Source organism: Cupriavidus sp. PET2-C1 (assembly GCF_054515855.1).
This window is the reverse complement of record NZ_CM137260.1, coordinates 2,044,665-2,100,360: the sequence shown is the minus strand read 5'-3', so window position 1 is coordinate 2,100,360 and position 55,696 is coordinate 2,044,665. Positions and strand designations below refer to the sequence as shown.

Below are 55,696 nucleotides of genomic sequence, written 5' to 3'. Positions count from 1 at the left end.
TTGCCCTTGAAGGGCCGGGATCTGAAACGAGAGGGCGAGGCGTTTCGCTTTGCCGGCAATACCTTTCGCGTGTTCAACAGCCGCCTGTTGCCCGAAGGCAAGATCAAGGACGGCACAAACTTTGCGCAGGATTCGCGCGGGAACTGGTTTCTCAACATCGTGATAGAGGTTGCTGATGTGCCGGCACGCCCGATTCAAGCTGGCGTCGGCATCGACCTTGGTTTGAAGGACTTCGCCACGCTCTCGACCGGCGAGAAGCTCTCCAATGACCGGTTTGGCCGGCATGCCGCCGAAAGACTGGCCAAGGCGCAGCGTGCGCGAAAGCACAAGCGGCATATCGCCAAGCTGCATGCCAAGGTGGCGAATGCCCGCGCCGACTTCCAGCACAAGCTCGCGCTCGATCTCGTCCGGCGCTTCGATTACATCGCAGTCGGCAACGTGTCGGCTTCGAAACTCGCCAAAACCAAGATGGCGAAGAGCGTCTACGACGCATCCTGGTCGTCCTTCCGGGACAAGCTCCGCTACAAAGCGATTGCGCACGGGGCCACGTTTGAGGAAGTGAACGAAAGTGGTTCTACCCAGTCCTGTTCGGCGTGCGGTTCGAAAGACAGCACGACGCGGCCGAAAGGTATCGCAGGACTGCGAATAAGAGAGTGGACCTGTAGTCGCTGTGGTGTCGTGCATGACCGTGATACCAATGCTGCGCTGAACATTCTCCGATGCGGACGTGCATCGCCAGGTGTGGGAATCCCCTGCCTCTAGGTAGGGAAGGACGTCAACAAGTCTCCTGCATTGAGGGGCCGCGCCGTCTGGTGGACGGCCGGGCGTCTGTGCATTGTACGGCGCTCGATTGTCCGATGGGCGGACGGCGAAGGCAAGCGCCCGGGCGGCGACAATGTGCGCCCGTGGTTGCTATGATCGGGCTGTTCGCGGGCCCGCCAGCTGACCGAGACAGATCCCATGACCTTTGCCCACACCGTAGCCTCGCGGCGGCATCTCTTCGCCGATCTCAAGACCCTGCTGGCCAAGGCCAGCCCGGCGCGCTCGGGCGACTACCTGGCCGGGCTGGCGGCTGCCAGCGAGGAGGAGCGCATGGCCGCGCGCATGGCGCTGGCCGAGGTGCCGCTGGCGCACTTCCTGGCCGAGGCGCTGGTGCCCTACGAGGACGACGAAGTCACGCGCCTGATCATCGACCACCATGACAGCCACGCCTTTCGCGAAATCGCGTCCTTCACCGTGGGCGACTTGCGCAACTGGCTGCTGCTGCACGAGACCGATTCCGCGGCGCTGGCGCGCGTGGCGCCGGGCATCACGCCGGAGATGGCGGCGGCGGTGAGCAAGCTGATGCGCAACCAGGACCTGATCGCGGTGGCGCGCAAGTGCCGCGTCGTCACGCGCTTTCGCAACACCATTGGCTTGCCCGGGCGGCTCTCCGTGCGGCTGCAGCCCAACCATCCCACCGACGATGCCCGCGGCATTGCCGCCTCGATGATCGATGGCCTGCTCTACGGCTGCGGCGATGCCACCATCGGCATCAACCCCGCCACCGACAACCTCGGCGCCATCGTCACGCTGCTGCGGCTGGTCGACGACCTGCGCTGCCGCTTCGATGTGCCCACCCAGTCCTGCGTGCTGACCCACGTCACCAACACGCTGCGCGCCATCGAGCAGGGCGCGCCGGTGGACCTGGTGTTCCAGTCGGTGGCCGGCAGCGAGCGCGCCAACGCCGGCTTTGGCATCAGCCTGGCGCTGCTGCGCGAGGCGCAAGACGCCGCGCAGGGCCTGGCGCGCGGCACGGTGGGCAACAACGTGATGTATTTCGAGACCGGGCAGGGCAGCGCGCTGTCGGCCAACGCGCACCACGGCGTGGACCAGCAGACCATGGAGGCACGCGCCTATGCGGTGGCGCGCGCGTTCTCGCCGCTGCTGGTCAATACGGTGGTGGGCTTTATCGGCCCCGAGTACCTGTACGATGGCAAGCAGATCATCCGCGCCGGGCTGGAGGACCATTTCTGCGGCAAGCTGCTCGGCGTGCCGATGGGCTGCGATGTCTGCTACACCAACCACGCCGAGGCCGACCAGGACGACATGGACACGCTGCTGACGCTGTTCGGCGTGGCCGGCATCAACTTCATCATGGGCGTGCCTGGTGCCGACGACATCATGCTGAACTACCAGAGCACCTCGTTCCACGACGCGCTCTACCTGCGCGACACGCTGGGCCTGCGCCCCGCGCCCGAGTTCGAGGACTGGCTGCAGCGCATGGGCATCCTCGGCGCGGATGGCCGCCTGCTGGAGCTGGCCGAGCGCCAGCCGCTGCTGCAACTCGCGCACGGCCTGTAACGCATCATGGCCAACCAGCATATTCCTGCACGCACGAGGCCCGCGTCATGAGCCAGAAGCTAATCCACGACAACCCCTGGCAGCGCCTGCGGCAGTTCACCGTGGCACGGATTGCACTGGGCCGCTGCGGCAACAGCCAGACGACGCAAACCGTGCTCGCGTTCGGCCTGGCGCATGCGCAGGCGCGCGACGCCGTGCATGCGCCGCTGGCGCGCGAGGCCATTGAACAGGCATTGCGCAATGCCGGCTTCGACACCGTGGCCGTGCACAGCGCCGCACCGGATCGTCAGCACTACCTGCGCCGCCCGGACCTTGGCCGCCAGCTCGACGACGCCAGCCGCGCGCTGCTGGCGCAGGCGCGCCCTGCCGAGCCGCCCGACGTCGTCTTCGTGATGGCCGACGGCCTGTCCGCGCTGGCGGCGCAGCGCCACGGCGTGCCATTGCTGCTGGCCGTGCGCGAGCACCTGCCGGGCTGGCGCATCGGCCCCGTGGTCGTGGCCGAGCAAGCCCGCGTGGCACTGGGCGACGAAGCCGCGCTGCTTCTCGGCGCGCGCCAGGTGGTGATGCTGATCGGCGAGCGCCCCGGGCTGAGCTCGCCCGACAGCCTCGGCATCTACCTGACGCACGACCCGCGCCCGGGCCGCACCGACGCCGAGCGCAACTGCATCTCCAACGTGCGTCCCGAAGGGCTGTCCTATGCGCAGGCCGCGGCCAAGCTGGCCTTCCTGCTGCGCGGGGCGCTGGCGCTCGGGCACAGTGGCGTGGATTTAAAGGACGATAGCGAGCATGGGGTGTTGCCGGAGCCATCGGCGCAGCAAGGACAGTTGGGGAACTGACTGGTCATCGCGGATGTCTTACTCGTTTATCGGTAAACGATATATAATTCCGCCATGATCCAGTCGTTCAAATGCGAAGACACTGCAGCGTTGTTCTCAGGCCGGCGCGTTCCGCGATTCGCCAACATCAGGGCAGCGGCAGAACGCAAGCTGGAGATGCTTGCCGCTGCCGCCTCGCTCGACTTCCTGCGATCTCCACCTGGCAACCGGCTTGAAGTGCTGGGCGGCGACCGCAAAGGGCAGCACAGCATCCGCATCAACGATCGGTGGCGAGTGTGTTTCGTTTGGACGGCCGACGGCCCGGAGGCCGTCGAGATCGTGGACTATCACTGAAAGGAGATCACCATGGCCCGCTTCCAGAATGGTATGCGACCGGTCCATCCCGGCGAAATCCTCCGCGAGGAGTTTCTCGCCCCGCTTGGCATGAGCGCCAACGCGCTAGCCGTGGCGCTGCATGTCACCGCGGCCCGCATCAACGACATCGTGCGCGAGCGCCGGGGCATTACACCGGACACCGCCATGCGGCTGGCTCGCTACTTTGGCGGCGACGCCGAGTCCTGGCTCAACCTGCAGCAGTCTTATGACCTGAAAGTGGCGCAGCGCGAACACGGCAAGGAGATTGCTGCCCAGATCGCGCCACGCGACCTGGAAGCGGCTTGACGACATCCGGCCGCCTTTCAGGCGCCTTTTTTGCCGCGCTCACGCAAGATCAAACACCCGCCCCGGGCTCAGGATGTTGTGTGGATCCAGCGCGCGCTTGAGCAGCCGCATCAGCGCCAGCTCCTGCGGCGTGCGGGAGCAGTGCAGGTAGGGCTTCTTGTGAAAGCCGATGCCGTGCTCGGCGGAGACGCTGCCCGCGAACTCCCGCACCACGCCGTACATCACGTCGGAAATCTCATGCTCGGGGAAGTCGTGGTCGGTGGCGCCGGGCAGGTACACGCTGACGTGCAGGTTGCTGTCGCCCACGTGGCCGAAGTTGACCGGCTCGGCATGCGGCCACACCGCCAGCAAGCGGGCGCGCAGCGTCTCGGCGAACTCGCCGATGCGGCCGATCGGCAGGCTGACGTCATAGGCCGCATTGGGTGACCACATCACCGGGAATTCGGCCACCGCATCGCGCAGTTGCCAGAAGCTCTGCGCTTCCTTGTGGCTGGATGCGATCGCCGCATCCTGGATCAGGCCGGCTTCCATCGCGGATTCCAGCATGCCCTCGAAGACCGGCGCGTCCTGCGCGCCGTCGTTGCCCTGCAGGTCAAGCAGCACGTAGAAAGGATGGCCGGCAGGCAGCGGCGCGCGCACGCCCGGCACGCGCGTGGTCACCAGCCCGTAGAAATCCGCCCACATGACTTCAAACGCCGACAGCCGCCCCGAGAGCTTGCGCTGCGCATGGCGCAGCAGGCGCACCACGTCATCGTAGGTTTCGAGCGCGCACAGCGCCGTCTGCGTGGCGCAGGGCAGCGGCGCCAGCCGCAGCACGGCGCGGGTGATCACGCCCAGCGTGCCTTCGCTGCCGATAAAGAGCTGGCGCACGTCGTAGCCGGCATTGTTCTTCTGCATCTTGTTGAGCGACGACACCACCGTGCCATCGGCCAGCACCGCTTCCAGGCCCAGCACCTGGTCGCGCATCATGCCGTAGCGGATCACGCGGTTGCCGCCCGCGTTGGTGGCGATATTGCCGCCGATCTGGCAGCTGCCGCGCGCGCCCAGGTCCACCGCCAGCAGCCAGCCGGCCGCACGCGCGGCTTCCTGCGCCGCCTGCAGCGTGGTGCCGGCCATCACGGTCATGGTGCCGGCCTGCGCATCGATCTCTTCCACGCCGCGCATGCGCTCCAGCGAAAGCACCAGTTCGCCGCCTTCGGGCGTGGCGGCGCCGGCCAGGCCGGTCAGCCCGCCCTGGGGCACCACGGGCTGGCGCAGCCGGTGGCACAGCGCTAGCACGGCGGCCACTTCTGCCGTATTGCGCGGACGCACCACCGCCAGCGGCGGCACCGCGCCGAGCGGCGCATACCAGTCCTTGCGAAAGCGCGTTTCGATGGCGTCGCCGGTTTGCAGCCCGGGCGCGTCCAGCAGCGCGGCGAGTTCCCTGAGCAGGGCGGAGGACGAGGCGGGTTGGGGAGCGGGGCTTGCCATGTGCGGTGTGTGTGAAGGGGAAGGGAGCTAATGCTATGGGAGGATGGGCACAGCGTTAAGGGCCAATCGGGCCGGCGACGATGGCACCATCACCGCAATGGGGCTCAGCCCGCCAGGAACGCCGAGATCGCCTGGGTCAGGAAGGCGCGATCGGCCGGGATGTTGTGCGGGTTCCCGGCCCGGTGCCCGTAGTCCGAGGGAATCGGCTGCAGCGTGGCAGTGCGGGCTCCGGTGAGCTTGCCGATTTCCGCCGCGTTGTCCTGGGCCTGGAAGTAAGCATCGGTCTGGCCGGGCATCAGCAGCACGTGCGCCCTGATCGCCGCCAGCGCGCGGTCCAGGTCCCCGCCGAAAGCGTCGCAGCGGCTGATATCGCCGTGCTGCCACGTCCACAGTTGCGCCAGCAGGTCGTTGGCGTCGCGGCGCGAGAAATTGACGTCCCAGGTCTTCGCCAGGAAATCCTCCAGCGAGGCAAAGCCCGATTGCCGCCACAGCTCGTCGCGGTAGAACGCATGCGACAGCGCCCAGCCGGCGTACACGCGGCCCATGGCGCGGTACCCCGCGCGCGGCGGCTCGGTGAAGCGGCCGTCCTTGAATGCCGGATCGGCAGTGAGCGCGGCCCTGATGCCTTCGAGGAACACCTGGTTGAACGGGGAGCATCGCGCGCTGCCGCAGACCACGGCGATCCGCTCGACCATGTCCGCATGGCAGGCGCCCCAGTGGTAGGCCTGCATGCCGCCCATCGACCAGCCGTACACCAGGGCGATCTTCTCGATGCCGAACACCTCCTGCAGCAGCCTGCGCTGCACCGCCACGGCGTCGTGGTAGGTAACGCAGGGGTAGGCGCCCGGCGCGAACCGTGCCGCGGCATTCGACGGCGACGCCGACAGGCCGTTGCCAAACAGGTTCGGGATGATGACGAAGTAGCGTTCCGGGTCCAGCACGCCGCCCGGCGCGACCAGCCATTGGGTGTCGTAGTGCTGCGCGCTGAACGAGGTCGGGTAGACAATCACGTTGTCCTTGCGGGCGTTCAGCGTGCCGAAGGTCTTGTAGGCGAGCTGCATGCCGGGGAAGGCCTGGCCGGATTGCAGCGTCACGGTGCCCGCATCGAACAGCGCGTAGTCTTTGTTGACGGTCATGTCAGCAGCTCCAGGTAGGGTTGGCGGCTATTGTGCCCGCACTCGCATCAACACACTCGAGCTCAAGCACCGCTCCAGGCCTCCCGGTTGATCCCCGCCACCGGCGCGCGGCGTGGCGCCTGCGTGCGCGCCAGATGCTCCAGCGCGGGTTCGATCACCTCCGCCAGTTTGTGGAAAGCCGGCGCGATCTCGTCGTCCGGCACGCAGGCATACCCCAGCAGCAAGCCCTGGTTGGTCGCCCGCGCGGGGTCCGCGAAATAGCGCGACAGCGGCCGCGTCGACAAGCCCTGCGTACGCGCCGCCATGCTGATGCCGAGGTCGTCGGCGCCCGGCGGCAGGTGGATCACCATGTGCAGCCCGGCTTCATGCGTGGAGGTGGGCCAGTCCGCGCCCAGGCGCGTGGCGATGGCCTCGCGCAGCAGCCCCTGGCGTTGCGCGTAGCGCTGCCGCATGCGGCGGATATGCGTGGCGTAGTGCCCCTCCTCGATAAAGTCGGCCAGCACCGCCTGCTGCACCAGCTGCCCCTCGCGGAACAGCTCCGACAGCCCTGTTGCGAAATGCGGCGCCAGCGGCTTGGGCAGCACCATGAAGCCCATGCGCAGGCCGGGGAACAGCGTCTTGGAAAACGTGCCCATGTAGATCACGCGGTCGTGCTCATCCAGCCCCTGCAGCGAGGCAAGCGGGCGGCCCTCGAAGCGGAATTCGCTGTCGTAGTCGTCCTCCACGATCCACGCGCCGCGCTGGCGCGCATATTCCAGCAGCATGCGCCGGCGCGACAAGCTCATCACCATGCCCAGCGGATATTGGTGTGACGGCGTGGCAAAGATAAAACGCGGCGGGTTCTGCAGCGTGGCCGCATCCGGGGCAAGGCCTTCGCTATCCACCGGCACGGGGATGGTCTCGATGCCGGCGCTGTTGAGCAGGCTGCGCGTGCCCCAGTAGCCGGGGTCTTCCATCCAGGCCTTGTCGCCGACATCGCCCAGCAGCCGCGCGATGAGGTCGATGGCCTGGTGGATGCCGGTGGTCAGGATGATCTGCTCCGGCTCGCAGCGCACCGAGCGCACCAGCCGCAGGTGCTCGGCCATCACGCGGCGCAGCGGCAGGTAGCCACCGTTGTGCGCATACGTCAGAAGCTCGGGCTTGGGGGCGCGCCAATGCTTGTTCAGCAACCGTGCCCAGACCGCGTGCGGAAACAACGAAACATCGGGTACGCCGGAGACGAACGCACCCCATTGGCGATCCGACGCACCGGAATGCGACACCAGATGCTGCCCGCGCCGCGAAAGCGCGAAGCGGTTCGGATTTTGCTGCGCCGCGAGCACCGGCATGGTGCCACTTTGCGCCCTAGCGTTGTGCAATGCACTATGGTCGGGAAAACTCTGCGACACGAAGGTGCCACTTCCGCTAGCCGCGGTGACATAGCCCTCCGCCAGCAACTGCTCAAATGCATAAAGCACGGTATTGCGGGAAACCCCTATCTCCTTCGCAAGCAGGCGCGACGCAGGCAGCTTGCTACCCGCAACCAAAGAACCAGCAAGGATTTCCTGCCGAATGATCTCGTAGAGCTGGCGGTTCATATGCGCGCCGTTTTTATCCGCCGCACCATCCGCGGGCCGCTCCAGACGCTGCAGCAGCAGCTCCGACAAAATCGTCTCTTTCAAAGTGGCCCCGCGTGAAAAGAAAAATATGGATCTATGTATGGTACCAATGATCGGCTAAGTTTCGACACATCTTGTTTCGATCGTCGTTTTTTTAACGGCGTTTTGCCGATCAGGCCGATTCGACCCCTCAGGGCACGTTCCAACCACGCGCCCCGGACAGCCAGTGGAGCCACTTATGCAACGTCCCACCGCTATGCCCGCTACGCCCGCTACGCCCGCGCTTTCCACCGATGCCATCGCCGCCGCCGTGCGCGCGCTCGAGCCCTACATGGTCCGTACGCTGTCGGAGTTCGTGGCGGCGCCCAGCCCTTCCGGGCAGGAACAGCCGGCCGTGGCGTTCATGGAGGGCGCGCTGCGCGAGCTGGGCCTGGAGCCGGAGCGCATCTACCTGCGCAGCGAGACGTTGAAGGACCTGCCGCTGTTCTCGCCGCCATGCTGTCCGGACGGCGGCCGCTACAACCTGCTGGCCACGCATCGCCCGGCGACGAAGGGCGGCCGCTCCGTGCTGTTCAACGGCCATCTGGACGTGGTGCCCACCGGCCCGGAGTCGATGTGGCGCCAGTCGCCCTATGCGCCGTTTGTCGAGGACGGCTGGCTGTTTGGCCGCGGCGCGGGCGACATGAAGGCCGGCATCATCTGCACGCTTGCCGCCTATAAGGCGCTGAAGGATCTCGGCGTGCAGCCCGCTGGCGCGGTCGGCTTCAACGCCGTGCTCGAAGAGGAGAACACCGGGAACGGCGCGCTGGCTACCGTGGCCGCGCTCGCCAGCGCGGTGGGCGCCGGCAAGCTGGCCTCGTTCGACACCGTTGTCATTCCCGAGCCGCTGGGCGAGAGCCTGATGAGCGCGCAGATGGGCGTGTTCTGGATGTTCGTCGAACTCACCGGCCGCCCGGCGCATGCCGCCTACATGACCACCGGCGTGAACCCGGTGGAGGCCGGCATCGCGGTGATGGCCGACCTGCGCAAGCTCGAGGCCGAGTGGAACCTGCCGCAGAACCGCCCCACCGTCTATCGCGACCACGCGCACCCGATCAACTTCAACCTCGGCCAGATCCAGGGCGGCGAATGGAACTCGTCGGTGCCCTGCACCTGCACGCTCGGCATTCGCATCGGCTTTTACCCGACCATGAGCGTGACCGATGCCAAGGCGCGCGTCGAAGCCTGCGTGCGCGGCACGCTGGAGCGCCTGGCCAGCAACCTCACGCTCCAACTCCGCTACGAAGGCTTCCACGCCCCGGGCTGCGAGTTCGATCTCGATGTGCCCAGCATGCAGGCGCTTGGCGAAGCCCACCGCAAGGTCAATGGCGAAGCGGTGCGGCGCGAAGCCGCCACCGCCACCACCGACGCGCGGCACTTCCGCCTGATGCTGGAAACGCCGGTGACCTGCTACGGCCCGCAGGCCCGCAACATCCATGGCATCGACGAGTCGGTTTCCATCCAGAGCATGGTGCGCGTTGCGACCACGCTCGCGCAGTTCATGCACGACTGGTGCGGCGTAGAGCCGGTCAGCGCTTGAAGTCCACGCAGCAAATCGCCTTCGCGTATCCGCAGATCACGATCACCACCACAGGAAACTGACCGATGAAACACCTCACCCAACACCTGAAAAAGAGCTTTGGCAAAAGCCTGGTGTCGATGGCGCTGGCAACCGCCGGCCTGGCCCTGGCACCGGCACTATTGCCAGCGGGCAGCGCGGTTGCGCAGACCGCTGGCGGTACCTTGTCCGGCATCGTGCAACCCGAGCCGCCGATCCTGATCAGCGCGATGAACTCGCAGGCGCCCACGCAATATGTCGCCGGCAAGATCTACCAGGGCCTGCTGACCTACGGCCCGGACCTGAAGCCGCACCCGGAACTCGCCAAGTCGTGGAAGATCTCGCCCGATGGCCTGACCTACACGTTCGAGCTGCAGAGTGGCGTGAAGTGGCATGACGGCAAGCCCTTCACGTCCGCCGACGTGGTGTTCTCGATCGACAAGATGCTGCGCGAAGTGCATGTGCGTACGCGCGCCGTGCTGAACAAGTACATGGAATCGATCCGCGCCGTGAATGACAGCACGGTCGAGATCAAGCTCAAGGAAGCGTTTCCGCCGTTTATCTCGATGTTCGAGACCGGCACCATGCCGATGATGCCCAAGCACATCTACGACGGCACGGATTACCGCAACAACCCGGCCAACCAGAAGCCTGTCGGCACCGGCCCCTTCATGTTCAAGGAATGGAAGAAGGGCGCCTATATCAAGCTGGCCAAGAACCCCAACTACTGGAAGAAGGGCAAGCCCTACCTGGATGAACTGGTGTTCTACGTGATCCCGGACTCGGCCTCGCGCGCGGTGGCCTTCGAGAAGGGCGACGTGCAGGTGCTGCGCGGCGGCGACGTGGACAACGTGGACGTGAAGCGCCTGCGCGCGTTGCCCAATGTGGAGTACACCACCAAGGGCTGGGAGCTGTTCTCGCCGATGTCGAACCTGTTGATGAACATGCGCAAGCCGCCGTTCAACAACGTCAAGGTACGCGAGGCGGTGATGCACGCGCTCAACCGCAAGATGATCGTGGACAACATTTTCTTCGGCATGGGCAAGCCGGCAGTCAGCCCGTTCGCCTCCGCCACGCTGTTCTTCGACAAGAGCACGCCGGTCTATGACTTCAACCTGAAGAAGGCGCGCGAGCTGATCAAGGAGTCCGGCGTCAACGTGGGCCAGTACCCGGTCAAGATCCTGTCGTCATCCTATGGCGCAAACTGGGACCGGCTTGACGAGTACATGAAGCAGATGCTGGAACAGCTTGGCTTCAAGGTCAGCATCGAGTCCGCCGATGCCGGCACCTGGTCCGCCCGCGTCAGCAACTGGGACTTCGACCTGACTGCCACCTACACCTACCAGTACGGCGATCCGGCGCTGGGCGTGGAACGTCTCTACGTGACCAAGAACATCGTCAAGGGCACGCCGTTCGCCAATGTGCAGGGCTACAGCAATCCGCAGGCCGATGACCTCTGGGCCAAGGCCAGCGTCACCATGGACCCGGCCGAGCGTCAGAAGCTCTATAGCCAGGTGCAGAAGATCCTGATGACGGAAGTGGCCGCGGGCAACCTGTTCGAGCTGGAGTTCCCCACGCTGTACCGCAAGAACGTGAAGAACCTCGTGACCACCGCCATCGGCCTGAACGAGTCGTTCGACAACGTTTCCATCGAGAAGAACTGAGTACGCCGGAGTACGCCGGAGTACGCCGCTACCCAGGTAACAAGTAGCCAGTAGGTTCACGCGCCGGGCCATCCGCCCGGCGCGCGCGTGGAGCATGCCGTGAATTTTCTCTCTTTCCTGCTATCCCGACTGTGGAAGGCCCTCGTGGTCGTCCTCGGCGTGGTCATCATCAATTTCTTCCTGATCCGCATGGCGCCTGGCGACCCCGCCACCGTGCTGGCGGGTGAGGCCGGCGCGGGCGATGCTGCCTTCGTTGGCCAGTTGCGTCAGCAGTTCGGGCTGGACCAGCCGGTGCTCACGCAGCTTGGCATCTACCTCAAGGGCGTGGCCAAGCTCGATCTTGGCTACTCCTATCGCAATCACCTGCCGGTGCTCGACCTGATCCTGGACCGGCTGCCCGCCACCATCGTGCTGATGAGCGGTGCCTTTGTCTTTTCCATCGTGCTTGGCGTGTTCCTCGGCGTGATCTCGGCGCGCACGCGCTATGAGAACAAGCGGCGCTGGATCGACAGCGCGGTGATGTCCGCGGCGCTGCTGTTGTACGCCACGCCGCTGTTCTGGCTTTCGCTGATGGCCATCATCCTGTTCTCGGTGGTGCTGGGCTGGCTGCCGGCGTTTGGCATGGAAACCATTGGCGCGGGCTATACCGGGCTGGCGCGCATCCAGGATGTGGCGCTGCACATGATCCTGCCCACCATCTCGCTCGGCTGCTTCTTCATGGCGGTGTACGTGCGCCTGACCCGCGCCTCGATGCTGGAAGTGATGGGCATGGACTTCGTCAAGACCGCGCGCGCCAAGGGCGTGCCCGCTGGCCGCGTGATCCGCGTGCATGTGCTGCGCAACGCGCTGCTGCCAGTCATTACCTTTGCCGGCATCCAGCTCGGCCAGATGGCCGGCGGCGCGGTGCTGACCGAAACCGTCTTCTCCTGGCCGGGCATTGGCCGGCTGATGTTCGACGCCCTGCTGCAACGCGACTACCAGCTGCTGCTCGGCATCTTCTTTGTCACCTCGGCGCTGGTGGTGTTCTTCAACCTGGTGACCGATATCGTCTACCGCTTCATCGACCCCCGCATCTCGGTGGGCGGCAAGGGAGCCACGGCATGAAAGCCTTCGCACAACGTTATTGCCGCAACTACGGCGCCGTGATCGGCCTGGTCGTGCTGCTGCTGGTGGTCGCCGTGGCGCTGCTGGCGCCGGTGCTGTACGAGGAGTCGCCCTGGCTGATGGTGGGCGATCCGCTGGTGCGTCCGTTTGCCGACGCGGCGTTTCCCTTTGGCACCGACATGCTCGGGCGCGACATCACCGCTGGCATGCTGTACGGCGCGCGCGTCTCGCTGCTGGTGGGCGTGATCTCCACCGGCGTGGCGCTGGTGTTCGGCATCCTGATCGGGTCGGTGGCCGGCTACTGCGGCGGACGCATCGACGACGCGCTGATGCGTTTTACCGAGTTCTTCCAGACCATCCCGCAACTGGCGATGGCGGTGGTGATCGTGGCGATCTTCAATCCCACCATCTACTCCATCGTGGCGGCCATCTCGGTGGTGTCCTGGCCGCCGGTGGCGCGTCTGGTGCGCGGCGAGTTCCTCACGCTCAAGCAGCGCGAGTTCGTGCAGGCTGCGGTGGTGATCGGGCAGAAACCGCTGCGCATCATCCTCACGCAGATCCTGCCCAACGCCATGTCGCCCATCATCGTGTCGGCCTCCTTCATGGTGGCCACGGCAATCCTGACGGAATCCGCGTTGTCCTTCCTGGGCCTGGGCGACCGCAACATGATGAGCTGGGGCTTCATGATCGGCGCGGCCCGCACCATGATCCGCGAAGCCTGGTGGATGAGCGTGTGGCCCGGCGTGGCCATCCTGCTGACGGTGCTGTCCATCAATCTGATCGGCGAAGGCCTGAACGACGCCATGAACCCGCAACTGCGCCGCCGTGGCGAGTAACGACAAGGAAGACGCCACCATGCAAGCACAAGACAAGCTACCGCTGCTATCCGTGCGCGACCTCACCATTGCGCTGCCTGCGGGCGGTGACCGTGCGCACGCGGTGAGGGATGTCAGCTACGACCTGCACGCCGGCGAGATTCTCTGCATCGTCGGAGAATCCGGCTCGGGCAAGTCGATGAGCGCCAACGCCATCATGGGCCTGCTGCCGCCGTACCTGAAGCCGCAGGGTGGCCAGATCCTGTTCCAGGGCAAGGACTTGCTCACGCAGGATGAGCAGACCTTGCTGTCCATGCGCGGCAAGGCCATGGCCATGGTGTTCCAGGAGCCGCTGTCGGCGCTCAACCCCGTGATGACGGTGGGTGACCAGATTGCCGAGGTCATGCGCGTGCACGACGCCTACCCCGGCGAGGCGCGGACCAAGCGCGTGCTGGAACTGCTGGAGTTCGTCGGCCTGCCCGATCCGGCCACGCTGATCCACAGCTATCCGTTCCGCCTGTCCGGCGGGCAGCGCCAGCGCGTGGTGATCGCCATGGCGCTCGCGCTGGAGCCGGCTTTGCTGATCGCCGACGAGCCGACCACTGCCCTGGACGTGACCACGCAGGCCCAGATCCTGGCGTTGATCAAGCGCATCCAGGCGGACAAGGGCATGGGCGTGATGTTCGTCACGCACGATTTCGGCGTGGTGGCGGAAATCGCCGATCGCGTCGCGGTGATGGAGAAGGGCGTGCTGGTGGAGGTGGGCCCGGTGCAGCAGGTGCTCAACCATCCGCAGCATCCCTATACCCGCCGGCTGATCAGCGCCGTGCCGCACGGGCGCGCCAAGGCGCGCGACCAGCAGGCGGCAGAGACCGTGCTGGAAGTGCGCGACCTGCGCAAGACGTATTCCTCCGGCGGCGGCCTGTTCAGCAAGAAGCGCGTGGTCAACGCCGTGGATGGCGTGAGCTTCAGCGTGCGGCGTGGGCAAACGCTCGGCATCGTTGGCGAATCCGGCTCGGGCAAGTCCACCATCGGCAAATGCCTGCTGAAGCTGACCGACATCGACGGCGGCGAGCTGCTGTTCGACGGCCAGGACATCGCCCGGCTGACGGAGCGCCAGTTCCGCCCGCTGCGCAGCGATGTGCAGATGATCTTCCAGGATCCGTTCGCCTCGCTGAACCCGCGCCATACGGTGGGCCGCATCATCACGGATGGCCCCGTGGCCAATGGCGTGCCGCTGGCGCAGGCCCAGGCGCGCGGGCGAGAGCTGCTGCAGCTGGTGGGCCTGGAGCCTTCCGCGTTCGACCGCTATCCCAACCAGTTCTCCGGCGGGCAGCGCCAGCGCATCGGCATTGCGCGCGCGCTGGCGCTGGATCCCAAGTTGCTGGTGGCCGATGAATCCGTCTCCGCGCTGGATGTCTCGGTGCAGGCGCAGGTATTGCAACTGCTGAGCGACCTGCAAAAGCGGCTGAACATCGGCCTGATCTTTATCACCCACGACCTGCGCGTGGCCGCCCAGATCTGCCACCACGTGATCGTGATGCACAAGGGCCGCGTGGTGGAGTCCGGCCCGCCCGACCAGATCTTCGACGCGCCGCAGCATGCCTACACCCAGCGGCTGATCGCCGCGATTCCCGGCAAGGAGTGGGACCCGGCCCTGATCCGCGCCGCCGCCTGAGCCCAACAGCACAACCCCGACAGCACAACCGATATCAACGATGGAGCAACAGATGAAGAACGCCGAACTGGTTCGCCGCAAGGATGCCGCCACGCCCCGTGGCGTTGGCGTGATGTGCAACTTCTACGCCGAGCGCGCCGAGAATTCGGAGATCTGGGATGTGGAAGGCAAGCGCTATATCGATTTCGCCGCCGGTATCGCCGTGCTCAACACCGGCCACCGCCACCCGCGCCTGGTCGAAGCCATACAACGCCAGCTTGAGCGCTTCACGCACACCGCCTACCAGATCGTGCCGTACGCCAGCTATATCGAGCTGGCCGAGCGGATCAACCAGCGCGCGCCGGGCCGCTCGGCCAAGAAGACGGCGTTCTTCACCACCGGCGCCGAGGCTGTGGAGAACGCCATCAAGATCGCCCGCGCCGCGACCGGCCGCCCGGGCGTGATCGCCTTCTCCGGCGGTTTCCACGGCCGCACCATGATGGGCATGGCACTGACCGGCAAGGTGGTGCCGTACAAGGTGGGCTTTGGCCCGTTCCCCGGCGAGGTCTTCCACGCGCCGTACCCGTGCGCGCTGCATGGCGTGTCGGTGGAGGACTCGCTCAAGGCGATGGAGCACCTGTTCAAGGCCGACGTGGATCCCAAGCGCGTGGCCGCCATCATCTTCGAGCCGGTGCAGGGCGAGGGTGGCTTCAACGTGGCGCCGCCGGCCTTCGTCAAGGCGCTGCGCGCGATCTGCGACGAGCACGGCATCCTGCTTGTTGCCGATGAAGTGCAGACCGGCTTCGGCCGTACCGGCAAGCTCTTCGCCATGGAGCACTACGACGTGGCGCCCGACCTCACCACCATGGCCAAGAGCCTGGCCGGCGGCATGCCGCTGTCGGCGGTGTGCGGCCGTGCCGAAGTGATGGATGCTCCCGCGCCCGGTGGCCTGGGCGGTACCTATGCCGGCAATCCGCTGGCCGTGGCGTCCGCCCTGGCGGTGCTGGACGTGCTGGAAGGCGAGCAGTTGATCCCGCGTGGCGCGGCACTCGGCCAGCGCCTGGTCGAGCGGCTGGAGACCCTCAAAGCGCGCGTGCCGCAGATCGCCGAGATCCGCGGCCTGGGCGCGATGGTGGCGGTGGAGTTCCGCCGCGCCGACGGCGCGCCGGACGCGGAGTTCACGCGCGAGGTGCAGAACCGCGCGCTGGAGCAAGGCTTGCTGCTGCTGTCGTGCGGCGTGTACGGCAATGTGATCCGCTTCCTGTTCCCGCTGACGATTTCCGATGCGGTGATGAACGAAGGGCTGGATATCCTGGCCGATGTGCTTACGCGCTGAGCCGCGAATCCATCCGCGAATAAATCCACGAACGGACAGAGAGTCAGAACGATCATGCAACTCAAAGACCCCACCCTGCTACGCTCGCAAGCGCTTATCGGCGGCCAGTGGCAGAACGCCGACAGCGGCGCCACCTTCCCCGTGACCAACCCCGCCGACGGTTCGCTGATCGGCACTGTGCCGCTGATGGGCGCGGCGGAAACCACCCGCGCCATCGAGGCGGCCCGCGTGGCGCAGGCCGCATGGCGCCGCAAGACGGCCCGCGAGCGCGCCCAGGTGCTGCGCGCCTGGTACGACCTGATGCTGGCCAATGCCGACGACCTGGCCGTGCTGATGACCACCGAGCAAGGCAAGCCGCTGGCCGAGGCGCGCGGGGAAGCCGTCTACGCTGCCTCCTTCCTGGAATGGTTCGCCGAGGAAGCCAAGCGCGTCCACGGCGACGTGCTGGCCACGCCCGCGTCCGACAAGCGCCTGCTGGTGGTCAAGGAACCGGTTGGCGTGTGCGCGGCCATCACGCCGTGGAACTTCCCGCTGGCCATGATCACGCGCAAGGCCGGCCCGGCGCTGGCGGCGGGTTGCGCCATGGTGCTCAAGCCGGCTGAAGACACACCGCTGTCGGCGCTCGCGCTGGCGCTGCTGGCCGAGCGCGCTGGCCTGCCCGCCGGCCTGCTGAGCGTGGTCACGGGCGATGCCGCCAGCTCGATCGAGATCGGCGGCGAGCTGACCGGCAGCCCGGTGGTGCGCAAGCTCAGCTTTACCGGCTCCACGGAAGTCGGCCGCATCCTGATGCGCCAGTCGGCGCCCACCATCAAGAAGCTGTCGCTGGAACTCGGCGGCAACGCGCCCTTCATCGTGTTCGACGACGCGGACCTGGACGCCGCCGTAGAAGGGGCCATGGCCTCCAAGTACCGCAACGCCGGCCAGACCTGCGTCTGCGCCAACCGCCTCTACGTGCATGACAAGGTGTACGACGCCTTTGCCGAAAAGCTGGTCGCCGCGGTGAACAAGCTCAAGGTCGGCCACGGCCTGGAACCCGGCGTGCTGCAAGGCCCGCTGATCAATGAAGACGCGGTCGCCAAGGTGGAGCAGCACATTGCCGATGCACTGGGCAAAGGCGCGCGCGTACTCACGGGCGGCAAGCGCCACAGCCTGGGCGGCACGTTCTTCGAGCCCACCGTGCTGGCCGGCGTCACGCCGGACATGGTGGTGGCGAAGCAGGAAACCTTCGGCCCGCTCGCGCCGCTGTTCCGCTTCACCAGCGACGAGGAAGTGGTCAACATGGCCAACGATACCGAGTTCGGCCTGGCCTCGTACTTCTTCAGCCGCGACATCGGCCGCATCTGGCGCGTGGCCGAGGCGCTGGAGTACGGCATGGTGGGCATCAATACCGGCCTGATCTCCAACGAGGTGGCGCCTTTCGGTGGCGTCAAGCAATCCGGCCTGGGCCGCGAAGGTTCCTCGTACGGCATCGAGGAATACCTGGAGGTCAAGTACCTCTGCATGGGCGGCGTGGACCGCTAAGCCCTCAGTCCAACGCAACGCGTTTTCAGGAGAAACCGCCATGAGCAGACCCCAGGCCGTACCCACCGTGCAGGTCGACAATGATCGCGTGGTCGTCACCGAGTGGCGCTTTGCGCCGGGCGCGCAGACCGGGCATCACCGCCACGGCTACGACTACGTGGTGGTGCCGATGACCACCGGCGCGCTGCGGCTGGAGACGCCGGCCGGCGAAGTCGTCAGCCAGCTCGTGGCGGGCCAAGCCTACTACCGCGGCGCGGGCGTCGAGCACAACGTGATCAACGCGCACGAAGGCGAATGCGTGTTCGTGGAAATCGAGATCAAGCCAGTTGCGCCGCCTCCCGCAGCCGGGAAACCGTGAGTCTCACCAAAAGAAATCATGCGCGCCTTCTTCTCGGATGACCAACTGCTGCACCAGCCCCGCCAGTTCATGCGTGCGGGCCGCCTGTGCGAACCCACCGACGTGCCGGCCCGGGCCCACGCGCTGCAACGCGCGCTGGCCGGACGCGGCATCACGCTGGCTGAGCCGGCCGACTTTGGCCGCGCGCCGCTGGAGGCCGTGCATAGCCCGGCGTATCTGGATTTTCTTGGCTATGCGTACGAGCGCTGGATGGCGCTGGCGCGGCCCGGGTTCGAGCCGGGCATCGAAGTGCTGCCTAATCTTTCGCCCTACTACAACGGCCGCGTGGACCAGCCGCGCCGCGTGCCATGCCCGACGGATTCCATCATTGCCCAGGCCGGCTATTACCTTGGCGACCTGAGCGCGCCGCTCGGGCCGCAGAGCTGGCGCTCCATCCTGCGCTCCGCGCACAGCGCCGTGGCGGCCGCGCAGTACGTGTGCGAGCAGCAGGACCGGCAAGGCATCGCTTACTCGCTGTCACGCCCGTCCGGCCACCATGCGCACAGCGACCGCGCGGTGGGCTTTTGCTACGTCAACAACTCAGCCATCGCCGCCGAGACCTTGCTCAAGCGCTTCGACAAGGTGGCGGTGCTCGACGTGGACGCACACCATGGCGATGGCACGCAGCAGATTTTCTACCAGCGCTCCGACGTGATGACGATCTCCCTGCACGCCGACCCGAGCGCGTACTACCCCTTCTATACCGGCTATGCCGTTGAGCGCGGCTATGGCGCGGGCTACGGCTACAACCTGAACTTTCCGTTGCCGCACGGCACCGAGGACGCCGGCTTCCTCGGCGCGCTCGACAACGCGCTCGACGCCCTGCGCGACTACCGTCCGCAGGCGCTGGTGCTGGCACTGGGCTTCGACACCTACATCCACGATCCCATCAGCGTGCTGCGCGTGGGGCTGGATGCCTATCGCGGCATTGGCGAGCGCGTCAATGCGCTCGGCGTGCCCACCGTGGTGGTGCAGGAAGGCGGCTATGAGGTCGAGGCCATCGGTCCGGCGCTCGATTCCTTCTTGTCGGGCCTCGTGCCCGCCATGGCCTGAGCCACGTGCCGCAACCCTTGCGCTACCCGATTCCGCTTGAACAAGGAGAGCCGACATGACGACACTGAAGATCGATGGCGACCGCCTGTGGCAGTCGTTGATGGCATTGGCGCGCATCGGCGCCACGCCGCGCGGCGGCAATGCGCGCCTGGCGCTTACCGCGCTCGATGGCCAGGGGCGCGACCTGGTCACGGGCTGGATGCGCGACGCCGGCCTTACCGTCACGGTTGACAAGGTCGGCAATATTTTCGGCCGCCGTGCGGGGCGCAACGACAGCCTGCCGCCCGTGATGACCGGCAGCCATATCGATACGCAGCCCACGGGCGGCAAGTTCGACGGCTGCTTTGGCGTGCTGGCCGGGCTGGAAGTCATGCGTACCCTGAATGAGCAGGGCGTGCAGACCGAGGCGCCGCTGGAACTGGCAATCTGGACCAACGAGGAAGGCACGCGCTTCGTGCCGGTGATGATGGGCTCGGGGGTGTTCGCCGGCATCTTCCCGCTGCAGACCGCGCTCGATGCGACCGACACCGACGGCAAGCGCGTGGACGATGAACTGCGTGCCATCGGCTACGCCGGCAGCGCCGAAGTGGGCGGCCGCGAGATTGGCGCGTATTTCGAGGCGCATATCGAGCAGGGCCCGGTGCTGGAGGAGGCCGACAACGTGATCGGCGTGGTGACCGGCTCGCTAGGCCTGCGCTGGTACGACGTGACCGTGACCGGCATGGAGGCCCATGCCGGCCCCACACCGATGCCGCTGCGCCGGGATGCGCTGTATGGCGCGTCATTCATCCTGCAGGAGGTGGTGCGCATTGCGCACGATTTCGCGCCGCACGGGCGCGGCACGGTCGGCGTGCTCGATGTCCATCCGGCCTCGCGCAATGTGATTCCCGGCACGGTGACGTTCACGGTGGACCTGCGCCACCAGGACGCCGGCAAGTTGGCCGAGATGGATGCCCGCCTGCGCGCGGCCTGCGACGCGCTCGCGCAAGGCAAGACCACCGGCAACCCGCTCGGCGTGCGGATCGAAGACGTGCAGTATTTCCCGCCCACGCCGTTCGCGCCGGAACTGGTGAGCCACGTGCGCCAGCAGGCGGCGGCGCTAGGCTACACACACCAGGACATCGTCACCGGCGCCGGACATGACGCGGTGTACATCGCCACGGTGGCCCCCACCGCCATGATCTTTGTCCCTTGCAAGGACGGCATCAGCCACAACGAAGTGGAAGACGCCAAGCCCGAGCACCTGGAAGCCGGCGCCAATGTGCTGCTGGGCGCGATGGTGGCACAGGCAGGTGGCGTGAGCGCGTGAGCGCCTGAGCACCCGATCGGCGACAGCTCTCGCGCCGGCCCGGGTCAGTCCAAACCAGTGCGCCGCGCAGGCAGGATGCACCGCGGCGCGAAGCGCCGCTAACCATCGCGGTGCGCCAGCCAGCCCAACACCACGGTAGCGGCGGGGGCGGCCCCGTCGCGTCCGCGCGCGCCCGGATTCCGTCGCGGGCCAGATGGCACAGCACTTGCAATTCAAGCGCATCGCCCGTCGCTGCCACCACGACGGTTCACTTCTTCTCTTCTTCACTTCCAGAAGCAAGGAATCCCATGTCCTTCCGTTTGCCCCAATACCGCACCGGCGCCATCGCGCTGGCGGCCATGCTGACCACCGGCCTGGTTGCCACTTCGCCTGCATCGGCGCAAGCCACGCACGACTGGCCCACCCAGCCCGTGCGCATCGTTGTGCCGTTCCAGGCAGGCTCCGCTACGGATCTCATCACGCGCCAGCTCGGCATCGGCCTGGGCCGCGAGTACGGCCAGACCTTCGTTGTGGAAAACCGGCCAGGCGCCGCGGCCATGATCGGCAGCGAGGCAGCCGCGCGCGCGCCTGGAGACGGCTACACCTTGCTGATGTCGGGACCTGCTTCCATGGTGACCAACCGCTTCCTCTACAAGAAGCTCAGCTACGATCCGGACGCCTTCGAGAAGGTCGCGGTGGTGGCCATCACGCCGAACATCCTGCTGGCCAGCCCGGGCCTGCCCTTCAAGACGCTGCCGGAAATGATCGCTTACGCCAAGGCCAATCCGGGCAAGCTGACCTATGCGTCGTTCGGTGCGGGCACCACGTCGCATATGGCAGGCGAGATGCTCAAGGCGCTGGCCGGCATCGATATCGTCCATGTGCCGTACAAAGGCGCGGGCGAAGCGATTCCCGCTTTGCTGTCCGGGCAGGTGTCGATGTACTTCGACACCATCATGACGGGGTTGCCGTATGTGAAGGCGGGCAAGCTGCGCGCGCTGGGCGTCTCCAATGCCAGGCGCTCGCCGATGGCGCCGGATATTCCCACGATTGCCGAGCAGGGCTATCCGGGCTTCGATATCGCGCCCTGGTACGGGATTGTCGCGCCGAAAGGCACGCCGGCCGAGGTGGTAGCCAAGTTGAATGTCTCGATCAACAAGCTGCTCAAGGACCAAGGTTTTCGCGAGAAGCTCGCCGCAACCGGCGCGGAGCCGCGCGGCGGTTCGGTGGCCGATTTCAACGCCATGGTAGGCGCGGAAATCCCGCGCACGGAGAAGCTGGTCAAGCAGTCGGGGATCAGCCTGCAGTAAGGCCAGTAGGGCTGTCAGCGCGAGGCAAAAAAAAGCACCCGGCGAATCGGGTGCTTCGGTTTGTCGACGAAGCCGGATCTGCGTTGTCGTGCTCCCCTCTCCCGCGTGCGGGAGAGGGGCTGGGGGAGAGGGCGGGCGCTCGTTACGCCGTCGTGCTGGAAAAAACCACGGCTTCGCTTCAAGTGGCTCCTAGCTGATATGACTCCCCGTGTCAATTGAGATTGGTTTGATTCAGTTTCACAGTTGCATGGTGTTCCCCAATTTCCTGGAGGGCGACGTAGCAGTAAGTCTCGACGGTGGATCACGCTGATATCCGCGGGTTGGTTACCGCATTACAGAGGTCCGCCCAATGAGCCTGCCGCCATCTAAGGCCGCAAGTCGGATGAAATCCGTTGCCTAGCTAGGTCGCGGGTTGCTCGTGTGCCGGGCTACGTCGCCCTTCAGGAAACTGGCTCCACAGTAGGTGGCAGATAGGTTGATACCTTGGCGCTGGGTTACGTTGTCTGCGCCGCGTTCGGTATGGCAAGCGACATGGCGAGCCGGCTGATGTCCCAGATGAACCCGCTCAGTTCGCGGGCCACCGCAACCACCGCAATGTTCGGGTTCTTGCCGCGCGCGGCAAGTCTCCGATAGCGCCGGCACAGTCGAACCTGGGCGTCCCAGGACCGGTCAACGATGGCCTTCGGGATGCCTTCGTGCCGGCGCTGAATCTCGGGGCTCACACGTGCCGGGTGCCGGTAACTCCAGGCGGCTTCGATTAGCAGCTTTCTTGCATAGCTATTGCCGTTCTTGGTGATGCTGCCTTGGCGCCGTTTCCCCCCCGATGAGTGTTCTGCGGGCGTCACGCCGAGCCAGGCCATCAGTTGGCGCGGATGGACAAAGCGCGAGAGATCGCCCAATTCGGCGAGCATGCCCACCGCCGTGGTGAACTGCACGCCACGCATGGCCTGCAAGCCCAGTACGGCCGGATAGAAGCGCCAGTTGACCACTGCCTCGCGCAAGGCCGCTTCGAGACGGCTGCATTGCGCGAGCCGATCCTCGATGGCACGTCGATATTCGTCAAAGGCAAGTTGCTGCCACACGGTGTCGAACGCAAAGGTACTGATCCAGCGCTGGTGCGCCGGTCCCCAGTCGGCTCTGCCGCTGTAGCGCACCCCATGTGAAAGCAGAAAGGCCTTCAGCCGTTGGCGGGCGCGCTTCAGATCGTCCTTGGCGCTGACCCACGCGCGTGACAGATCCCGGAATGCTTCGTCCTCCACGCTGGGCACGTACACGGCGGAGAGGTCACCGGCGCGCAGCGATCGCACGAGCTTGACCGCATCGCGCCGATCGGTCTTGACGCGCTCGCCGGGTTTCTTCGGGATCAGCGACGGCGCGCACACCATGCACTCGAATCCCTTCCCTGCAAGCTGCCGGTAAAGGCCATAGCCGCAAGGGCCTGCCTCGTAGACGATGTGGATCCGGCTCGCTTTAGACTGCAGGCGCTTGCACAGGCGATCGATATCGGCCTTCGAGGTACCGATCTTGCCAAGCAGTTCGACCTCGCCCACGCCGAGTGCGTAGGCGACCGTGATCGAGTCCTTATGGACGTCAAGACCCACGTACAAAGTGCTATCGTGTTCCATGCTGGCCTCCGCGCTGGAAATCGCCGGGTGTGGCACTGTCCACACCATGCGGCTCTGGCAGTCATGCTAACCCGCGTTTGATTCCTCGCGGCGGGCCAGCCCTCTTGCCCCCAGGGGAGTCATATTGACTAAGCCACCCCTCTCCCCGGCCCTCTCCCCCTGAGGGGAGAGGGAGAGTGTAGTGGTCTAATTTCCTCAGACAGGTCGATAGGTGGAAAATCACGATCGACGAGGAAAGCAAATGACAAAGCGACGCCGTAATTTTGATGCCAGCTTCAAGCTGGAAGTGGTCCGAATGGTCCGGGAGCAGGCCCTTTCGGTTACCGAGGTATGCCACACGATGGGGATTGGCGAGACGGCGCTCAGGCGCTGGCTCGCCCAGTATGACTTGGAGCTGGCTGGCGGCCAGGGCACTGGCAAGCCGCTCACGCCCGAGCAGCTGCGGATCCGGCAGCTAGAAGAGGAAAACCGCCGCCTGAAGGAGGACAACCTGATCCTAAAAAAGGCATCGGCCTTCTTCGCCCGGGAACTGAAGTGATTTATCGCGTCGTGACCGCGTTGCAGAAGGAGGCCGTTTCGATCAGCCGAGCCTGTCGGGTGTTGAGCGTGAGCCGTGCAGGCTATTACGCACACCGGCAGAGGGGGCCAGGCGACATGGCGCGTGCCAGGCAGGAGGTCCATGTGCGAGCGGCCTTCGAGGGCAGTGGGCGCAGCTACGGCAGCCGTCGAGTGGCGCAGGCGGTGAGCGCACAGGGCGTGAAGATCGGTCGCTACAGGGCGCGCGCGCTGATGCGCAAGGCGGGCCTGCGCCCGGTCTGGCAGCGCAAGTTCGTAGCCACCACGAACAGCCGGCATGACCGCCCGGTAGCGCCCAACGTGCTGAATCGGCAGTTCAGGCCGGCGCAGCCCAATCAGGCATGGGTGTCGGACATGACGTATATCCGCACGGTCGAAGGCTGGTTGTATCTGGCGGTCGTGCTGGACTTGTATTCGCGCAAGGTGGTGGGGTGGGCGATGGCGCCGACGATGCCGGCCTCGCTGATCGTCAATGCGCTGAAGATGGCGATCCAGCAGCGCAATCCGGCACCTGGGCTGATCGTGCATTCGGATCGGGGCAGCCAGTATGCCAGCGAGGAGTATCAGGGCTTGCTGGCGCGCCACGGACTGGTTTGCAGCATGAGCCGCTTGGGCGATTGCTGGGACAACGCTGTCATGGAGCGCTTCTTCCTGAATCTGAAGATGGAGCGCGTATGGCAGAAGCGCTACGTCGACCGGGCCGAGGCCCGGCGCGACATCACGCAGTACATCGTTGGCTTCTACAACCCGGTGCGATTGCACTCGACGCTGGGTTATGAGTCGCCGCAGAAATACGAGGACAAGCTAAAGCACCAGACAACCTAAACACCTGTCTGAAAAAACTTGACCACTACAGAGACAGCCGTCGTCATGGCGCGCAGCTTTGGCCCGGATTTGGCCCGGATTTGGCCCGTTCGGCGGCTTTGGCCCGCTACATCATGTGGCGTGAAAAGCGCCCGTGTTCGGCGCCGACCATCAGGTCCGCGAACTGTTCGCTGCTCATGTGCACGAGTTGCTGGTGATCGCCAGCTTCGAAGAACACTTCGGGCTGGGCCAGCAGGGCTTCGTCGAGGTAGGTGTGCATGCCGTAGGCCATGGCTACCGGCGGGATGGCGCCCAGGTCGCAATCCTTGAAGACTTCGCGGATCTCGTCTTCGTGGGCCAGCACCAGCGTGCGGCCGGATTGCGCGCAGATGGCTGCCAGGTTCAGGTGATGGCTGGACGGGATCACGGCGGCTACGTAGCCGATGTCATCCTCCAGCAACAGGGTCTTGGCCAGGCGATCTCCGGGAACGTGCGCTGCCTCCGCAGTGGCCATGCTGCTGAGGGTGTAGGGATGGCGGATGGTGTCGAAACGGCTGTTCCTGCTATTGAGGCAATTTGCCAGGGTGGTAGCCAAGGCCATGATGCGTCTCCTTCGCTGTACGTTGCGCTCAGGGCCGCGACGGACCCTTGCGCTTCCTACTATAGACGGTGCCCCTGGCGCCGGGGTGCCATGCGTAGCGCGTCATGCCTCGTCGTGCGCGTCCATGGGGGGCACCCGGCGCGGTTGTGGCCACAGGGCCTGCAGCTCGGTCTTGAGGAAGTTCAGCAGGTAGCGCGTGGCCATGGTCTGATAGCGGTTGGGCATGGTCAGCATATAGAGGCGGCTGCCGAACACGCTGATGTGGTAATCCGCCAGCACGGGCAGCAGGGTGCCCGCGTCGAGTTCCGCGCCGATGGCATAGAGCGGGAAGATGCCCAGGCCCAGGTCGCCCAGCACGCCGTCCTTCAGGAAGGCGAAATTCTCCGAGCTCAGCGTGGGTTCCAGCGCCACTTGCTCGCGCACGGCGTCGCTGCCGGTGCCGCGCGTGCCGAAGGCCTTGAGCTTCTGGCCGATGGGCGAGGCGCAGACGATGGCGTGGTCCTTGAGATCGGCCAGGTCGCGCAGGGGCGGCTGCGTGGCCAGGTAGCCGGGAGACCCGCACACCACCCACTCGACCGCGCCGATCTCGGTCGCCACCACCGAGTCCGGCGGCGTGGAGATGATGCGCAGCGCCACCTCCACGTCTTCGGACACCAGGTTGTGGATGCGGTTGTCGAACACCACATCGAGGGTGATGTCGGGGTAACGGTGCTTGAACTTCACCAGCAGCGGCGAGAGCATCGAGTGCCCCAGCCCGGTAGGCACCGACAAGCGCACATGGCCTTGCAGGCTCTTGCCCATGCTGTTGATCAGCGCGTTGGCCGCCGCCACTTCACCGAGGATGTTGCGCCCGTGCTCATAGAGGCCGGCGCCCACGGGCGTGGGCTCGACGTGCCGGGTGGTCCGGCGCAGCAGCTGCACGCCCAGCGCTTCTTCCAGCGCCTTCAGGTGGTAGCTCACGTTGGCGCGGGTCATCTTGAGCTTGCGCGCGGCAGCCGAGAGGTTGCCGGCGTCGACGATGTCCACGAACAGGCGTAAGGCGTTCAGGTCCATTTGGTGGCTTGGTCTTGTCCGGGTGAAAGCGTGCTGGGGTTGACGGGCATGGCGAACAGTTTATCAAGCCGCCGCGCGTCCAATGCGTGAGCCAGCAATGTTGGCCGTTCCTGGTGGCGGCACGCCAACTAAAGACGGACAAGCCAAGACAACGGGTTTGCGTCAATGGTCAATGCGCAAAGGATCGCGCCGAGGCATTCCACTCACGTCCCTTTATGCCCCCTGATGTCCTCTTATGTCGAGATGATGATTTTCGTAAGAGCGGCTTTATCCAGTGCGAGGCAAGCGGATTGCCATGGCTTCAGCGCGTACAGCGCGATGCCTGCCGCCAGCAAGGCTCGGCGCTCACATCGGTGGCCGCAAACGACCTGGCGCACCACCGGGCCACCGGCAAGCACATCGAGATCGCTGAAATCCGTCGCCGAAGCGGCGGAACTCGCGCGGTGCTATCGGCGTCTCAGCCATTGCCTCCGGACTATGCGACATAGCGTTTCCCCCGATATTGGCGTCGCCAGCGCTCTTTGGAATGGCGCGCTTTGCACGGTATCACCGGCCCGGTCCGTCGGGAAAGGAGAAATCCACAAGCCTTTCCGTGCAATGCGGCGCGGCGCCTATTGGAATGACAGTGAACAGTGAACAGTGAACGGTGAACGGTGAACAGTTAACACTTGATTCCGCAAGCGCGAATGCAGCGTATCAAACGCCGTGCCGGAGCTGGTCCGCCGGGGCTTGCATTGCGCTAGCGGATTGCCATTTCCGGTTTTTGAATGAGGGATGGGGCTTGAATGCCAGGCATCAAAGTCAGGATCGCGTCTAGGCGTGGATGCATGCGAGCTTGCGCTAAAAAGTGGATATTGCTTAGCTTTCGGCCTATGCGTTTATCTGGTTCGGGGGCAGTTACGGGAAAGCCGGGCGCGCTCTGACAGGCTTTTTTATCACATTGTCTGTACATTTTTCGTGGCAGAACGGGAATTGCGGCTTCCATGCATGCGGGGAGATATCCTTTCAGGAACCTTTCGGGATGTGGTTCTATTGCGTCATCGCACTGCCGGGTGAATGCGTTGTTAGGACGCATGCCAATGGGGGGATCCAATGGGGGGATCCAATGACGTCGATGGCCTGGCAGAGAAAACCGGGATATAGGGTAATACCTGAACCCGCATTGCGATCCGGAATGCGGACGATCTGGCGTCCAATCGCACCCGCATTGGGCGTGTCCACGGCGTTTTCAATTCTTGTGCAAATTTGGTCGGTTGTATCAACTTCTTACGCGATTGGATTTTCTTTAATCAAACGTGGTAGGCTATGCCAGCAAATTTTCCCCTATCATTGAATTAACACCGCTCCAGGAGAATCAAAATGGCAACTTACAAGCAGCTGATTGCAGAGAAGGAAGCGCTCGAAGCAAAGCTGGCCGAGATGCGTGCCAGCGAAGTGGCGGGCGTTATTGCGCAGATCCAGGGCCTGATGGCGGAATATGAGCTGACGGCCGACGACATCGCCCCGAAGCGCCGCCGGGGCCGCCCGGCTGCCAGCGCGAATGGCGCCGCGGCCAAGCCCAAGTCCAGCCTGCCCGCGAAGTATCGCGATCCCAAGACTGGCGCCACCTGGACCGGCCGTGGCCGCGCACCGGGTTGGCTGGGTAAGAACCGTGCCCGCTTCCTGATCGCCGAAGCCTGATCGCATTGCTGTCTCATTGACGCAGTGGCGCCGGCCCCGCCGGCGCTAGTTTCCCCTTTGCGGGCACTGCGGTAAGCCATTGGCCGAGCCTTGCGCCAGGCCAATGGCGCCCCTCACCAAATTCCCCCCCAGCCCCGATATGAAAAAAGCGCTGCTTTCCGCGTTGCTGCTTTGCGCGTCTTTTGCCGCGCAGGCGGATGAGACGTTGTTGTCAAAGCAATACGGGGCCTGCATGGATCGTCCGGACGTCACTACCGCCGGCATGCACGACTGCATCGCGGCGGAGACGGCGCGGCAGGATAAATCGCTGAATGCCGCTTATAAAAGCCTTCAACAGGCATTGCCGCCCGCCAGGAAAGCAAAATTGCTCGACGCCCAGCGCGCTTGGCTGAAGTTCCGGGACGCCAATTGCAGCTTCCAGGCCGATCCCGATGGCGGCACGATCGCCGGTGTCAACGCGTCCGCCTGCTTGATGCAGATGACAGCGGACCGGGCGCGGGAGCTTAGCGATTTCGCCGCCGAAGCGGCAGGGCGTTAGCCAGCAGGAGGCAGCGGCACTCAAGAATATGCCTCTTTGTGCCCTTCCTCTGATTGTCAAAAAGGATTGTCCATTCTGTTCAAGACCTGTGGGATTGTCAAAACCAGGTGACGGCGTACCATGTTGGGCACATCGTTGCTTGCTTTGACCGGAGATCCCCCATGAGCCTGGATGCAGAATCCTTTTCGCTGCTGCGCGCGTCGGTGCAGCGTTTCATCGACGAACGCCTGAAGCCGGCGGAAGACACGCTCGAGGAAACCGACGATGTGCCGGCGGACATCGTTGCCGACATGAAGGAGATGGGCCTGTTCGGGATTTCCATCCCTGAGAACTACGGTGGCATCGGCCTGTCGATGTCGCAGGAATGCGACGTGGTGTACGACCTTGGCCACACAGCCTTTGCCTTCCGCTCGGTCTTCGGCACCAATGTCGGCATCGGCTCGCAGGGCATCCTGATGGACGGCACCGAGGCGCAAAAGCAGGAATACCTGCCGAAGATCGCCAGCGGCGAACTGGTGATCTCGTTCGCGCTGACCGAGCCCAATGCCGGCTCCGATGCGGCTTCGCTGCAGACCAAGGCCGAGCTCGACGGCGATCACTACATCATCAACGGCACCAAGCGCTTCATCACCAACGCACCGCGCGCGGGCGCCTTCACGCTGATGGCGCGCACCGGCGGTGCCGGCGCTTCGGGCATCTCCTCGTTCATCGTGCCGGCCAACACCCCGGGCATTTCGCTTGGCAAGCCGGACAAGAAGATGGGCCAGCGCGGCACCAAGACCTGCGACGTGGTGCTGGAAAACGTGCGCGTGCCGGCGGCCAACATCATCGGTGGCGTGCCCGGCGTTGGCTTCAAGACTGCCATGAAGGTGCTCGACCGCGGCCGCCTGCACATCTCGGCGCTGGCCTGCGGCATGGCGCACCGCCTGATTACCGATGCCGTGGCCTACGCCAAGGAGCGCAAGCAGTTCGGCCAGCCGATCGGTGATTTCCAGCTGATCCAGGCCATGCTGGCCGATAGCCAGGCCGAGCTGTACGCCGGCTTGTCGATGGTGCGCGATTGCGCCCAGCGCTACGACGCCAAGACGCCGGGCAAGAGCGATCCGGAAGTCAGCATGCTGGCCTCCTGCACCAAGATGTTCTGCACCGAGATGGTGGGCCGCGTGGCCGACCGCGCCGTGCAGATCCATGGCGGCGCCGGTTATATCGCCGAGTACAAGGCAGAGCGTTTCTATCGCGACGTGCGCCTGCTGCGCCTGTATGAAGGCACCACGCAGATCCAGCAGCTGATCATCGCCAAGCAACTGCTGCGCGACTGATCGGAGGGCGCGGATGCCTGCCGGCACGGCCGGCGGGCTCCGCGAGAGGGCCCGTGCCGCACTAGTGCCACTTGTGGGCAGCGCGCATCGGCCCGGCCAATGGACGCGCGCAACGCAATGTCCTGTTGTCTCAACGGAGGCTGCCCCGATGGCTATTGCCGCTCTCAAGGTTCCCGTTCGCTACGCCGGTTTTCCGTCCATGCGTGCCCCTTGCCGCCTCGACGGCGCACCCTCGCAAGCGGTGCCCGGCAACGACCACGCGGGCCCGGACAGCACCGCGCCTTGCTACCCGATCATCGAAGCGCTGATGGCCCGCGCCGCGCGGCCCGCCTACACGCCTCTCGACTGCATCCGCCTGGCGCTCGATGCCGCCAGCGCGCTGGGCCGCGACGATCCGGTTTCCTCGGTCCAGCCAACCCGCCTGCAAAGCTTCGATGGCGCGCTGTATCGCACCGGCACGGGCGCCTGGACCATTCTCTATAGCGATAGCCTGGCAGCGCCGGATGTGCGCTTCATGATTGCGTACCTGCTAGGCCGCCAGCTTCTGTGCGGCAGCGAGCTGGACTACGTGGAATGCACCAATGCCGAGCTGATGGCCATGCCGGACGACGACTCGGCCGGCGGGCTCGCCTATGCCCTTGCCAGCCGGCTGCTGATGCCGCTCAATGCCTGCCGCCTGGCCTTGCCCGGCGCGGTGGACCTCGACGTGCTGGACGCGCTGGCCGAGCGCCTCTGCCTGCCGGTGCATCACGTGGCGCGGCGCTGGCTGTCCTATACCTCGCACAAGGCCGTGCTGACGCTCAAGCGCGATGGCGCTGTGCTGGGCATGTGGGCGAGCGAGACGGCGTTCGGGCTACGGGTCGATGACCTCGGCGGTGGCGCGAGCGTGCGCACGGCGTCGCAGGCACTGTTGCTTGGCGATGGCGTGGGCATCGAGCTGGCCGTGGGCCCCAGGCACGTGGCAAGCCGGGCGGGCGCGCGCCAGCGCGCTGCCTTTCCCATCTGACGCGTTGGCGCGTCAGTGCTCGTGGTGCAGGTACTTGGCCTGCCGCGGCAGCCGGAAGCTGACCAGGAACACGATCACCATCATCGCCGTCACGTACCAGTAGAAGCTGGATTCGTGGCCCAGCGATTTCAGGTCCAGCGCGACATATTCGGCCGAGCCGCCAAAGATCGCATTGGCCACGGCATAGGCCAGCCCCACCCCCAGCGCCCGGATCTCGGTCGGGAACATCTCGGCCTTCACGATGCCGCTGATGGAGGTGTAGAGGCTCACGATGGCCAGCGCCAGGGAGATCAGCACGAAGGCGACAAAGGGGCTCTTCACGCTCCCGAGCGTCGTCAGGATCGGAACCGTGCCCAGGGCGCCGAGCGCGCCGAACAGCAGCATATTGTTGCGCCGCCCGATGCGGTCCGACAGCGCGCCAAAGAACGGCTGCATGCACATGTAGAAGAACAGGCAGCCGGTCATCACGTAGCTGGCTGTCTTGATCGACATGCCGGCCGAGTTGACCAGGTACTTCTGCATATACGTGGTGAAGGTATAGAAGATCAGCGAGCCGCCCGCGGTGTAGCCAAGCACGGTGAAGAAGGCTGCCTTGTGGTTGCGGAACAGCTCCGTCAGCGTGCCGGCCTCCTTGCTCGCCCGGGTGGCGGCGGAGGTCGTTTCATGCAAGGTGCGGCGCAGGAACAGCGCCACGACCGCCGTGATGGCGCCGATCACGAACGGGATCCGCCAGCCCCAGGCTTTCAGTTCCGCCTCGTCGAGGAACTGCTGCAGCACCACCACCACGAGCACTGCCAGCAACTGGCCGCCGATCAGCGTGACATACTGGAACGAGGAGAAAAATCCCCGCTGGCCCTTGAGCGCCACCTCGCTCATATAGGTGGCGGTGGTGCCGTATTCGCCGCCGACCGACAGTCCCTGCAGCAGCCGCGCGACCAGCAGCAGCGCCGGCGCCCAGGCGCCAATGCTGTTGTAGGTAGGCAGGCTGGCGATCAGCAGCGAGCCGCAGCACATCATCGTCACCGAGATCAGCAGCGAATTCTTGCGGCCATGCCGGTCGGCAAGCCGCCCGAACAGCCACCCGCCAATCGGCCGCATCAGGAAGCCCGCGGCAAATACGCCGGCGGTGTTCAGCAATTGCGCCGTGGGATCGGATTTGGGGAAGAAGGACCCCGCGAAGTAAATGGCGCAGAACGCGTAGACGTAAAAGTCGAACCACTCGACGAGATTGCCGGAAGACGCGGCCACGATCGCGTAGATGCGCTTGCGCTTTTCCTCGGCGCTCGGCGGCGCATCGACAAGGGGGGCGGACAGGTCGGTCATGGTTTGTCTCTTCCTTTCGGCATGTCGCCCACGCTAACAGGCCGTGGTGCGAGATCGGCACGCAGGATTCCAGTGTAGTGCGGTTGCGCCGTGATGGCGGCACAGGGTGACCTGCCTTGCACTACTTGGGGGGGTGCGGAAGGGAATGGGCTGGCGAGGAGGTTCGCTGCCCGTACCGGCGGGTGCCGGCCGAAAAACGCGTCTGGCCGCATTGCGCGGCAGGGCTGGCGCCGTGGGTCGCGGCAGCGGCGAGGCGATTGGCCAGGTCCGCTGCGTTTGACGTGAATAACGCCTATTACTGGGTCTTGCTGGGTCTTGCCACGTTTTGTCTGCGTTACTGCGCTTCTTGCGGCCAGACTCCGTCCACATCCCTTAACAGATGGCCTGCCAGGATGTAGTCGCCCAGTCGGGTCGCCTTGGCCTCGAGATCGAGCAGTTCATGGTCGGCAAGCGTGCCGAGATCGAACTGGCAATACAGATTGCGCTGCCTGAAGGTGGTCTTGGTCTTAGCCAGCCCTTCGATCAGGGCTTCGCGCGAATGGACAGCAATGCTCTCCTGTCCGCGGTATTGCACTTTGATGCCGCGTTTCTCTCCGAGCCGGCCGAGTTCGACGGCGTCCTGCCATCCGGTTTCATAGTCCAGCTCAAGCGCCAGCACATCTTTCGATGCGAGAAGCCGAAGCGCTTCTGCTTTGCTGCTAGCTCGCACTATTGACATCCACACCTCTTATATCGTCTTATACTGTACGAATATACAGTCAACGCGTCATTGCGGCAAGGGGTTGCCCCCAAGCCGATGGGACTACTGCGCCAGCGGCGTCTTGCACCGCCCTGCGCCGCCACTATTTTCCTCCAGTATTGCCCTTTAGGGGACGGCCACGGCTTCGTTTGCCGGCCTGTCCGCCTTTATCGTCGCCTTTATCGTCGTTATCGTCGCCCCGGCATCTTGCGCTGCCGTGACAGAAAAATCTCCCGCATACACATGCACCACCCGCGCCGGGTCCAGGTGCTTGCGGATGGCCGCGTTGACCTGTTCGACGGACGCCGTGGCGATACCTTGCTCGTATTCCGTGACAAAGCGCATCGTGCGTCCCAGAAATAGCTGGCTGGCCAGCGTGCCGGCCAACGTGGAATCGCTGGTGCGGGCCAGCGTGCCTTGCTGCAGCAACCCACTCCTGGCTTGTGCCAGCTCCTCCGGCGTGATGCCGGCGGCTGCCAGCCGCGACAGTTCTTCTTCCACGCCACGCTTTAGCTTGCCCAGGTTCTGCGGCGCATAAAGCGCTTGCATGCCGAAGCGCCCGTTGGTGTCGAGCGCGCCCACCTGAACGAAACTGCCGACACTGTAACTGATGCCGTCGTGTTGGCGCAGGCGATCCGCCAGCCGGCTCTTGAGCGCGCTTCCGCCGAACACGCGATTGGCGATCACCAGGGCCGGATATTCCGGTGCATCGCTGGTCAGCGCGACCGGCAGCGCGGCCAGGTAGATGGCATTGGCCTTGTCCGGTGTCTGGCGGGCCAGGCGGGCCGGTGCCAGCGGCACAAAGGGGCGTTCGATGCGGGCATAGGGCACCTGGGCTTGCCAGTCTCCGAACAGCGTGGCCAGTTGCGCCTGCACCGCCTGGCGGTCGAAGTCGCCGACCAGCGCGGCCTGGCCGTGGCTCGCGCCGTAGAAGCGTGTGTGGAAGGCGCGCAGGTCGGCCAGTTGCACTTGCCGCAGCGCCGCGATGTCCTCCTGCGGGGTGCCGACATAGCGCGGATCCCCCGATGGGTAGGGATTGCCGTAACGGCCGAGCACATTCGATGCAATCGCCTCGGGCTGGCCCAGGCCGCTCTCGATGCCGGCGATGGCGTTGGCGCGCAGCGTCTCGAACTCCGCGGCGCTCAGGCTGGGCTCGCGCAGGATGTCGCGCAGCAGCGCGAGCGTGTCGGCCAGCGTTTCGCGGCGCGCTTCAAAACGCACAGTGACCGCCTCGGCATCGCCCTGGACCGACACCACGGCCTTGAGCGCGGACAGGCGGTCGGCGATTTGCTGCCGCTCAAGGCGGACGGTGCCGCGCATCAGCATGGCGGCGGTGAGGCTGCCCACGGCGTCCTGGCCTTGCAGGCTGGTGACGTCGCCCATGCGCAGGATCAGCGTGCCGTTGACGGTCTGCCCGCGGCTGGGCTTGGGCAGCAGGGCGAACTGCATGCCGTTGGCCAGCTTGCCGCGCAGCGTGTGCGCCTCGATATTGTCCGGGCTGGGATCAAAGGCTGCCACCGCGGCCTTGGGCGGCTTGCCCTGGTAGGCCGCCACCAGCGCGGCGACGTCCGGCGCCGCGGGCATGGTGGCCCGGGCCAGCGTCTCGGCCGGCGCGTCGCCGGGCATGTCGATGGGAATGAAGCGGCCGAGCGTGCGGTTGCTCGCACGCAGGTAGTTCTGCGCGACCCGTTGCAGGTCCGCCAGCGTGACGCGCTCGGCCTGCTGGCGTGCCACCAGCAGCAGGCGCCAGTCACCCTTGGCGATGGCCTCGGACAAGGCGATGGCGTAGCCGGAAGGATTCTCCAGCAGGCGCTCGTAGCTGTTGAGCAGGCGCGTGCGGGCGCGGTCCAGTTCCACCTGCGTCACCGGCCGGGCGGCAAAGCCCTCCACCTGCGCCACCAGCACCTGGCGCGCGGCTTCGAGGTCCTGCGTCTTGCTCAGCCCGGCGGCGAACAGCACCGAGCCGGGATCCTTCATGCCCGATACCGAGCCAGACTGCCAGCTGGCCTTGCCGCTCTCGACCAGCGCCTTGTACAGGCGCCCGCCCGAGCCATCGGTCAGGATATCGGCGAGCAGCTGCAGGGCCACCGTATCCGGATGCGCGCCCGGCGCGATGTGATACTGCACCGCGACCAGTTGCGAGTCGCCGACGCGGCGCAGCGTGACCTCGCGCGCGCCCTCCTGCGGCGGCTCCACGGTGTACTGGACCGGCAGCGCGCGCGTGGGCCGGGGGATCGCGCCGAAGTACTTGCCGATGCGCGCGAGCGTGGCGGCCACGTCGAACTTGCCCGCCACCACCAGCACCGCGTTATCGGGCTGGTAATAGCGGCGGTAGAAGTCCTGCAGGTTGCCGATGGCGACGTGCTCCACATCGCTGCGCGCGCCGATCGGCGCCTTGCCGTAGTTGTGCCAGCGGTAGGCGGCCGAGCGCATCTGCTGCATCAGCATGCCACCGGGATTGTTCTCGGCGCGCTCCATCTCGTTGCGCACCACCGTCATCTCGCTGTCGAGCGCCTCGCGGGCGATAAAGCTGTTGACCATGCGGTCCGCTTCCATCTTCAACGCCCAGTCGAGATTTTCCTCGCTGGCCGTGAAGCTCTCGTAGTAGTTGGTGCGGTCGAAAGCGGTGGTGCCGTTGAACTGCATGCCGCGGCGCGTGAGCTCCTGCGCAATGGTGTTGCCCGGCAATGCAGGCGTGCCCTTGAACAGCAGATGCTCGAGCAAGTGCGCCATACCGGTCTCGCCATAGTTCTCATGGCGGCTGCCGACCAGGTAGGTCATGTTGACGGTGGTGACGGGCTGCGCAGCATCGGGCGCAAGCAGCACGCGCAGACCGTTGGGCAGCCGGTACTCGGTAATGCCTTCCACGCTGACGACTTCCGCCGGCGCCGCGCTGGGCAGCCTCGCGGCGGCAGGCGCGGGCGCCTGGGCCACGCCGGGCGCGGCGCTTGCGGATACGCTGAAAGCCAGGGCTAGCAGGAAGGAAAGGCGCTTGATGATGAGACGCATGCGGAATTCGAAGTCTGGATTGGCTCCCTTGTCGCGGAGATCTGTACGATTCTGCGGGGCGCGGCAAGGCAGCGGTAAGGCTGGCCCGGTAGCCGATTCTAGCTGTTGCCGGGCCCGTAGCGGCATGTTGCTGCGCTTTTCAACCGGTGCGCAGTGAATTTGGGAATTTTCCGCACTCTTCAAGCTGTGGCAGCGCACCGGCATCATCCATCGCCACTCTCGCCCTCCGGCTCATCCATCGCGGCGGCCAGTTCGCTCAACACCAGCGTCTCGTGCGCAAGCACGGCCACCAGCGAAAGCAGATGGGCCTGGGTCTCTTCACCAAGGTTGCAGAAGGTGCCGCCCGCCGCGTTCTCGACGGCGACCGACAACAAGGCGTTGAGCTGCGCGGTTTTTTCGGCGGCGAGGCTTAGCGGGCTTTCGGATGGAGCATGCGCGGTCAGGAAGGTATCGCGGCCTGTGCGTTGGGCGGTGATGTTGTAGCGCGGGTAGTTATACATCGAGTGCCCTCCGTTGGGAGCCGCGCAGGCGCTGGCAGACGATGGGGAGCTTGGGGGGTGCGATTTGCCCGGAATGGGCGAATGAAGACTGGGGCATGGGCGTGCTTCCTCTGTCAGCGTACTTTGACTTCGCTAAACGCCGCCTGGCGGCGGTTGTCCGCCCTCTTAAACGGGCTGCTAAACCCGGCCGCTGTGGTTGCAGCGACGAGCGAAGTATAGCGTTGCGCAATGCAGCCTAACCCAGTCGCAACAAAAAATCACATCCGCTACACCATTCAAGAAATATCCATCGCAGATTGAGATTTGTCTCATTGATTCCGATGAGGAATTACGCCCAAATGGGGGGCGAATTTGCGCACAAGGCCAACTCGACGGTAACAATTTTTATCGCCGGTTCTAGCCGAAATTCGTACTTGTCCGATTTCAATCGCCGCCCTCCGTTGCTACGCTGCGCAGCTTGATATCCGTTGCAGGCAGCGTAACGCGCCACGGCGAAATCGCAAACTGCCAGCTCCGACATCGCTGCTCGAAAGCCGCCATCCGTTGCAACGTCTTTTCGCATTGGCGCGCTCACAACGGAACGTGAATATCCGCGACTTCCGCGTTAATGCCCAGCGCGGGGTGAGCGCATTCCGGCTTTGCCGGAATTTCCGTCCAACCAAGACAACAATCGAGCCGATTGCATGGGTCTATGCCTTGCTCCGTTTCTGCGCCGTGCTGTTCCCGCTTCCGTTAGCTTGTTGATGGCGGGTGGCGCGTTGGCGGCCGAAGCGCCAGCTATCTGGCTGGCCGCACCCTGGCTGGCGTCGCGGCAGGCCTGCGCGGCAGCCCTGTGAAAGGCCTGTACTACGACGCCTTCCTCGCCTGGGGTCTCGTCAAGCCCGCCAGTTTCCCTACACGCTTGCCGGCAGGCGGGTTTTCGGTGTCTTTCCAATACTAGGAGAACAAGGATGCAAAAGCAGATTAAACCCGCGATGGCCGCGGTGGCCGTGACGACCTTCATGCTCGCCGCCTGCGGTGGCGGATCGGATGGCAGCAGCGGGACAAAGACCAATGAAGCGCCGGCCGTTACCGATAGCGCAGCAACACCAACGCCGGTGAGCACAGCCCCGCTCGATGCGGCCTGCCTGGCGGTGCCTGCCGCCGGACAGAAGATCACCGCGACGCTGAACCTCGGACCTGTGAGCGAGGTGGCAACCTTTGATGCCACAGCCATTGGCACCACGGTCTTCGACGGCGGCAGCTATGACACGCTCGAAGTCAAGCTGGTCAATGGCATCTTCAACGGCCACGGCACGAACGCTCGGCTCTATATCGATCCGGCCTCCGCGATCTTTCCAATCGGCGCTACCGACTACGGTGACCTCGATCAGGGCGCGTACAACAAGTACACCAAGTATCGTCGTTTCACCTTCAAGGACAACGTGTCGGGACAGACAGGCACACCAAACCTGGTTGGCATGAAGCCAAACGAGACGCGCAGCTTCACCATGTCGGAAGCAAACGCCGAGGACCTGGCGACCAAGCCGCAACCCGCCCTCAAGCCTATCGGCCGGATCGTCAACGTTGCCGTGCAATACATCGGCCGCGAAGACGTGACGGCCAAGGGCGTGACGTACAAGGGCGCTTGCAAGCTGGCGCTGCAGTACGACCGCAAGTATCCCGGCAGCCTGTTCCCGCTGCCCGTGCTGGAAGGGACCGCCTGGCTTGCTCCGGGCGCCGGCATCGTCAAGCTCTCCGGCGCGCCGCTGGTGGGCGTGGCCACCGTAACGGCCGAAACGACTGGCATCGTGGCCGCCAACTAGTGCCCTGACAACTAACGCCCTGAATCCGAAAGCGCAATACGGCTGGCTGGCGCACCTCCCTGTTTGTGACCTGTTTGTGACGCCTTGATACCTGGACGCAATGAACAACAATCGCTATCGCCTGGTTTTCAACATGACTCGCGGCATGCGGGTGGCTGTCGCCGCATGCTTCCATGTTGCGCACAAAGCGGCGGCGGGCGAATGCCCGGGTACGCTGATCGGCCGCGCACCGATGGTGGTGGCAACCCTGCGGCCGATCACCTGGACGGTACTGCTGGCGCTGGGCATGGTGCAGGCAAGCGGCGCGCAGATCGTGCCGGACGGCGCCGCCGGGCGCGGCCCTGGCGTGGCTGCGGCGCCCAACGGCACACCGATGGTCAACATCAATACGCCCTCCGGGGCTGGCGTGTCGCATAACCAGTACCAGCAGTTCTCGGTCGACGGGCGTGGCGCAATCCTGAACAACGCCACGGCCATCACGCAGACGCAGCTTGGTGGCTATGTGCCCGGCAACGCGAACCCGGGCGCAAGCGGCCCTGCGCGCATCATCCTGAACGAGGTCACGGGCGCGGCGCCAAGCCGGTAGGAAAAGTCACTGAGATTGCTGCGACGACATAAGCCAATAATTTAAGGGCGGTGCCGAAGGCTTCATTGCAGCTCCTGGTACTTACGGAGTTGGTTGCACCCAATCACCGATTAACTCCTCCGTTCCGTGCTTGTCTACGCGGTAGACTTTTCCGTCTCGAACTAACTCGGCATAACCTCTAAAAAAATAACCTCGCTTGTCATAGCGAGGAGGAATTATTACATTTCCAGATTTATCAATGAACCCCCACTTTCCATCTATCGCCACGGTAAAAAGATTGTCATTGAGCCACTTCCCGGACCACACATTAAAAGCAATTTGGTCATAGTTTAAATCGAGTAATTTATTGCCTTTAAGGTCGTATATCATTCCATCGCGTCTAGCTTTAAAGCCAATTATAAAACCCTCACCCTCATAATCGGCAATCTTTGGGCTGTCTTTAAGTGTCAGCGCAATTATTTCGCGCCCCGCCATATCGATAACCCCCCACCCGCGTGCTCCTTTTACCGCTGCAATACCTGCTATGTCGCTGAAATAATTTATCTTTTTATATGTAAGGGGAATGACCACATTCCCCCTTGTATCAAGATACCCGCAATCACCTTCAGCGCAGACGCCAATGAGTCCATTTTTCAAGCCCAAGACTTCGTCATATTCAAAGGGTATAGCGACTCTTCCGTTCTGATCTATATAACCGATCTTTTTACCTAGCCTTGCGGCACTTATTCCCTCCTTAAAGTGCAAGGAATTGTTGTAGATTGGCGGAATGACAATCACGCCATTCTTGTCTTTAGCCCCCCAAAGTCCGTTCAGCTTAAAAGTGATTGGATAGTTATCAATATCATTATTTTCAGCGGATACGTTGGTAGAAGACATTCCGAGAATTAAGAGGCACAAGCTCCGAACCAATAGTCGGGTAACCATAAATCTAATTTCTCTCCAAAATTACCTGCGATTGTAGTACTGGTGACATCTTAAACTTTAACATCCCGTCATGGCTTTGCTTCGTCTGCGCAGAGATAAGCCTTACCTTGCCGAGGCATCTTAGGCGCACGTGTCATCGACGGAGCGGGTGTGAGGGTTGGGGGTCGTAATTGGCTGGCGCGGCGTCATTCAGCCCTGGACCGCTTCAACGGCGTTGCCCAAGCGACTGGCGCAAGTTGCGGCTGACGGCCGGCAGGATCGATCCGGTACTTGTGGCCGTTGGCTAGCGTAGCGGGTGTGACTTTTTGTTGCGGCTGGGTTAGGCTGCATAGCCCAGCGCTATACTTTGTTCGTCGCTGCAACCACAGCGGCCGGGTTTGACAGCCCGACGACAAAGGCGGACAGCCGCCACCAGGCGGCGTTTTTACGTCCGTTGCGCCTTCGCACGCCCCTATGGGTGGGCCTGGGCGGGGGAGCCTTCGGGCTCGCCGGTTCTTTGTCCCGGTCTGTCAACCTCGCCTTGCGCCCGCCCACCCCGATTGACAGCGGGGAGCGGTGTCAAACACGCTGACAAAGGAGGCACTCCCATGCCCCAGTCTTCATTCGCCCACTCTGGGCAAATCGCTCCCCCAAGCTCCCCATCATCTGCCAGCGCCTGCGCGCATCCCAACGGAGGGTGCTCGATGTATAACTACCCGCGCTACAACATCACCGCGCAACGCACAGGCCGCGATACCTTCCTGACCGCGCATGCGCCATCCGAAAGCCCGCTAAGCCTCGCCGCCGAAAAAACTGCGCAGCTCAATGCGTTGTTGTCGGTTGCCGTCGAGAACGCGGCGGGCGGCACCTTCTGCAACCTCGGTGAAGAAACCCAGGCCCATCTGCTTTCACTGGTGGCCGTGCTTGCGCACGAGACGCTGGTGTTGAGCGAACTGGCCGCCGCGATGGATGAGCCGGAGGGCGAGGGTGACGATGGATGATGCGAGCGCGCTGTCGTGCTGCCGCTGTGCCGGTGGTCTTCGTATCGCAGTGGCAGGTCAATACACGCCGCCGAGGCAAATGTCCGAATCCAGCTAGTTCCGCCCTTGCAACGGAGTAGCATGCTGGCTATGAAACTCGATCCGGATACCTGCTACAAGGCCGTGGCTTCGCACGACCGCCGCTTCGACGGGCGCTTCTTTGTGGGCGTGTCGTCCACCGGCGTCTACTGCCGGCCGATCTGCGCGGTGCGCACGCCCAAGCGCGAGAACTGCACCTTCTACGACAGCGCCGCCGCGGCCGAGAAGCAAGGCTTCCGGCCCTGCCTGCGCTGCCGGCCGGAGCTGGCGCCGGGACACGGGCTGGCCGACCTGTCGGGGCGCCTGGCCCAGGCCGCGGCCACGCTGATCGACGAGGGCTTCATGGTGGATGCCGGCGTGGCCGGGCTGGCCGCGCGCATCGGCATTACCGAGCGCCATCTGCGCCGGCTGTTCGATGCGCAGTTCGGCGTTTCGGTGCTGGAGTATGCGCAGACGCAGAGGTTGCTGCTGGCCAAGCGCTTGCTGACCGATACGGGGCTGACCGTGACCGACGTGGCGCACGCCGCCGGCTTTGGCAGTGTGCGGCGCTTCAACGACGTGCTCAAGACGCGCTATGGGCTGACGCCCATGGCCATGCGCAAGCGCGCTGCCGATAACGTGGCCGACGAGCTGGTGTTCGAGCTGGGCTACCGCCCGCCGATGGCGTGGGCCGCGTTCCTGCAATTCCTGGGCGTGCGCGCGGTGGATGGCATCGAGCAGCTTGGCGATGGCACCTATGCGCGCACGCTGGCGATCGAGAGCGGCGGCCGCACGCATCTGGGCTGGCTGCGGCTGGAGCACGTTGCACGCCGCCATGTGATCAAGGTGACGTTGTCCGGTTCACTGGCGCACGTGATTCCGCAAGCGCTGGGCCGCGTGCGGCGGTTGTGCGACCTGGGCTGCCGGCCCGATGTGGTCGATCAGCATCTGGGCCCGCTGGCTGCCGAAGCGCCCGGCATGCGCTTGCCGGGCGCGGTGGATGGCTTTGAGATCGCCGTGCGCGCGGTGGTGGGCCAGGTGATTTCGGTGAAGCACGCGCGCACGCTGTTGGCGCGGCTGGCCGAGTGCCACGGTCTGCCGCTGGCGCAGCCCACGCCGGCGCTGCGGGTGACGTTCCCCGGCGCGGCTGCGCTGGCTGGCGTGCCGCCCGAGGCTTTGCGTGAGATCGGCATTCCGCTGGGCAAGGGCCGGGCCATCCATGCCATCGCTGCCCGCGTGGCGGCGGGCGAGCTGAGGCTGGAGCCCAACGCCGCGCCGGAAGACACCGTGGCGCGCCTGCGTGAGGTTGAAGGCGTGGGCGACTGGACCGCGCAATATGTGGCCATGCGCGCGCTGGGCTGGCCGGATGCCTTCCCTGGAACCGACTATGTCTTGCGCAAGGTGCTCGGCATCGCTACCGTGCGAGGCATGAACCAGCACGTTGCGCAGTGGGCGCCGTGGCGCGCTTACGCCGCCATCCACTTGTGGCGGCGCTACGAGGACCACAAGTTGGACAAGTTGGACAAGCCGGACAAGTCGGTACGAGACGACAAGGCAAGGGACACAACAAGGAACGCACCATGATTGCATACCGCATCGTCGCCAGCCCGTTGGGCGAAGTGTTGCTGCGCGTCGACGGCGCGCGCTTGAGCGGGCTGTTCTTCTCGGGGCAGAAGTACTACCCGGCGGCGGCCACGCCGGACACCAACGTGCCCGCCGCCGCGAAGCCTGTCTTCGAGCAGGCCGCCGATGAGCTGGCCGACTACTTCGCCGAGCGCCTGCAGGTCTTCACCGTCCCCATGGTGCTGGGCGGCAGCCCGTTCCAGCACGCGGTCTGGCAGGCACTGTGCGAGATCCCGTTCGGCGAGACCACGTCATATGGCGAACTGGGCGCCGGGCTGGGCCTCGCCCCCACCCATGCGCGCGCGATCGGCGGGGCGGTGGGGCGCAATCCTTTGTCGGTGATCGTGCCTTGCCATCGCGTGCTGGGCGCCAGCGGCGACCTTACCGGCTATGCCGGTGGCACCGACCGCAAGCGCGCGCTGCTCCGGCTCGAAGGCACGGCCGCGGCTATGGCACTGCCTATACTGCGTCAGTCGGCGTTAGTATTTTAAGTCAGCGGCATCGCGCCGTTGCGCTTGACCACCCGCGCCAGGCCGTCACGGGAGGTGAGATCGATGGCACGTTTGTTCGTGGCGATTGAGGTGCCGCCAGCGCTGGCGGCGGCGTTGCTGGCTCGCGTGCCGCGCGTGGCGGGCATCCGGGCGGCGGCGCCGCACCAGGTCCATCTCACGCTGCATTTCCTCGGCGAGCAGGATGACGCCACGGCGGCATGTATCGAGCGGGCGCTTGACGGTGTCTGCGGCGCGGCCTTTGCGCTCACGGTGAAAGAGGCTGGCTATTTTCGGGGCCGGCGGGCGAGTGTGCTGTGGGCGGGCGTGGCGCCCAATGCGGCGCTGGACAGCCTGCATGGGGAGATGGCGCAGGCGCTTGCCGGATGCGGGAGCGCCCTGTTGGCGGACGCTGACGCACCGCCGCGTGCGCGCTTCCATCCCCACATCACGTTGGCGCGCTGCGGGCCTGCCGTGGCGGATACCGCGCTGCAGGCATGGCGCGACGCGCAGGCCATGCTGGTGTGCGAGCCGTTCCCTGTGGAGCGCTTCATCCTGTACCAAAGCCATCTGCGCGCGGGCGGCGCGCAGCATGCGTGCCGGCACGCGTATGGGCTGGATCCGGCGGCAGGCTGATGCCGCCGGCAACGGCCAGCGTCATGCCAGGTTGCCCAGGCCAAGCGCCACCCCCAGCGCCAGCAACACCGAACCAATCACCCGATCCAGCCAGCGCTGGCGCCGCAGCATGGCGGCGCGCAACGCGGGCGTGGAAAAGCAGCACGCAATCAGGCCGAACCAGGCCAGGTGCGCCAGCGACATGAACAGGCCATAGCTGAACTGCACTGCCAGCGGCGTGTGCGCATTCACCACCTGCGTATAGGTGCTGACCACGAACAAGGTGGTCTTGGGATTGAGCGCATTGGTGAGAAAGCCCATCTTGAGCGCGCCGAGCGCTGTCAGCGCAGGTGCGCCAGCATCCGTAGCATCCGCACCGAGCGGCGGCGCGTTCGGGTCCGGCGCGCGCTTGCGCAACGTCTGGATGCCGATCCAGATCAGGTAGGCGGCGCCGAGCAGCTTCACCACCGTCAACAGGTTGTGCGCGTGCTCCATCAACAACGCCACGCCAAACATCGTGTAGAAAACGTGCACCTGTACGCCAAGGGCGATGCCGAGCGCGCACAGCAGCCCGGCCCTGCGGCCATGCACGAAGCTGTTGCGCATCACCATGGCAAAGTCGGGGCCCGGGCTGATCACGGCTAGCACGGTGATGGTGGCGACGGCCAGCAGTTCAGTGAGAGAGTGCATATCGTGTGAGTATCCTTGACGGGATGGAGGCGGTGTCCCAAGCATTCTCTGCATTCTCTGTGTTGATAGGTAGGGCCACAACCGATTTATACTCGTGCAAATCGTTGAGAAAAACTGACACATCAAGGCAAGCATGCACTGGCTGGGCGGGATCCGTTTCTTCGAGGCCGCGGCGCGGCACCAGAGCTTCATGCGGGCTGCGGACGAACTGCACCTGACCCACGGCGCGGTCAGCCGCCAGATTCGCCAGCTGGAGGAGGCGCTTGGCGTGGCGCTGTTCGAGCGCCGCAACCGGGCCGTGTTCCTGACCGAGGCGGGGCACATCCTGCATGCCGCCGCCACGCAGTCGCTGGAAGTGCTGGGCGCGGCCGCGCAGCGCATCCGCGCGCATGCCCAGCCCAGGGCGCTGGTCTTGTCGTGCGAGCCCACCATCGCCATGCGCTGGCTGATTCCCCGCCTGCCGCGCTTTACCGCGGCGCATCCGGAGGTGACGCTGCACCTGATGGCCGCAGGCGGTCCGGTGGACTTCGCGCGCAGCGGCGTGGACCTGGCGCTGCGCCGCAACGATTTTCATGTGGGGCCGGAGCTGCATGCCCATGAAGTTGCCGAGGAATGGGTGGGCGTGGTCTGCCGCGTCGGGGCTAGCGTCGGGGCGTCGTCCCACCGGCTGCACACGCGCTCGCGTCCGGATGCCTGGCAGCGCTGGGCCAAGGCTGCCGGCGGTGCGCAGCGCTTTGGCGCCGATGCCTGGTACGAGCATTTCTACCTGACCATCCAGGCTGCCGCGGCCGGGCTTGGCTGCGCGATCGCGTCGCGCCTGATGGTGGCCGACGAGCTCGCCGACGGCCGCATCGCCGCGCCGCGGGGCTTCGTGCGCGACGGATCTTGCTATCAGTTGCTCTCGCCCGTGGCGTTCGAGCACGATGCGCGGCGTCGTGCGGTAAGGGACTGGCTATGCCAGGAGGCGCAAGCGTCGCTCGGCGCGGATCCAGCCCGGGTGGCCGCATCGCCACATCCAGCACGCGCGGCCAAGGGCGCGGTAAAACGAGGCGGGCGCGAAGACGGCAAATGAGGCGCAAACCCGCCCCGGTGGGCTACCCCACGGAAGTCTGGCTCAAGTTTTGCCACACTTCGCCGTTGTTCAAACAAGAGCTTGCGCAGCAGCAGGCGTCGCGCTTAACATGCGGCGCTAGCCGCTCGTCCCCGCTTGCATCCGGGTACGCAGGCAGCCCGAATTCCCCCGTCGCAAGCCAGTCTGGCGCGACGCAGGCCTCTCTCAGACGTTAGCGTGATTTTCATGAGTCTCCAAGATTCCCCGGAGCAATCCGAGCTTGACGCCGGCGCGTTGCCAGACGACCGCTATCGCCTTACCCATTCCTCGCAGATCGGCACCGTGCTGCGCGACCTGGCCTGGCAGAAGTGCATCCTGAACGTGCGCGCGCGTACCGCCCACGAGATGGTCACGTCTGTGCTGCATGTGGATCCGGCCAGCCGCACCTTTGTCTTCGACTGGTGCTCCACCGAGCCCGAGCGGCAGGCGCTGCTGGCCTCCAACGAGAATGCCTTCTCGGCATCGCTGCGCGGGGTGCCCGTGAACTTCATGATCGGCACGCCCGGGATCACCCAGTTCCAGGGTGGCCCGGCATTTTCCGCGCCGTTCCCGGAGAAGCTCTATCACTTCCAGCGCCGCCGTCATTTCCGCGCGCGCACGCTGGTCACCAAGGGCTATGTCTGCACCATCAAGATGAGCGACGGCACCGTGCTCAAGCTCGACATTGCAGATCTCTCGCTCTCGGGCGTCGGGTTGCGCTCCAAGACCGTGGACGCCACGCAGTTGCCGGTGGGCACCACCATCTCAGGCGTGCATCTGGATTTTGGTGCGCTGGGCAAGCTGGACCTCAGCCTGCAAGTGGTGGGCCACTGGCTGGCCGGGCGCGATGACAGCGCCATCCATCATTTCGGCTGTGCGTTCTCCAACCTCGACGGCCGCATGGAGAATTTCCTGCAGCGCCTGGTGTTTGCGCTGGAGCTTGCCAGCCGCGGCTAAGCGCATCTGGCTGTGGTTCATGTCGTTTCCGCTCAGCCCGTGCTGATGCGGATCCGGTTGCGGCCGGCCCGCTTGGCTTCGTAAAGCGCGCGGTCCGTGTGCGCCAGCCATTCGTGGTGGCCCGCCATGCCGGCATCGAAGGCGGCCACGCCAAGGCTGGCGGTGTGGCCGCGCAGCGCGGCAATGGCCGCGCCGGAAGCCGCGCCCGGCTGCAGCGAGCGCGAAAGCCGCTCGGCCATTTCCACCGCCTGCGTCAGGCTCGCGCCACTGAGCAGCACGCCAAACTCCTCGCCGCCGTATCGCCCCACCAGGCATTGCCGCGCTTCGCCTCGGCCCGCCGGGCCGTGCTGCGCGGCGTGCCGCACCACCAGCTTGGCGAAGGCCTTGAGCGCTTCGTCGCCGGCCAGGTGGCCGTGGGTGTCGTTGAGTTGCTTGAAATGGTCGATGTCGAGCAGCACCAGGCTGGCGGTGCCGCGCCGCCCGCTCTTGCAGGCCTGGAACTCCGCGGCCAGCATGGCCTCCCAATAGCCCCGGTTGAGCACGCCGGTAAGGCCGTCCAGGCGGCTGTTGGCCTCGATTTCCTTGCCGTGCGCAGCCAGGCGGCGGGAGATGCGGTAGGTGGTGCGCCCCAGCGCCAGCGGGTAGAGCACCAGCATCGGCAGGCTGGCGACGATGGTGGTGAGGCTGGCCTGCGGATGCCAGGCCGCGCCGAAGGCCACGATGCCCGCCAGCACCCCCGCCAGGTGCCACCCCAGGCCATGCAGCAGCAGGCGCGTGCCGCCCGCCGCCACGTTGTTCATGCTCATCATCGACAGGATCAGCACGCTCGGCAGCAGGTTGAATTTCATGCCCGCGGCCCAGATGCCGCCGAGCACGGCGTCGATCATCATGTTGCGGGTTTCCGCCAGGAACGGCACCTCGCTGCGTCTTGACCGCCAGGCTGCGACGTGCGGCCAGACAAAGCCGTGCAGGAAGACCAGCGCCAGCAGCCAGCGCGGCGCGCCCGCTTCCAGCATGGCCGCCGCCACTGCAAAGAACCCGATCGCCAGCCCGATGGCGCGCATCACGTAGACCCGCCGGACAAAACGCATGCCCTTGCCTGCCAGCGGGTTAAGGGTGCTTTGCGCCATGAATCTGCGATTCCTTGTCGATCTCGATTGCGGGCGGCTCAGGCGGCGATCAGCTTGCCGATCGCCACTGCCGCTTCGCGCATCGGCGGCAGCAGGCGCGAAATCATCTCCGCTTCCGATACCTGCGCCGCGCGCACGCTGACGCTGATACCCGCCATGACGCTGCCCGAGATGCCGCGCACCGGCACCGCGATGGCGCGCAGGCCGGGCTCCAGTTCTTCGTCGATCAGCACATAGTCCAGCTCGCGCGCATGCGCAAAGCTGGCCTCCAGCTCGGGCCGCGAGATCTTGGTCTGCAGTGTGCGCGGGCGCAGGTCGACGTGATCGAAGAAGTCTTCCAGCGCCGGCTCGGCCAGGTGGGCCAGCAGCATGCGGCCAATCGACGTGCAGTACGCCGGCAGCCGGCTGCCCATGCCGAGCGAATAAGTGAGCACCCGCTGCACTTCCGAGCGCACCAGATAAAGGATATCGGTGTCGTCCAGGATGGCCAGTGCCGAGGTCTGCTGGATGCGCGCGCTCAGCGCGTCGAGGATCGGCTGGGCCAGCGACACCAGCGACGTCGACGAGAAGTACGCATGGCCCAGGTGCAGCACGCGCGGGCGCAGCGCGAACTGGCCGCCTTGCTGGCTCACGTAGCCAAGCTGCTCCAGCGTGTACAGGCAGCGCCGTACCGATGCGCGCGAGAGCTGGGTGCGCTGCGCCACCTGGGAAATGGTGAGCGGGCGCTTACGCTCCGAGAAGGCTTCGAGCACGCTCAAGCCGCGCGCCAGCGACAGCATGAAATTCGGGTCGCCGGCAAAACTGTTGAGAAGGTCGGCCTGGGGGCGGGCGACGCGGACAGTGGCGGCCGTTGCCTGGCCAGGGCTGCTGGGAATGGGGGCGTCCATGTGGGCGAGTGCGCGCGGGTTGTTCGATAATCGCGCATCTTAAACCGGCTGGGCGCCTCGGGCCAGCGCTTTTGTTGCGGCCGATCCCCGTTTTGGTGCGGGGATAGGGCCGGCCGCGAAAAAAACGTCGCCGTCTCAAGGGCACGGCGACTGGAAGGGTGTGTCATCAAGACGGGGGTCCCGGCGACACGTCCAGCATAGGAGGTGGTGCTCAGACATTACATACAACTTCCGAGGGGATTCCTGTTTCGCCATCTCTGCGCAGTCGGGCGCGCGTGGTGCCTGGCGCCCCCCGCCGCGGCGAGGCGGGTAAAATCGCGCCCTTGATGCCGCCGCCGTCCCGGTCCGCCCCCGCCAAGCATGGCGTGGCGGCCAGGCCAGCGCCCGCAGCCCACCGCGCAGCCCCGAATTGAAGCCAGCCATGACCCATCAGCCCGAACTCTCCCCCGAAGCCGACGACCCGGACGCCGCCGGGGACAACGCAGAAAAGATCCAGGAGCCGCGCCTGTGGCGTGCCGACGGCTGGACCGCCCGCGTGATCAAGAACGAGGACGACGACGGCTGGGCCGTTGCCATGATCAAGGACGGCGAGCCCGAGCCCGCGCTGGTTGGCCCCTGGACCATGGGCCGCGACAAGAAGAACCCCAAGCCGCTGGACACCAACGCCTTCTCGACTCTGGTCAAGACCGCCTCCGAAGTGCTGCGCCGGCACGAGCAGCAACTGCACGCCATGCTGCACAAGAGCGTGATCGTCGACACGGATACGGCGCGCATCAGCGTGACGCTCGACATCGTGCCCGACGAAGACAACCCCTTCGCGGTGCTGCGCGCCACCGACGAGCTCGGCGACGAACTGGCCCAGGTGCGCGTGTCGCCGGGCTTCAAGCTGAGCAAGGCCAGCGCCGCGGACTGGATCGAGAACGAGTATCGCAAGCCGCGCTGAGCGGCCAGGAAGCGTACCCGGACTGCGCCATGGCCGACGCCCTGCGGAGCTAGTACGACGCCAAGCCTGCCGGCCGCCTCAGGCCAGCAGCACCAGTGCGATGGCGATCGCCGCCGGCAAGCCCTGTACCCACAGGATCTTGCGGCTGGCCGTGCAGGCGCCGAAGATGCCGGCCACCAGCACGCAGCACAGGAAGAACAACTGCACCGGCACCGCGGCGGTGGCCAGGCCCCACAGCAGGCCGGCCGCGAGAAAGCCGTTGTACAGTCCCTGGTTGGCCGCCAGCGCCTTGGTGGCGACGGCGAACTCGTGCGTCAGCCCGAAGGCCCGCATGCCCCTGGGCTTATCCCACAGGAACATCTCCAGCACCATGATGTAGACATGTTCCAGCGCTACCAGCGCCACAGCGGCAAGGGACAACCATTTCATGGCAGGGATCTCGGAAAGCGTAATGACGGGAAGGGGTTTGGGCGGTCTGGTGTTTTAGCACAACCGCGCATCAGCGCATCAGTGTTGTGGCGCAGGGGCGAGCCGCGCGATCAGTGCGCCGTGGCGCGGGTGCGATGCCAGCAGGCTGTCGGCATCGGCCAGCTCGAACTCGCTGAACTCAAAGCCCGGCGCCACGGTGCAGCCCACCAGCGAGAAGCCATCCGGATCGCTGCGCTCGGCGGCGAACCAGCAGCCAGCCCCGACCACCGCCTGGAACACCGCGTCGTCATCGGCGAGCGCGTTGCCCAGCCGGTGCGTGGTGAGGCTGCCGTCTTGCTCCAGCACATGCACGTTGAGCGGGCAGCCCGCGTAGAAGTGCCACACCTCGTCGGAGCGGATGCGGTGCCAGGCGGAGTAAGCGCTGTCGCACAGCAGGTAGTAGATCGCGGTGGAGGCGGCATGCGTGGCGGGATTGCCTGCCCCTTCACGCGACACACGCACGTCGTCGCGATGGGTCTCGCGGTAGTAGCCGCCTTCCGGATGCGGCTGCAGGCCGAAGCGCTGGATCAGCTGGTCTTTGTCCTTGTCTTGGTGTTGCGAGTCAGGTTGGGCAGGCATGCGCGGCGCTCCGGGATCGGTAGCCGCCATCATGCCCGCTTGCCGGGGGGGCAAGCAACCAGCAACCACGCAAAAACGACGCCGCAGGCTCAGCGCATCGCGCGATCCGCCTGCGGGCCGATCCACGCGCGCACGGCGCGCACCGCGGCGTCGTCGCGCCGGTGTGCCGGGTAGACCAGGTAATAGCCGTCGCCCTCGATGGCCGGGCCGCAGGGCTGCACCAGCGCGCCGCTGCGCAATTCTTCCGCCACCAGTGTCAAGCTCAGCAAGGCTACGCCCTGGCCGCCAAGCGCCGCGAGGATGGCGTGGGTCTCGTCGGAAAAAACGGGGCCGCTGGCCGCATCCAGCCGGTCCAGCCCGGCTTCCTGCTGCCACAGGGCCCAGGTTACGGGGCGGCGGGCGTGGCTGCGCCATTGGTGGTGCAGCAAGGTCTGGCGGCGCAGCCCTGCGGCGCTCTTCACGCCTAGCAGCGGGCTGCAGACCGGGGCAAAGCGCTCACGCCATAGCAGCTCGGCGTCCAGCCCGCGCCATTTGCCACTGCCGTAGCGGATGGCGGCGTCGGCGTGGCCCGCATGCAGGTCCACGGCATCCAGCGAGGCATGCACATGGAGGTCGAACTCCGGTGCCACGGCCCGCAGCCTCGGTGCGCGCGGCAGCAGCCAGCGTGCGGCGAAGGCCGGCGTGGCCGACACCGTGAGCGTCTTGCGCGATGGCGGCGCGCGCAGCCTGGCCACGGCCCGCTCCAGCGCATCAAAGCCCTCCCGCGTGCCCGGGTACAGCGCGGCGCCATGCGCGCTCAGCACCAGCCGGCGCGGCAGGCGCTCGAACAGTGTCACGCCAAGCACCTGCTCCAGCAGCCGCAGCTGATGGCTCACCGCCGTCGGCGTGACCGACAGCTCTTGTGCGGCGTGCTTGACGCTCAGGTGCCGCGCGGTGGCTTCGAACGCGCGCAGCGCGGCGAGCGGCGGCAGGCGGCGGGGTGTGGTTTCAGATGAGAAATCTTCAGCCATGAGGCGGAGAAAGGATCGGTTGTGAGCAGACTTTGGCGAGTCTACATTGCCATCATCCTCAACCGCATGTGCTGACCCATGAGAACGGCTCAGGCATGACCAACCGCAATGAGAACAACATGGCTCACCTCCTGCATATCGACGCCAGCGCCCGCCCGGGATGCTCCGGCACCGACGCCCACGGCTCGCACACGCGCCGTCTCTCGCACCGCTTCGTCAGCCTCTGGCAAGCGGCGCGTCCCGCGGACACGCTGACTTACCGCGATGTGGGCCAGCAACCGCCCGCGCCCGTCAACGCTGACTGGATCCGCAGCGCCTTCACGCCGAGCGCGCGGCGCGAGCGTTGGATGGATGCGGTGCTGGCCGAAAGCGATCGCCTGGTTGCGGAAATCGAGCACGCCGACGTGCTGGTGATCGGCGTGCCGATGTACAACTTTGGCGTGCCTGCGCAGCTCAAGGCGTATATCGACAATATCGTGCGCGTGGGCAAGACCTTCGGCTTTGATCGGGAACGCGCGGGCGAGCCTTACTGGCCGATGCTGGCGGGACGCGGCAAGCAACTGGTGCTGCTGACCGCGCGCGGCGACTACGGCTACGGCGGCCGCCTGGCTCGGCTCGACCATGTCACCCCGGCGCTGCGCGCGGCGTTCGGCTACATCGGTATCGATGACGCGTTGGAGGTCGCCATCGAGTATGACGAGTTCGGTGGCGAGCGGCTGGCTACCTCGATTGCGCAGGCCGAGGTGCAGGTGGATGCCGCAGTTGCCACGGCGATGCGGCGAATGACCTGCGAGGCCGCAGCCATGCAGCCCTGAGCCCAGTGTGGTCTTTGCGCGCGGCTCGCACGCATCCAGTGTCCTTGTGCATCCACAGCGCGCTTCGCCGCGTATCTGGTTTAACCGCGCGATTCACGTGTGGCCGGACCAGCGCAAGGCGCTGCTCCCCCTGCAAGCCAGCCGCGATCCGCCGATCGCCCAGAAGGAGATTGCCATGACCCGCCATTTCTTCAAGTCGTTGATGACTTCGGCCGCACTTGCCGGCATTGCCGCCACGGCGGTTCCGGCGCAAGCCGCTGGCCCCAAGGACAGTGCCGTGTCCGGGGACCGCTACGGCTACGTCTTCCATGCGTCGCGTTTCGATGTCTATAGCGATGGCGCTCGCCTGGACCCGGCGTCCGCGCCGGCGATGGGCGCGGACGCCAGCCGCCTGCGCAAGCCGGATCCGTTCTCGGACGGGGCGCAAAAGCTGGCTGGCATGGATCGCGGCGGTGTTTCAGCGGACCCGGCGCGCACGGTCGATCCGTTCCAGGACGGCGCGCAGAAGCTGGCCGGCATGGACCGCAGCGGCCCTTCCGCGGATCCGGCGCGTAAGTTCGACACCTATCAGGACGGCGCGCATGCCTGACTATCGGGGCGATAGCCTGAGTGATAGCCGGGGTGATAGCCAGGGTGGTAGCCGAAGCGCTGGCCTGCAGCCTCGCAGGCGCCTCGTTCAGGGTTTTTGAAGTTCGCATGCAAGTCAATGCACTGCACCGCACCGCCTTGGTGGCACACTACTGCCTATGCCCGTCGGCGCGAGCATCCTCGCTCGCGCCGATTACCTTGAAGGGGCGAGAACGGCCATAGTGCGGAGACCGGTGTGGGTGAATTGCAGTCCTTGCTGGAGAGCCACGGCGTGATGCTGGTGTTTCTCAATGTGCTGGCCGAGCAGGCCGGGCTGCCGGTGCCGGCCGTTCCCATGCTGTTCGTTGCCGGCGCGCTCGGCATGCGCGAGAGCGGCCCCGCGCTGGGCGCCGTGCTGGCGGCCGTTATCCTGGCCTGCCTGATTGCCGACACGGCCTGGTACTTCGCCGGCAAGCGGCTCGGGCAGCCCATGCTGCGCACCATCTGCCGCGTTTCCATCTCGCCCGACAGCTGCATCCGCCAGACCCAGTCGCTGTACCTGCGCGTGGGCCCGCGCTCGCTGGTCTTCGCCAAGCTGCTGCCAGGCGCGGGCGCATTGTCCACCGCCATGGCCGGCATGACCTCCACGCCATTCGCGGTGTTCCTGTTCTACGACGCCATCGGGGCGCTGGTGTGGGCCGGCGGCGCGCTGCTGGTTGGCGTGGTGTTCACCGATTTTGTCGAAGTCATCCTGAACGCCTTCAGCACTTATGGCCCGGTGGCCGTCATGGTGGTGTTGGGCGCCTTCGCCGCTTTCGTCGCGTGGAAGTTCTGGCGGCGCGTGCGCCTGTTGCGCCGCACCCGGCGTGTGCCCCGCATGTCGGTGGGGGAGCTGGAAGCGCGCCGGCTAGGCGATCGTTTCCCGCTGGTGCTCGACGTGCGCAGCGACGCGGTGGAGCGGATCCCCGGCGCGATGATCATCGACCTGAATGCGCCGCTGGAATTACTCTCCGAGCATCCGACCAGCATCGACATCGTGGTTTACTGCGCCTGCCCGCATGAGGTGTCGGCAGCGGTGCTGGCGGAACGCCTGAAGGCGGCCGGCTACGCCAATACCTGGGCGCTGGCCGGCGGCTTCGACGAATGGAAGCGCCTGCATGGCGAGGCATCGCAGGCCGCTGCCGCCGAGGACGATGCCGCAGCGGCGCTTGCGCCACACACGGGTGGTCCCGGTGCGCTGCGCTAGCGCCGCACGGGGTCAGCAGCCGACCCAGTAGGCGTAGCCCACCAGCCGGTCGCCGAGGAAATACAGGCGGTATTGGTCGCCGTCGCCGTCCAGCGTGTAGAGCGTGGTGTAGGCGAGCTGTTCGAGCGGGTCGCCCTCGTCGCGGTCGGACGGGCTGCGTACCTTGCCTGGCGCCTCCGCCATCTTCCAGCGCGGGTTCTTGCGCATGGCCGTGTTGAGCTGCGCCAGCGTGGAGGCGGCGGTAATGTCCTGGCTTTCCAGCTTGAGCGTCAGCCCGGCCGGGATGCCGTGCAGCGCGCGGATCACGGCGTCGCCGCTGCGGCCCACTTCGATCAGCGCATCGGGGTAGTGGTAGTGCATCAGGTGCTCTTCGTCGAGCGCCGTGCCGCATTCATCCTGGTTGGGCGTGATGTCCGGCGGCTTGCCCCACGCCGCCTGCACGTCCGCCATGCTGGTCAGCCCGCGCAGCGCGACCAGCGGGCGGGCCAGCGGCGCGGGCGCAAAGCTGGGCCCGTCGTCCGGCTGGGCAGCATCGTCGGCGCGCGTTGCCTGCGCATCCGATGCGGCAGCGGCGGATGAGGATGCGGCGGAGGTGGCCGGAGCCGGTTCATTGCGTTCGCAGCCAGGCAGCGCGGCTAGCGCGGCGCAGGCGGCGAGGGCGGACAGGCAGCGGGACAGCGCGGGGCTGTCGGTGTCGTTCAGGCGGAGCATGTTGCAAGAATAGCCGCTAAGGCGGCGACTACGTCAGGAGCGCAACCATACACTGAAGCGCGCCCGCTGAGAATGCCCGCGTGTGGCTTGCCGCACGTCCGGGCCCCGCCGCGCCTGGTTTCAGTGCGCCGCGCCGGCGCGCTGGAAACCTGTCATGTCGGGATAGATCGCGCGGATCTTGCCCCATTCCACCACGTTGAAGAACTGGCACTTGCCGGCGCCGAAGCGCTTGGCCACTTCCACGCAGAAGCGCACCGCTTCGGCAATGTCGATCTCGTGGTTGGCGCTGGTGGCGCTGCCCGAGACCACCGACTGCGCCGTCAGCGCCACGCCTACCACCGGGGCGGGGGTGGCCACATGCGGCTGCATGATGCTGTTGAAGTGGTACAGGCCGTTGTGATAGGGCGTGATGTCCTGCTGCGAGATCGGGAAGGTCACTGCCGGGCAACCGGTGGTGGATTCCATCGCCGCCACCAGGTCCGGGCTCACGCGCAGGATATAGCCCTGCATGGCGGTGGGCGAGATCGCAAAGCCGCGGTGCTTGATGATGCTGTTGCCCTTGGAGGCATCGAGCGACAGGATCGCATCCATCTCGGGCAGCACCTGGTACGCGTTCATGGTGTCCGACGACACCGGCATGCCCATGAACGGCACCGGATCGTGCGGCTGCATCGACACGTTGGTGGACAAGTGCGTGGTCACGATGACGTCGCCGGCCAGGTGGTCGCCCTTGTGCTTCATCTGCGCCAGCTTGAGCGCCACGGCCAGGCTGCCGATCGGGCCGTCCGCATCGGACACCAGGCCTACCAGCTCCGGGCGCGCGCCGATGGCGCCGTTGCGGCCGATGACGCCCAGCGTGGGCGCTTTGCCGCCGCTGCGCTTGCCTTGGGTGCCGGGGATGACGATGGTGATGAAGTCGGTGGTGTTTGCAGCGGGTTCCGGCGGGGCGTTATTGATGGTGACGACG

52 protein-coding genes (2 of these 52 only partly in view) are annotated in these 55,696 nt (G+C 65.6%); 33 read left to right on the top strand and 19 right to left on the bottom strand.

Annotated features, from left to right (window positions below; translation table 11 throughout):
* From ACX12D_RS29460 to ACX12D_RS29440, 5 genes are all read left to right on the top strand, one after another.
* Positions 1-762: the 3' portion of an RNA-guided endonuclease InsQ/TnpB family protein gene (locus ACX12D_RS29460; RefSeq protein ID WP_459374580.1), read on the top strand. 291 nt of this gene lie to the left of the window's left edge; the window shows 762 of its 1,053 coding nt (coding positions 292-1,053); its start codon lies off the left edge, out of view; its stop codon occupies positions 760-762.
* 198 nt (positions 763-960) lie between these two features.
* On the top strand, positions 961-2,343 hold the full coding sequence (locus tag ACX12D_RS29455; RefSeq protein ID WP_459374578.1) for an ethanolamine ammonia-lyase subunit EutB: 1,383 nt from the start codon (positions 961-963) through the stop codon (positions 2,341-2,343).
* 47 nt (positions 2,344-2,390) lie between these two features.
* Positions 2,391-3,179 (top strand): ethanolamine ammonia-lyase subunit EutC, encoded by a 789-nt coding sequence (gene eutC, locus ACX12D_RS29450; protein WP_459374577.1) that lies wholly within the window; start codon positions 2,391-2,393, stop codon positions 3,177-3,179.
* 54 nt (positions 3,180-3,233) lie between these two features.
* Positions 3,234-3,512, top strand: coding sequence for a type II toxin-antitoxin system RelE/ParE family toxin (locus ACX12D_RS29445; protein ID WP_441632733.1), 279 nt, complete (start codon positions 3,234-3,236; stop codon positions 3,510-3,512).
* Between the two features lie 12 nt (positions 3,513-3,524).
* Positions 3,525-3,839, top strand: a complete 315-nt coding sequence (locus ACX12D_RS29440; protein WP_441632734.1) for a HigA family addiction module antitoxin — start codon at positions 3,525-3,527, stop codon at positions 3,837-3,839.
* Positions 3,840-3,878: 39 nt separating this feature from the next.
* Here ACX12D_RS29440 and ACX12D_RS29435 read toward each other — a convergent pair whose 3' ends face one another.
* The 3 genes from ACX12D_RS29435 to pdxR all read right to left on the bottom strand — a co-directional run bounded on the left by ACX12D_RS29435 (position 3,879) and on the right by pdxR (position 8,106).
* Entirely contained in the window at positions 3,879-5,309 is a 1,431-nt protein-coding gene (locus tag ACX12D_RS29435; RefSeq protein WP_459374576.1) for an FAD-binding oxidoreductase, read from the bottom strand.
* Positions 5,310-5,413: 104 nt separating this feature from the next.
* Positions 5,414-6,445, bottom strand: coding sequence for an alpha/beta fold hydrolase (locus ACX12D_RS29430; protein WP_459374574.1), 1,032 nt, complete (start codon positions 6,443-6,445; stop codon positions 5,414-5,416).
* Positions 6,446-6,507: 62 nt separating this feature from the next.
* Complete coding sequence (gene pdxR, locus ACX12D_RS29425) at positions 6,508-8,106, bottom strand: MocR-like pyridoxine biosynthesis transcription factor PdxR (protein WP_459374573.1); 1,599 nt, start codon at positions 8,104-8,106, stop codon at positions 6,508-6,510.
* Between the two features lie 175 nt (positions 8,107-8,281).
* On the opposite strand from pdxR, the gene ACX12D_RS29420 reads away from it, so the two are divergent.
* The 11 genes from ACX12D_RS29420 to ACX12D_RS29370 all read left to right on the top strand — a co-directional run bounded on the left by ACX12D_RS29420 (position 8,282) and on the right by ACX12D_RS29370 (position 21,785).
* Positions 8,282-9,622, top strand: coding sequence for an ArgE/DapE family deacylase (locus ACX12D_RS29420; protein ID WP_459374572.1), 1,341 nt, complete (start codon positions 8,282-8,284; stop codon positions 9,620-9,622).
* A gap of 119 nt (positions 9,623-9,741) precedes the next feature.
* The gene (locus ACX12D_RS29415) at positions 9,742-11,304 is read left to right on the top strand and encodes an ABC transporter substrate-binding protein (protein WP_459376554.1); all 1,563 of its coding nucleotides are present in this window, start codon (positions 9,742-9,744) and stop codon (positions 11,302-11,304) included.
* A gap of 99 nt (positions 11,305-11,403) precedes the next feature.
* Complete coding sequence (locus ACX12D_RS29410; protein ID WP_459374571.1) at positions 11,404-12,408, top strand: ABC transporter permease; 1,005 nt, start codon at positions 11,404-11,406, stop codon at positions 12,406-12,408.
* Positions 12,405-13,244, top strand: coding sequence for an ABC transporter permease (locus tag ACX12D_RS29405; RefSeq protein ID WP_150986491.1), 840 nt, complete (start codon positions 12,405-12,407; stop codon positions 13,242-13,244). Before ACX12D_RS29410 ends, ACX12D_RS29405 begins: the two co-directional genes overlap by 4 nt.
* A gap of 19 nt (positions 13,245-13,263) precedes the next feature.
* Positions 13,264-14,901, top strand: a complete 1,638-nt coding sequence (locus ACX12D_RS29400; RefSeq protein ID WP_459374570.1) for an ABC transporter ATP-binding protein — start codon at positions 13,264-13,266, stop codon at positions 14,899-14,901.
* Between the two features lie 52 nt (positions 14,902-14,953).
* Positions 14,954-16,216 (top strand): 4-aminobutyrate--2-oxoglutarate transaminase, encoded by a 1,263-nt coding sequence (locus tag ACX12D_RS29395; RefSeq protein WP_459374569.1) that lies wholly within the window; start codon positions 14,954-14,956, stop codon positions 16,214-16,216.
* A gap of 54 nt (positions 16,217-16,270) precedes the next feature.
* The gene (locus tag ACX12D_RS29390) at positions 16,271-17,737 is read left to right on the top strand and encodes an NAD-dependent succinate-semialdehyde dehydrogenase (RefSeq protein WP_459374568.1); all 1,467 of its coding nucleotides are present in this window, start codon (positions 16,271-16,273) and stop codon (positions 17,735-17,737) included.
* A gap of 40 nt (positions 17,738-17,777) precedes the next feature.
* Positions 17,778-18,095, top strand: coding sequence for a cupin domain-containing protein (locus tag ACX12D_RS29385; RefSeq protein WP_043352811.1), 318 nt, complete (start codon positions 17,778-17,780; stop codon positions 18,093-18,095).
* A gap of 18 nt (positions 18,096-18,113) precedes the next feature.
* On the top strand, positions 18,114-19,187 hold the full coding sequence (locus ACX12D_RS29380; protein ID WP_459374567.1) for a histone deacetylase family protein: 1,074 nt from the start codon (positions 18,114-18,116) through the stop codon (positions 19,185-19,187).
* Positions 19,188-19,242: 55 nt separating this feature from the next.
* A complete protein-coding gene (locus ACX12D_RS29375; RefSeq protein ID WP_459374566.1) occupies positions 19,243-20,496 on the top strand; it encodes a Zn-dependent hydrolase in 1,254 nt (417 codons plus the stop codon).
* A 287-nt stretch (positions 20,497-20,783) separates the two neighbouring features.
* The gene (locus ACX12D_RS29370) at positions 20,784-21,785 is read left to right on the top strand and encodes a Bug family tripartite tricarboxylate transporter substrate binding protein (protein WP_459374565.1); all 1,002 of its coding nucleotides are present in this window, start codon (positions 20,784-20,786) and stop codon (positions 21,783-21,785) included.
* A gap of 494 nt (positions 21,786-22,279) precedes the next feature.
* Here ACX12D_RS29370 and ACX12D_RS29365 read toward each other — a convergent pair whose 3' ends face one another.
* Complete coding sequence (locus ACX12D_RS29365) at positions 22,280-23,410, bottom strand: IS110 family RNA-guided transposase (RefSeq protein ID WP_459371562.1); 1,131 nt, start codon at positions 23,408-23,410, stop codon at positions 22,280-22,282.
* Positions 23,411-23,651: 241 nt separating this feature from the next.
* Between ACX12D_RS29365 and ACX12D_RS29360 the strand changes: the two genes are divergently transcribed.
* Positions 23,652-24,811, top strand: a protein-coding gene (locus ACX12D_RS29360) for an IS3 family transposase (RefSeq protein ID WP_459374564.1) whose coding sequence is annotated in 2 segments (ribosomal slippage) — positions 23,652-23,919 and positions 23,919-24,811 — 1,161 coding nt in all. Because the reading frame shifts where the segments join, the coding sequence is not laid out codon by codon here.
* Between the two features lie 106 nt (positions 24,812-24,917).
* On the opposite strand, the gene ACX12D_RS29355 is transcribed toward ACX12D_RS29360, so the two are convergent.
* Positions 24,918-25,391, bottom strand: a complete 474-nt coding sequence (locus ACX12D_RS29355) for an aminoacyl-tRNA deacylase (RefSeq protein ID WP_441632760.1) — start codon at positions 25,389-25,391, stop codon at positions 24,918-24,920.
* A gap of 102 nt (positions 25,392-25,493) precedes the next feature.
* On the bottom strand, positions 25,494-26,444 hold the full coding sequence (locus ACX12D_RS29350; RefSeq protein ID WP_441632762.1) for a LysR family transcriptional regulator: 951 nt from the start codon (positions 26,442-26,444) through the stop codon (positions 25,494-25,496).
* A gap of 1,359 nt (positions 26,445-27,803) precedes the next feature.
* Between ACX12D_RS29350 and ACX12D_RS29345 the strand changes: the two genes are divergently transcribed.
* The 4 genes from ACX12D_RS29345 to ACX12D_RS29330 all read left to right on the top strand — a co-directional run bounded on the left by ACX12D_RS29345 (position 27,804) and on the right by ACX12D_RS29330 (position 30,987).
* Positions 27,804-28,124 carry an H-NS histone family protein gene (locus tag ACX12D_RS29345; protein WP_441632766.1) on the top strand — a complete coding sequence of 107 codons (321 nt, stop codon included), beginning with the start codon at positions 27,804-27,806 and terminating at the stop codon, positions 28,122-28,124.
* 139 nt (positions 28,125-28,263) lie between these two features.
* Positions 28,264-28,662, top strand: a complete 399-nt coding sequence (locus ACX12D_RS29340; protein ID WP_459374563.1) for a lysozyme inhibitor LprI family protein — start codon at positions 28,264-28,266, stop codon at positions 28,660-28,662.
* A 161-nt stretch (positions 28,663-28,823) separates the two neighbouring features.
* Positions 28,824-29,981: an acyl-CoA dehydrogenase family protein gene (locus tag ACX12D_RS29335; RefSeq protein WP_150986502.1), complete on the top strand. Its 1,158-nt coding sequence runs from the start codon at positions 28,824-28,826 to the stop codon at positions 29,979-29,981.
* Between the two features lie 148 nt (positions 29,982-30,129).
* Positions 30,130-30,987 carry a hypothetical protein gene (locus tag ACX12D_RS29330; protein WP_459374562.1) on the top strand — a complete coding sequence of 286 codons (858 nt, stop codon included), beginning with the start codon at positions 30,130-30,132 and terminating at the stop codon, positions 30,985-30,987.
* A gap of 12 nt (positions 30,988-30,999) precedes the next feature.
* On the opposite strand, the gene ACX12D_RS29325 is transcribed toward ACX12D_RS29330, so the two are convergent.
* The 4 genes from ACX12D_RS29325 to ACX12D_RS29310 form a co-directional block, all read right to left on the bottom strand.
* The gene (locus tag ACX12D_RS29325; protein ID WP_459374561.1) at positions 31,000-32,310 is read right to left on the bottom strand and encodes an MFS family transporter; all 1,311 of its coding nucleotides are present in this window, start codon (positions 32,308-32,310) and stop codon (positions 31,000-31,002) included.
* 334 nt (positions 32,311-32,644) lie between these two features.
* On the bottom strand, positions 32,645-33,028 hold the full coding sequence (locus ACX12D_RS29320) for a hypothetical protein (RefSeq protein WP_006159736.1): 384 nt from the start codon (positions 33,026-33,028) through the stop codon (positions 32,645-32,647).
* Between the two features lie 147 nt (positions 33,029-33,175).
* Positions 33,176-36,058: a M16 family metallopeptidase gene (locus ACX12D_RS29315; RefSeq protein ID WP_459374560.1), complete on the bottom strand. Its 2,883-nt coding sequence runs from the start codon at positions 36,056-36,058 to the stop codon at positions 33,176-33,178.
* A gap of 203 nt (positions 36,059-36,261) precedes the next feature.
* Complete coding sequence (locus tag ACX12D_RS29310; RefSeq protein ID WP_183034803.1) at positions 36,262-36,558, bottom strand: hypothetical protein; 297 nt, start codon at positions 36,556-36,558, stop codon at positions 36,262-36,264.
* 950 nt (positions 36,559-37,508) lie between these two features.
* Here ACX12D_RS29310 and ACX12D_RS29305 point away from each other — a divergent pair.
* A complete protein-coding gene (locus ACX12D_RS29305; protein ID WP_459374559.1) occupies positions 37,509-38,363 on the top strand; it encodes a hypothetical protein in 855 nt (284 codons plus the stop codon).
* A 100-nt stretch (positions 38,364-38,463) separates the two neighbouring features.
* Entirely contained in the window at positions 38,464-38,949 is a 486-nt protein-coding gene (locus ACX12D_RS29300) for a two-partner secretion domain-containing protein (protein WP_459374558.1), read from the top strand.
* Positions 38,950-39,030: 81 nt separating this feature from the next.
* On the opposite strand, the gene ACX12D_RS29295 is transcribed toward ACX12D_RS29300, so the two are convergent.
* Complete coding sequence (locus tag ACX12D_RS29295; protein ID WP_459374557.1) at positions 39,031-39,825, bottom strand: WG repeat-containing protein; 795 nt, start codon at positions 39,823-39,825, stop codon at positions 39,031-39,033.
* Positions 39,826-40,556: 731 nt separating this feature from the next.
* Here ACX12D_RS29295 and ACX12D_RS29290 point away from each other — a divergent pair.
* From ACX12D_RS29290 to thpR, 4 genes are all read left to right on the top strand, one after another.
* Positions 40,557-40,853, top strand: a complete 297-nt coding sequence (locus ACX12D_RS29290; protein ID WP_441632800.1) for a hypothetical protein — start codon at positions 40,557-40,559, stop codon at positions 40,851-40,853.
* A 129-nt stretch (positions 40,854-40,982) separates the two neighbouring features.
* Positions 40,983-42,494, top strand: a complete 1,512-nt coding sequence (locus tag ACX12D_RS29285; RefSeq protein ID WP_459376553.1) for an AlkA N-terminal domain-containing protein — start codon at positions 40,983-40,985, stop codon at positions 42,492-42,494.
* Positions 42,491-43,024, top strand: coding sequence for a methylated-DNA--[protein]-cysteine S-methyltransferase (locus ACX12D_RS29280; RefSeq protein ID WP_459374556.1), 534 nt, complete (start codon positions 42,491-42,493; stop codon positions 43,022-43,024). Before ACX12D_RS29285 ends, ACX12D_RS29280 begins: the two co-directional genes overlap by 4 nt.
* A 63-nt stretch (positions 43,025-43,087) precedes the next feature.
* Positions 43,088-43,657 carry an RNA 2',3'-cyclic phosphodiesterase gene (thpR, locus tag ACX12D_RS29275; RefSeq protein ID WP_459374555.1) on the top strand — a complete coding sequence of 190 codons (570 nt, stop codon included), beginning with the start codon at positions 43,088-43,090 and terminating at the stop codon, positions 43,655-43,657.
* A 21-nt stretch (positions 43,658-43,678) separates the two neighbouring features.
* On the opposite strand, the gene ACX12D_RS29270 is transcribed toward thpR, so the two are convergent.
* Positions 43,679-44,326, bottom strand: a complete 648-nt coding sequence (locus tag ACX12D_RS29270; protein WP_459374554.1) for a LysE family translocator — start codon at positions 44,324-44,326, stop codon at positions 43,679-43,681.
* A gap of 133 nt (positions 44,327-44,459) precedes the next feature.
* Between ACX12D_RS29270 and ACX12D_RS29265 the strand changes: the two genes are divergently transcribed.
* Both ACX12D_RS29265 and ACX12D_RS29260 read left to right on the top strand, forming a co-directional pair.
* On the top strand, positions 44,460-45,398 hold the full coding sequence (locus ACX12D_RS29265) for a LysR family transcriptional regulator (protein ID WP_459374553.1): 939 nt from the start codon (positions 44,460-44,462) through the stop codon (positions 45,396-45,398).
* 225 nt (positions 45,399-45,623) lie between these two features.
* Positions 45,624-46,373 carry a flagellar brake protein gene (locus ACX12D_RS29260; protein WP_459374552.1) on the top strand — a complete coding sequence of 250 codons (750 nt, stop codon included), beginning with the start codon at positions 45,624-45,626 and terminating at the stop codon, positions 46,371-46,373.
* A 32-nt stretch (positions 46,374-46,405) separates the two neighbouring features.
* On the opposite strand, the gene ACX12D_RS29255 is transcribed toward ACX12D_RS29260, so the two are convergent.
* Positions 46,406-47,503 (bottom strand): diguanylate cyclase, encoded by a 1,098-nt coding sequence (locus ACX12D_RS29255; protein ID WP_459374551.1) that lies wholly within the window; start codon positions 47,501-47,503, stop codon positions 46,406-46,408.
* Positions 47,504-47,541: 38 nt separating this feature from the next.
* The gene (locus ACX12D_RS29250) at positions 47,542-48,390 is read right to left on the bottom strand and encodes an IclR family transcriptional regulator domain-containing protein (protein WP_459374550.1); all 849 of its coding nucleotides are present in this window, start codon (positions 48,388-48,390) and stop codon (positions 47,542-47,544) included.
* A 421-nt stretch (positions 48,391-48,811) separates the two neighbouring features.
* Between ACX12D_RS29250 and ACX12D_RS29245 the strand changes: the two genes are divergently transcribed.
* Positions 48,812-49,333 (top strand): hypothetical protein, encoded by a 522-nt coding sequence (locus tag ACX12D_RS29245; RefSeq protein WP_416051208.1) that lies wholly within the window; start codon positions 48,812-48,814, stop codon positions 49,331-49,333.
* Positions 49,334-49,411: 78 nt separating this feature from the next.
* Here ACX12D_RS29245 and ACX12D_RS29240 read toward each other — a convergent pair whose 3' ends face one another.
* From ACX12D_RS29240 to ACX12D_RS29230, 3 genes are all read right to left on the bottom strand, one after another.
* Complete coding sequence (locus ACX12D_RS29240; protein ID WP_459374549.1) at positions 49,412-49,762, bottom strand: DUF1304 domain-containing protein; 351 nt, start codon at positions 49,760-49,762, stop codon at positions 49,412-49,414.
* A 78-nt stretch (positions 49,763-49,840) separates the two neighbouring features.
* Positions 49,841-50,380 (bottom strand): cupin domain-containing protein, encoded by a 540-nt coding sequence (locus ACX12D_RS29235; protein ID WP_459374548.1) that lies wholly within the window; start codon positions 50,378-50,380, stop codon positions 49,841-49,843.
* Positions 50,381-50,469: 89 nt separating this feature from the next.
* Positions 50,470-51,390 (bottom strand): LysR substrate-binding domain-containing protein, encoded by a 921-nt coding sequence (locus ACX12D_RS29230; protein ID WP_459374547.1) that lies wholly within the window; start codon positions 51,388-51,390, stop codon positions 50,470-50,472.
* Between the two features lie 95 nt (positions 51,391-51,485).
* On the opposite strand from ACX12D_RS29230, the gene ACX12D_RS29225 reads away from it, so the two are divergent.
* From ACX12D_RS29225 to ACX12D_RS29215, 3 genes are all read left to right on the top strand, one after another.
* On the top strand, positions 51,486-52,205 hold the full coding sequence (locus tag ACX12D_RS29225; protein ID WP_459374546.1) for an FMN-dependent NADH-azoreductase: 720 nt from the start codon (positions 51,486-51,488) through the stop codon (positions 52,203-52,205).
* Positions 52,206-52,380: 175 nt separating this feature from the next.
* Positions 52,381-52,794: a copper resistance protein CopQ gene (locus tag ACX12D_RS29220; protein ID WP_459374545.1), complete on the top strand. Its 414-nt coding sequence runs from the start codon at positions 52,381-52,383 to the stop codon at positions 52,792-52,794.
* A 234-nt stretch (positions 52,795-53,028) separates the two neighbouring features.
* On the top strand, positions 53,029-54,018 hold the full coding sequence (locus ACX12D_RS29215) for a VTT domain-containing protein (RefSeq protein WP_459374544.1): 990 nt from the start codon (positions 53,029-53,031) through the stop codon (positions 54,016-54,018).
* Positions 54,019-54,030: 12 nt separating this feature from the next.
* On the opposite strand, the gene ACX12D_RS29210 is transcribed toward ACX12D_RS29215, so the two are convergent.
* A complete protein-coding gene (locus ACX12D_RS29210; protein ID WP_459374543.1) occupies positions 54,031-54,729 on the bottom strand; it encodes a hypothetical protein in 699 nt (232 codons plus the stop codon).
* Between the two features lie 120 nt (positions 54,730-54,849).
* A protein-coding gene (locus ACX12D_RS29205) for a DUF1177 domain-containing protein (RefSeq protein ID WP_459374542.1) crosses the window boundary here: on the bottom strand, positions 54,850-55,696 show its 3' portion. It continues 113 nt past the right edge of the window; the window shows 847 of its 960 coding nt (coding positions 114-960); its start codon lies beyond the right edge, outside the window; its stop codon occupies positions 54,850-54,852.

Bases quoted from the DNA above. Each gene is read 5' to 3' on its own strand.
- ACX12D_RS29210 (WP_459374543.1), bottom strand. From the start codon at position 54,729: ATGCTCCGCCTGAACGACACCGACAGCCCCGCGCTGTCCCGCTGCCTG.
- ACX12D_RS29320 (WP_006159736.1), bottom strand. From the start codon at position 33,028: ATGTCAATAGTGCGAGCTAGCAGCAAAGCAGAAGCGCTTCGGCTTCTC.
- ACX12D_RS29345 (WP_441632766.1), top strand. From the start codon at position 27,804: ATGGCAACTTACAAGCAGCTGATTGCAGAGAAGGAAGCGCTCGAAGCA.
- ACX12D_RS29290 (WP_441632800.1), top strand. From the start codon at position 40,557: ATGTATAACTACCCGCGCTACAACATCACCGCGCAACGCACAGGCCGC.
- ACX12D_RS29435 (WP_459374576.1), bottom strand. From the start codon at position 5,309: ATGGCAAGCCCCGCTCCCCAACCCGCCTCGTCCTCCGCCCTGCTCAGG.
- ACX12D_RS29445 (WP_441632733.1), top strand. From the start codon at position 3,234: ATGATCCAGTCGTTCAAATGCGAAGACACTGCAGCGTTGTTCTCAGGC.
- ACX12D_RS29365 (WP_459371562.1), bottom strand. From the start codon at position 23,410: ATGGAACACGATAGCACTTTGTACGTGGGTCTTGACGTCCATAAGGAC.
- ACX12D_RS29285 (WP_459376553.1), top strand. From the start codon at position 40,983: ATGAAACTCGATCCGGATACCTGCTACAAGGCCGTGGCTTCGCACGAC.
- ACX12D_RS29270 (WP_459374554.1), bottom strand. From the start codon at position 44,326: ATGCACTCTCTCACTGAACTGCTGGCCGTCGCCACCATCACCGTGCTA.
- ACX12D_RS29250 (WP_459374550.1), bottom strand. From the start codon at position 48,390: ATGGACGCCCCCATTCCCAGCAGCCCTGGCCAGGCAACGGCCGCCACT.
- ACX12D_RS29295 (WP_459374557.1), bottom strand. From the start codon at position 39,825: ATGTCTTCTACCAACGTATCCGCTGAAAATAATGATATTGATAACTAT.
- ACX12D_RS29305 (WP_459374559.1), top strand. From the start codon at position 37,509: ATGCAAAAGCAGATTAAACCCGCGATGGCCGCGGTGGCCGTGACGACC.
- ACX12D_RS29400 (WP_459374570.1), top strand. From the start codon at position 13,264: ATGCAAGCACAAGACAAGCTACCGCTGCTATCCGTGCGCGACCTCACC.
- ACX12D_RS29370 (WP_459374565.1), top strand. From the start codon at position 20,784: ATGTCCTTCCGTTTGCCCCAATACCGCACCGGCGCCATCGCGCTGGCG.
- ACX12D_RS29430 (WP_459374574.1), bottom strand. From the start codon at position 6,445: ATGACCGTCAACAAAGACTACGCGCTGTTCGATGCGGGCACCGTGACG.
- ACX12D_RS29385 (WP_043352811.1), top strand. From the start codon at position 17,778: ATGAGCAGACCCCAGGCCGTACCCACCGTGCAGGTCGACAATGATCGC.
- ACX12D_RS29375 (WP_459374566.1), top strand. From the start codon at position 19,243: ATGACGACACTGAAGATCGATGGCGACCGCCTGTGGCAGTCGTTGATG.
- ACX12D_RS29325 (WP_459374561.1), bottom strand. From the start codon at position 32,310: ATGACCGACCTGTCCGCCCCCCTTGTCGATGCGCCGCCGAGCGCCGAG.
- ACX12D_RS29255 (WP_459374551.1), bottom strand. From the start codon at position 47,503: ATGGCGCAAAGCACCCTTAACCCGCTGGCAGGCAAGGGCATGCGTTTT.
- ACX12D_RS29245 (WP_416051208.1), top strand. From the start codon at position 48,812: ATGACCCATCAGCCCGAACTCTCCCCCGAAGCCGACGACCCGGACGCC.
- ACX12D_RS29225 (WP_459374546.1), top strand. From the start codon at position 51,486: ATGACCAACCGCAATGAGAACAACATGGCTCACCTCCTGCATATCGAC.
- eutC (WP_459374577.1), top strand. From the start codon at position 2,391: ATGAGCCAGAAGCTAATCCACGACAACCCCTGGCAGCGCCTGCGGCAG.
- ACX12D_RS29440 (WP_441632734.1), top strand. From the start codon at position 3,525: ATGGCCCGCTTCCAGAATGGTATGCGACCGGTCCATCCCGGCGAAATC.
- ACX12D_RS29390 (WP_459374568.1), top strand. From the start codon at position 16,271: ATGCAACTCAAAGACCCCACCCTGCTACGCTCGCAAGCGCTTATCGGC.
- ACX12D_RS29330 (WP_459374562.1), top strand. From the start codon at position 30,130: ATGGCTATTGCCGCTCTCAAGGTTCCCGTTCGCTACGCCGGTTTTCCG.
- ACX12D_RS29455 (WP_459374578.1), top strand. From the start codon at position 961: ATGACCTTTGCCCACACCGTAGCCTCGCGGCGGCATCTCTTCGCCGAT.
- ACX12D_RS29230 (WP_459374547.1), bottom strand. From the start codon at position 51,390: ATGGCTGAAGATTTCTCATCTGAAACCACACCCCGCCGCCTGCCGCCG.
- ACX12D_RS29220 (WP_459374545.1), top strand. From the start codon at position 52,381: ATGACCCGCCATTTCTTCAAGTCGTTGATGACTTCGGCCGCACTTGCC.
- ACX12D_RS29395 (WP_459374569.1), top strand. From the start codon at position 14,954: ATGAAGAACGCCGAACTGGTTCGCCGCAAGGATGCCGCCACGCCCCGT.
- ACX12D_RS29300 (WP_459374558.1), top strand. From the start codon at position 38,464: ATGAACAACAATCGCTATCGCCTGGTTTTCAACATGACTCGCGGCATG.
- ACX12D_RS29350 (WP_441632762.1), bottom strand. From the start codon at position 26,444: ATGGACCTGAACGCCTTACGCCTGTTCGTGGACATCGTCGACGCCGGC.
- ACX12D_RS29415 (WP_459376554.1), top strand. From the start codon at position 9,742: ATGGCGCTGGCAACCGCCGGCCTGGCCCTGGCACCGGCACTATTGCCA.
- ACX12D_RS29335 (WP_150986502.1), top strand. From the start codon at position 28,824: ATGAGCCTGGATGCAGAATCCTTTTCGCTGCTGCGCGCGTCGGTGCAG.
- ACX12D_RS29240 (WP_459374549.1), bottom strand. From the start codon at position 49,762: ATGAAATGGTTGTCCCTTGCCGCTGTGGCGCTGGTAGCGCTGGAACAT.
- ACX12D_RS29420 (WP_459374572.1), top strand. From the start codon at position 8,282: ATGCAACGTCCCACCGCTATGCCCGCTACGCCCGCTACGCCCGCGCTT.
- ACX12D_RS29340 (WP_459374563.1), top strand. From the start codon at position 28,264: ATGAAAAAAGCGCTGCTTTCCGCGTTGCTGCTTTGCGCGTCTTTTGCC.
- ACX12D_RS29380 (WP_459374567.1), top strand. From the start codon at position 18,114: ATGCGCGCCTTCTTCTCGGATGACCAACTGCTGCACCAGCCCCGCCAG.
- ACX12D_RS29235 (WP_459374548.1), bottom strand. From the start codon at position 50,380: ATGCCTGCCCAACCTGACTCGCAACACCAAGACAAGGACAAAGACCAG.
- thpR (WP_459374555.1), top strand. From the start codon at position 43,088: ATGGCACGTTTGTTCGTGGCGATTGAGGTGCCGCCAGCGCTGGCGGCG.
- ACX12D_RS29310 (WP_183034803.1), bottom strand. From the start codon at position 36,558: ATGTATAACTACCCGCGCTACAACATCACCGCCCAACGCACAGGCCGC.
- ACX12D_RS29260 (WP_459374552.1), top strand. From the start codon at position 45,624: ATGAGTCTCCAAGATTCCCCGGAGCAATCCGAGCTTGACGCCGGCGCG.
- ACX12D_RS29315 (WP_459374560.1), bottom strand. From the start codon at position 36,058: ATGCGTCTCATCATCAAGCGCCTTTCCTTCCTGCTAGCCCTGGCTTTC.
- ACX12D_RS29280 (WP_459374556.1), top strand. From the start codon at position 42,491: ATGATTGCATACCGCATCGTCGCCAGCCCGTTGGGCGAAGTGTTGCTG.
- ACX12D_RS29355 (WP_441632760.1), bottom strand. From the start codon at position 25,391: ATGGCCTTGGCTACCACCCTGGCAAATTGCCTCAATAGCAGGAACAGC.
- ACX12D_RS29405 (WP_150986491.1), top strand. From the start codon at position 12,405: ATGAAAGCCTTCGCACAACGTTATTGCCGCAACTACGGCGCCGTGATC.
- ACX12D_RS29265 (WP_459374553.1), top strand. From the start codon at position 44,460: ATGCACTGGCTGGGCGGGATCCGTTTCTTCGAGGCCGCGGCGCGGCAC.